Below are 57671 nucleotides of genomic sequence, written 5' to 3'. Positions count from 1 at the left end.
ATGAATCAGCACCGTCAGCAAACAAACGATCAGCAGACTCGTCATCATAGCCGCATCCCGCCCCCGTCAAGACGATCCACCGCCGCCATACCGGCTGCCTTCTGCTCCTGCGATCGTTCCCTTTTGATCCTTTTCCCAGACATGGACATCTTTCAATCGCTCCCCAGCGTTCAGACTTCTCCGCCTCGCCCAGATGTCACCCTGCATAGTAAAACCCCGCCTGCGAGAACGCCGCAACCGGCCGATGTCCGCCCTACATCATGGCATTACCCAGCATTAGCCAGCCTTCTCCTGCATGCCCCTCTTCCCCTTACCGCTTCACATCCGTTACGCACCGGAAGCCGATATTTCCCGACGAGCTGTCGGGCGTATTGGCATTACGCGCCGCTACACGGTACCGGTTGCAATACGATTTGTGGCACAAATACGACCCGCCCCGCATACTGCGCCGGTCGCCTTTAGCCGGCCCTTGCGGATTGTCCGCGGGACCTTCCTTGTAGTAGCTTGGGCTGAACCAGTCGGACACCCACTCCCAGACGTTGCCCGACACGTTGTACAAGCCGTAGCCGTTCGGCTCGAAAGACTTGGCCGGAGCCGTTCCGACGTAGCCGTCCCTGGCTGTATTTTTTTCCGGGAACGTTCCTTGCCAAATGTTGCACATATGGTTTCCGTCCGGCGTAAGCTCGTTGCCCCACGGGTAGGTGTTCCGGTCCAGTCCGCCGCGGGCCGCGTACTCCCATTCCGCTTCGGTCGGCAGCCGCTTGCCGGCCCATTTGCAATAGGCGGCGGCGTCGTTCCAGGTGACGTGTACAACCGGGTGATCCATCCGGTCCGAGATCGCCGAGCCCGGCCCTTCCGGCTGATTCCAGAAAGCGCCTTTCACCGCGAACCACCACGGCGTCCCCTGTACCTGTCCCATTAAAAATGGGGTAAGCCGCGGCGTCACAAACATATCGAATACATACGACCAGCCGAACTTCTCCGCTTCCGTCCGGTATCCCGTAGCCTCAGCAAACTCCGCAAACTGCCGGTTCGTCACCGTGCAGGCATCTATATAAAACGGGTTCAGATTTACTTCCCGAACCGGCCCTTCTCCGTCTGCCGGGAAACCGTCCTTGCCTGTATTGCCCATCCAGAACGTGCCTCCGGGAAGCAGAATCATCCCTTCCCGAGCCTTGTCCGTGCCAGCGGCATTCAGGTTTTCGGACGCTTGCGCTCCGCTGCCGGCCTCGGCTTCAACAGTTGACGAAACGTTTGCCGTCTCTTCGGCATTTGCCGGAGATGTCATCGCCGCCCGGCTTGTCGAACCGCAGCAGCTTCGTGGTTGTTCGGTCAATGGGATCCCCTCATTTCGCAAAGATGTCTATTCGCTCATTGTATATTACCGGCTGCAAAGCTTCAACGTTTCCGGACCGCTGGTAAAACCATCCGAATTCCGATTGCCCTCCGTCCCGGGGTTATCCAAATCTTAACATGACGTTAACACCCGCTTAACACAGTTATGGGACGATCGGTTTATGAACTTCTGATCACTACATACAAGGAGCTGCTGTTACAGACATGAAGAAAAAACTCGCAAGCTGTATGACCGGATTCGTACTTGCCGCCACTCTGGGAGCAACCTTATACGCTGCGCCTGCGCCTGCAGTCGGGTTCGAAGATATTCAGGCTTCCCCGTACCGGCAAGCGATCCTTGCTCTGCAGGAGAAGGGTGTCGTGGAACGCAGCGACAGCTTCCATCCGCAGCGTCTTCTGACCAAGGCGGAGGCGGCCGCGATGCTCGTACGCGCCTTGAAGCTGCCGCAAATTCATTCCCTGCCGGCCGAAGACCCGACCCTCAAAAAATCGTTCCGTTACGAAGATCCGCTCGGCGTGATTGACGATTCGTTCACGATGCCTTCGGCGCCCGATATTCATAGTCATTGGGGCTCGGCCTATATCGAGGGCGCCCTGAAAGTGCGCGCCGACGAATCCGACGGCGGGATGTACATGCCCGATCAAGCCATCTCCAAGTCCAAATGGATCGGGATGATCGTCCGCACCGTATATGGAGCCGAACAGCAAGTGAATATCGCGGATAAAGCCGAAGAGCTGGGCATCGCAACGAAGGAAGACGCGGCAAGCTCGGACTTGATCTCGCGGGAAGAAGCCGCAGTCATACTGGCCAAGCTGGTCGCCAACCCGAATTTCAAGGTTATTACCGTATTCGCCACCTCGGACATCCATTCCCATCTCGAGCCTTACAAGCCGAAGGACGCGAAGCGCGAAATCGGCGGACTGGCGCATATGAGCAAAATCATTAACGATACGCGCGCGATCCAGCCGAACACGCTTCTCGTAGACGGCGGCGACGCCCCGTACAATACGAACATCGGTAATCTGTTCGAGGGCAAATCTACGATCGACGTCATGAATGCGATGAAATACGATGCGATGGTGCTCGGCAATCACGACTTCGACTTTCCGTTTCACGTTCTGGAGAGCAATGCGAAGCGCGCCGACTTTCCGTTCTTATCGGCCAATACGTTGTACAAAGGAGCCAATCCCGAATTTTTGCAGTCTTATGTGATCAAAGAGCTCGACGGCATCAAGATCGGAATCGTCGGTATTACCGATGACGAGAGCCACTACTACACACATCCGAAAAATGTCGAAGGCGTCAGCTTTCAAAATGAATTCGAAGCGGCCCGTCAAACGGTGGACGCTGTGAAAGACCGGACCGACGTCGTCATTGCGCTGGCGCATATGCACGGCGACAACCCGGTGCTGCCGACCAAGGTCAGCGGCATCGACGTAGAGATCGGCGGGGGACAAGACGTGGTCGAATTTCCGCAGATTATCGGCGATACGTGGCTGATCTCTCCAGGCAAACATGCCGAGGTGCTGAATCAGATCAACCTGAACATGATGAACGGCAGCATGCTCGGCTTGAACTTCGCTCATATTTTCTTGACGGAAAATTTGGAGGAGGATGCGGCAGTTGCCTCGATTATCGATGAGTATCGCGGGCAATTGGATGGCAAGATGCAGGAAGTCGTCGGCAAGACCCGTGTGGCGCTGGACGGCGAACGGCAGACGGTACGCCTGAAGGAATCGAATCTGGGCAATGCAGTCGCCGACAGCCTGCGTGAGATGACGGGGGCGGACATCGCCTTGCAGAACGGCGGCGGCATCCGCGCGAGTATCAATGAAGGCGACATTACGCTGGAGAACGTGTACGCGGCTCTGCCGTTCGACAATACCGTCGTCATGGTCGAAGCCAGCGGCCAGACGGTGTGGGACGCGCTGGAGCACGGCGTGTCGTGGTACCCTAGCGCAGCCGGCGGATTTTTGCAAGTATCCGGCTTGAGCTATACGTTCGACGCCTCGAAGGAAGCCGGCTCGCGCCTCGTCGAAGTTACGGTTGACGGCCAGCCGATCGACCCGACGAAAATGTACAAAGTCGTAGCCAACGACTTCCTGACCGGAGGCGGCGACAAGTTCACGATGCTGAAGGACGAGACGAAGCTGCTGTCGAAGACGAAAAGCTACTTGCGGGACGCTTTCTACGAATATTTGCAAAAACACCCGACTGTTTCTCCGCAGCTGGAAGGACGTATCACCGTCTTGAATGCCGCTGCAGCGGAGTAGCAGGATCACCGGCTGAACCGGCGGCCTAACCGCCATTTCCGTCAGCCTTCCACAAGGAAGCACCGGTATCGCCCCCACGTGGGCCATATGCCGGTGTTTCCTTTATCCGCGCATGTCCATCCGCCATCCAGCGCAGTGCCCCGCTGCGACGCACAGATCAGATAGCCTCCCTGCGAACACCGGACGAAATGCGGCAACTGAACAGCTGAATCCCTTACTCTTCCGATAGGTCGAATAATAGACTCTCCTGCCGGAATATGGTATAACGAGTATGGTCGATGGGACTATATACCACTTATGTTAAGGGGAGGATGAGATTCATGGAGAATTCTATGTCAATCATAGCATTCGGACCGATTATTATGTTTCTGCTAATCAATGTTATTTTTTTCGCAATCGTAGCCGTAATCGTCAAAAGAGCCGCCAAACCGGACAAAATCATAGCCGAATTAAAGCTGGTCAAGATGCAACTGAGGGAATTGCAGGAGACGATTGTCAGAGATCAGGCTCCCCGGCAAGCGGAGGAACAGGAGACTGCCAGTCAGTAAGAAGTAAAACGGAAACATTTTTGTCCGGCCTGCCGGGCATGCGCAGCTTTTTGAAAATAGCGGTGTTTCAACTGTCGATTTTTTGGGTAATAGCGGATTATGCCGAATTCGAGCAGGCCAAAGATGCGGGATGCCGGCAAAAAAGGGCGCCCGCTTGCTTTGCCGCGCCCAGAAAATGTCGTCTTGTCCCGAATGTTGTAGGAAGCTGCGAATCGAGGTCTGGCAGACGCCTGTCGGATTTTATATACTGGACTGGAGAGTCTCTTTCATAATCCGTTACAGATCCGTACCCGTTTCTCCAGTTTGTTCGTTCGTGGGATTGATTTTGATTAGGAAATTGACTCTGTATCGACATACATAACGTCGTCATTATTCGACTATTCCAAGTAAGCGGAAGGTGAAACTTCATGAGCAGCTCGAAAGATTTTATGCACAATCAGCTAAAAAAATGGAAGGATGCCGCCAATCAGTTCATCGGACACGATCAGGACGGCACCCGGGAAATGCCCGATGATGCGAGCACAGCCGTAGAGCTCCAGCCCGAATACTACGAAAAGTGCCGGCAGCTCGCCGAAGCCCAGAATACGTCCGTTAGCGCCGTCGTTCATTACTTGCTGAAGCAGCAACTGCTGCTTCGAGGACAAGAGCGGATCGCCAAGGTGAATTCGCTGCAGATCGAAAACAATCCGCTGCTCGCCTTGGACGGACTGACCGGCCGCAGACAAAGCCGGGACGCGGAAACGGAGGTGGAGATTGATGAATTCGCATGATCAATCGTCCCCGGCCTATTCCGTCTTTCTCGATCAGTCCGCCTGGATGGCATTTATGAACCCGGAGGACCCTTATTATCTGAAAGCCCGTTCGCTGTTCTACGAACTTCACGACTTGGACCGGCCGCTGTCCACGACCAACTACGTCGTCTTCGAGACACATCAGTGGCTGCGCAACCATTTCGACTTCTCGGATGCGCAAATGTTTCTGAACACGGTGGACAAAGCCGAACAGATGGGCATTCTTACGATCATCCCCGGAGGCCCCGAGCTGGAGCGGGAAGCAAGGCGGCTGCTGACGGAGTATCAAGATTGCCGGTTCTCGCTGAACGAGGCGCTCACTGCGGTCGTGCTGCTGCACTACCGAATTCGGCGGATCTTCACCTTTAACCCGAACTATTCGTTCCTGTCCCGGCTGGACCGCGATATTAAAGTTTTGCCAAGCGTCTGGTGAATAAGAGCTGGAACAAACAGAGGCGTCCCATACGTGTGCGCATACACGGGAGACGCCCCTCCCAAGCGTTAGGACCCAATCTCCACTGCGTCGTGGAAGCTGAGGTCCTTTTCGCCGATCAGGCCGACGGCCTCTGTCGGGCCATCTGAGCCGCGCACTTACCTGGCCGTGAACACCGGCGGCATTTCGCCGATGAAGAAACGCCCGGCCACCTCATACGTATCCCCCGGCTTCACCGGATGATTGTGGTACACATGCGGATACAGCTTCTGCATCGTTTGGTCCCGGTGCTGCAGCCAGACGATCGGGCCGGCCGCTCTTCTGCCCGCCTCCCCGTAGCGGAACGTTTTGACGATATCGTCCACATTCATCGCCACCATAACGCCGGATTCTCCGTTCCCGCCTCCGGAAGTAGGAACGAAGGCATAACTGGACGCACGGTCGTCTTCGATCAGATTCGTTACGCTGCCGTCGGTTGCCGTGGCGTCGTACACATTCCCGTAACTGGTAACGAGCTTGCCGGCAAAAGAGCTCAATACGGGAAACATCATCCCGTACCCGGCCGTGATCGTCGCGTTTTGCAGCCAAGTGATTTTGGCTTGGATCGACACCCCGCCCTTGTCAGCGGTGAACAAGCTTTCGATATCAGCGACCGGATGTACCGGATCGTCCGGGAAAATCGCCTTCAGCCGCTGCTCGATCTTAACCGCCCCGACTGCCTGCAGCGGCTTGCCCGGCGTCCAATCGGTTATTTCCGTACCGTCGAAAGAAATGCGCTGCGATTCGGCGAACGCCGTACCGACGCCGCTGTGCTCCGGTATCCATTCGGCCTTGCGCGCCGCACCCTCCGGCAAGACGTTGAAGGCAAATTCCTTGTTGCTCCAAGGCTGCAGCGTGTCGAACAGCTTCACGATGCTTCCCTGTTCAAGCACGGATACGGCGCCGTTTTGCAGCTTGATAAAATCGTCTTGGTCGTCCTTCAGAAACGAGTAATGGGCGTAACGTCCCCCGTTAAACGGGATCAGCACCTCGATCCTGCGGTCCCCGGTCACTCTCGCGTACAGCGGACCGGCTGTCTCGTTATGCTCCTGCAGCGATTGGACGAAATCGTACCGCTCCGTGTCGGACGGCGTTATGGAACCTAAGGCGGACTTGCCGGTTATCGGTGAAACGGTATCCGTTCCGTCCGGCTTGCTTTCTCCTTCTCCGGTGTCGAAGCCTTCGTTCACGGCGAAACCGGGCGGCGGCGCATCGGCTTTCTGAATCGCGGCCAATCCCCGTATCGTCAGCACATAAGCCAGACATAGGGCGATTCCGGCTGCAGCGAGTCGAAACAAGTTCGACATCTCTTTCCCTCCCATCGATGTCTTCATCATACCCTGAATAAGGCGTCCGTTCTTTAGACAATGCCTCTTCTTTTTTACACCTGAGGGTATACAATCGTTCACGGAATTTGTAATTTTTCAAAACTACTCCAAACTACTGGCGGCGGGGATCACCACAACTTCTGCAAACCCGCTTCCATCCGGCCTTGTTCGGATCGGACCGAAGCTTGTTCGCATGTATGGGTCCATGCCCGAATATATATGGATAAAAACGGATTTTTCGAAAGAGGCGGCTTATGCAGAAACAATCGTTTATCCGGGGGACGTTCATTCTTTCGGGGGCGGCCCTGATTACGAGACTGCTCGGGTTTATAAGCGGCATTTATTTGGCTCGCATGCTGGGAGCGGAAGGAATCGGACTGCTGATGATGGCGCATCCGCTCGTCCCGCTGGTCATCACCTTGACTGAGCTCGGTTTGCCGGTAGCGATCTCGAAGCTGGTGGCGGAAGCGGACGTGCGGGGGGATGCGGCGAAGCAAAGACGGATATTGGCGGTGTCGCTCGCCGTTACAGGGACACTCAGCATTATTTTGACCGCGCTCGCCCTGTTCGGCTCGAAGCTGATCGCCGGCATTTTCCTGACAGACCCGCGTGCGTATTACGCGATGCTCGCCATTACGCCGATCGCCCCGATCGTCGCGATCTCCGCCGTGCTGAAAGGGTATTTCCGCGGCAAGCAAAATATGAAAACGATCGCCTTCTCCGACGTAAGCGAGCATCTGGCCCATATCGCCTGCATCGTCGCACTCGTTCATCTGCTGCTGCCTTACGGCATCGAATACGCGGCCGCCGGCGCTATGGTCGGCTCCGTCGCGAGCGAAGCGGTCGGACTGATCATCCTGCTGACCAACTACCGGCTTCAGCGCGACCGGAGCAATCCCGGCGAGCCTTTCGCCGAGCATCTGCGCAAAGGCAGACGAACGCTCGCCGAGCTGCTGCACATCGGACTGCCTACGACAGGGCTCGGCTTCATTCAATCGATTTACAGCGCCTTTCAGCCGATGCTCGTCACGAAAAGCCTTATGCTCTTCGGGCTCGGCACCGCCCTGGCGACCAAGCAGTACGGCCTGCTGATGGGTTATGTATTTCCGCTGCTTATCTTCCCGAGCTTTATCACCCATTCGCTGTCCACCGCGCTCATACCGGCCGTCAGCGAAGCGATGGCGGAGCGCAAAGGGCTGGACGTTCACCGGCGGATGGACCAGGCGATGCGCATCGCGCTGTTCGTCGGCGCTCCCGCCACCGTCATCCTGATCTTATGGGCTACGCCGCTGACAACCTTGATCTATAACGCACCGGAGGCCGGGCCGCTGCTCAGGCTCATTGCGCCGATCTTCTTTCTGCATTATTTCGAAGCGCCGCTCCACGCCGTCCTGCTCGGCCTCGGCAAAGCCTCAACAGCGATGTGGAACTTCATCGCCACGACGATTATGAAGGCGACCGCGATTTATTTTCTCGGCATGAATTACGGCATTACCGGGGTAGTGCTGGGGCTAAATTTCGGGATCTGCTTCATTACGATGCTTAACTTTTTCTCCATCTCCAGCATTATCGGCTTTTATTTCGACCTGCGCCGCATGGTGAAGGTGGCGATCAGCATGGCCGTCATGGCAATCGCCGGACAGTCGGCCTATTCGTTCCTGCAGCACGAAGGCCTCCTGCCGGTGTGGAGTCTGATTGGCTCCATTATCCTGTCGCTGGCCGTGTTCGGCCTGGCGCTGCTGCTGACGGGAGCAGCCGGAAGGAAAGAACCGTTCCGCTTTGGCGGCATGCGGGGCGCGATCTCGTGGAGGAAGTAAACGCGGCCGGAGGCCGCCGTCCGATGCAGGCTGCCGCGTCACGCGCCGTACAACCACTTGCGCTCACTCGATCGCGTCCATAGCTTTGGACAGCAGCCCGATCATCTCGTCGATCTCAGCCTCCGTAACGATGAGCGGGGGCATCAGCCGGATCGTGGAAGGATTCGGCGAGTTGATCAGCAGTCCGCTCTCCCGGCACGTCTCCACCAGCGAAGCGCCGTCGCCCCGCTCAAGCTCGAACGCTTGCAGCAATCCTTGGCCCCGGACTTGCCGGATCGGATACTGCCGCGCCAGCTCGTACAGCCGCCCGGTCATATAAACGCCCATGCACTCGGCATGCTCGGGCAGACGCCGGCGAACGACCTCTTCGACAACCGCTTGCCCGGCCGCCATCGCTAGCGGTTGGCCGGAGTAGGTTCCTCCCTGATCCCCGGGCTCGAACAGATCGAACGAACTCGCCGCCAGCAGCGCCGATAACGGGAAGCCTCCGCCGATCCCTTTGCCGAGCGTCATCACATCCGGCTTGATGCCGTAATGCTCGCAGGCGAACAGCTTGCCGGTCCGGCCGATTCCGGTTTGGATCTCGTCAAAAATAAGCATAATCCCGCGTTCGTCGCATAACTTCCGCAGTTTGGCCACATAATCCGCTTCCGCCAGATGCACCCCGCCCTCGCCTTGTACAAGCTCCAGCATGATCGCGCATGTGTTCCGGTCGACGGCTGCGAGCAGCGCATCGAAATCGTTGAGCGGCACATGCTTGAAGCCGGGCACCTTCGGAGCGAACAGCGGCCGCCAATGCGCCTTGCCCGTCGCCGACATCGTAGCCAGCGTGCGCCCGTGGAAGCTGTTCGTCGTCGCAATGATCTCGTAAGCGCCGTCCAGACGGACCGCGCCATGCTTTCGGGCCAGCTTGATCGCCCCCTCGTTCGCCTCCGCCCCGCTGCTCGCGAAAAACGCTTTATCCAGCCCCGACAGTCCGGTCAACTGCTTGGCAAATTCGATCATCGGCTTGTTGAAGTAAGCCGGACTCGCATTCACGAGCGTGGAGGCTTGCCGCGCCAAAGCTTCCCGGATCACGGCCGGCGAGTGTCCGAGACACGTAACCGCCCATCCCCCGACAAAGTCCAAATACCGGTTGCCGTCCGTATCCCACAAATACATCCCTTCCCCGCGCTCCATAACGAGCTCCGGCCGCTTCGCCGTAAACAATACCGAATGCCCGGCATCAGTAAGCAGATGCTGCGTGATCGGGGACTTCTCTTTTTCTTGCATCCTTTTCCACCTCCCAAGATAATGCGTAATTATACATAATAAAGTATATTTATTCAATCCAATTTTCTCTCGATCACCCCTCGTCACGGTTCGTTCCAGCCTCCAGCGGTTCTCTCTGCTCCAGGTTCAATCAAGATCCGGCGATCAAGCCCCAGCAGTGCATCCCGGCTTCAGTAGTCCATCGGCTCACTCGAACTCTAGCGGAAGACTTATTTCCGTTATATGGCGATCTCAGCCTTCCCAGGGCGCGAACCGGAACTTTTACTTCCTTTATTTCGCTGATTCCGCATCGATTCCGCACTGTTTACTGCAATAAAGGAAACCAAACTTCCTCTATCCGCCAAATGAACGACGGATTATCGGATTAAAGGAAGTTAAACTTCCGCTAGCAATTGGACAAGCAAATAATTTCTGGACACAAAAAAAGCCCCGCCACCAACAGGCAGCGAAGCTCGTAACGATAACCCTCAATCCCTAGACTAGCCAACTCCCCATCTATCCTACCGTCTACCATCCAAGCTGCCTTGCCGCACCGTGCGTTTCCACCTCGCAAGACCGCAACTGCGTACCACCGGCGGCTTTTAAGCAGTTTCTATAACGGCCGGCCATCCGCGATCACTTCTTGTCGATTCGCATCGCTTCGCAAGCTTCCAGCCACCCCAGCACCATACCCGGATTGGAGGCGAAATGCACGTGCGTATATCCTGCGACCAGATGGCCTGCCGCAAAACCTTCCGGCTTCGTGCCCAGCCGCCCTTTCACCTCGTACGCGTAGGCAATCTGCTCTGTCGCCTCGCCGCCGCGCTCGCCCGGCTCAAAGACGGAGTAGTGGAACTCGTGTCCCCTCGCGGTTTGGCCGCTGCCGAGCATAAAGTTCGCCTCCGTCCCGGTGATGTCCCGGTAGCCAAGCGCCGCCAGCTTCGCCTGCATCCTTACCTTACCCGGAATAAGGCCGACCATCGGGTATTCGTTCCCCTGGCGGTCGACAATCGCCTCCGTCAAATACATAAAGCCGCCGCACTCGGCCAAAGTCGGAAGCCCGGCCTGCACCCTCTCCCGGACCGAAGCTTTTACGTCCTCCAGCCCGGCCAGCCGCTCCGCGAACTCCTCGGGGAAACCTCCCCCGATATATAACCCGTCAGCGTCGTCCGGCACTTTCTCTCCCGCAAGCGGTGAAAAAGGAACGATCTCGCCGCCGTAATGCTCGATCAGCCCGAGATTTTCCGGGTAGTAGAAATGAAACGCCGGATCTTTGGCGACCGCAATTCGGACGCGCCGGGTGCGTATTATGGCGGTGCTTGGCTTGAACAGAACCGGTTCGCACGCGACCGGAGCGCTTTCGGCCAACTGCAGCAGCCGGTCGAGATCGAGATGTCCGGCTATGAGCTCTCCGAGTTTCGCAAAAAACGGGTCCAGCTCCCCGCGTTCCACCGAAGGCACGAGTCCGAGATGGCGCTCCGGAATTTCGATCTGCTCTTCCCGCTTCAAATAGCCGATCACCGGAACGCCGCATTCCTGCTCGATCGCTTCCTTCACGATCCGGTAATGCCCTTCGCTGCCCGCTTTATTGGCGATGACGCCGACGATGCGCGAGCCGGGGGATAGGCATTGAAAGCCTTTCACGATGGCCGCCGCGCTGCGGGCCATGCTCTGCACGTTAACCACCAGCAGCACCGGAGCCTCGAGCAGCCCGCTGATATGGGCGGTGCTTCCTTCATCGGACAGCGGGCTTTTGCCGTCGTACATCCCCATGACGCCTTCGATGACGGATATGTCCGCCCCCTCGCTTGCCCGGACGAATATTTCCTTGACCGCTTCCGTCCCGACCATCCAGCTGTCGAGATTGCGCGACGGCCTGCCCGTCACCGCCGTATGGTACGTCGGATCGATATAATCCGGGCCGCACTTGAAGCCCTGCACGACCAGCCCTCTCGCCTGCAGCGCCGCCATGATGCCGATCGTCAGCGTCGTCTTGCCCGCGCCGCTCCCCGTGCCGGCGATTACGATCCGCCGCGGAGCAGCCGGCTGCTCCCTCTTTGCCATCGCTTTATTCATGCTATATCACTCCTACAGAAATCGTTACATGGCCCGACTTTTGCTTGCACTTTTTCCAGCGCTTCCGCGATTATGTAGTACATGAAGCTAGACTATCATCAAAAAAGACCTATTGACAAGCTTCGCTGCAATCAGACAATTCCCGCCGGGCCCGCAGGCGGGAAGCTGCATAACTTCGGCCGATCGAACTAGCCGAGGTAAGCCGGAATAGGCAGCAGCTCACTAAGGCTCACGATCTCAAGCCGTCTCCGCTGCAAATCGCGGATCATCTCCGGCAGCGCCTTCGCCGTCTCGAAACATCCGGGACCGGAGTGCATCAGCACGATCTCGCCGCTGCGCACGAAAGTGTCCACGTTCCGCCGGATGTGGTCCGCTTCCTTCTGCGACCAATCGAGCGTATCGAGCGACCAGAGGATGGTGGCGCATCCCGCCCGGTCCGCCCAGCGTACGACCCGTTCGTCAGCATCGCCGAACGGTGGGCGGAACATCGCCGGCTCCGCGCCAATGACGCAACGGATCGCAGCCTGCGTCCGGTTGAAATTGTCCGCAAGCTCCGTATCCGTTAATGTCGTCAGACGGTCATGGGCGTAGCTGTGGCCGAGTATCAGATGACCGGCCTTATAGATTCGCCGCACGATGTCCGGGTACTGCTCCACCTTGCTGCCGACGAAAAAAAAGTTCCCTTTTACACCGTGTTCGGTTAACGTATCTGCAATCATCGGCGTAATCCGCTCATCAGGGCCGTCGTCAAACGTCAGCGCAACTTGACGGACATCGGGGCCGTTCAAATATACGCGTTCCCGGCTCACCGCCGCCAGCTCCGCGGCGCGGAGGCGCCAATTGAGCAGTCTCTCCCGCGCCTCATCCGTCATATGATCCGATACGCCCTCAATAGGGAGCATGTAGTTTGTTTCCATAAATAATCCTCCATGGAGAAATATTATTTATTCCTCCCTACTATACCCCAATCGGCCATAAGCGCCAACCGGATCAGAGCCGGCCCAACCAAAAACTCCTTACCGGAATCAGCCGATTCCAATAAGGAGTTGAGGTGGAGAAATATGCGGACGTTATCGGTCGTCTGTCTCACGTACCGGCCGGCGGTTACGATTCGACCATGAGGATATCCCGGATCACTGTGCCGGACGGCAGCTGTTGTTTGGGGATGCGGAGCAGCGAAGTGACGAACGCCTCACCCTTCATCCCCTCGGGAACCGGGTCGTCATCCGTTGGCCGGACCGAAATCGTCAGAAACGGACGAGCGGGAGGAGCCTGGCCGTCTCCGCCGCCGGAGACGGTTACCTTTTCCACCCGAAATCCTTCGTTAGCGGACGCTTTCTTGCCGATGCTTACACAGATATAATAATCGTCCTCATTTTCGCTGACGAGAAAACCTCCGGGAACCGCCTGCCGGTACAGCTCGTACCGGTCCGGCACATCCCGGCCGGATTCCGCCGCCGAACCGGCCGCTTTCCAGCCATACGTTTCGGAGTATTTCCTGTATTGAAGCTGCTCGTATTGTACCGGCACACTTGCAACTGCCGGGCCGCTCTCTTCCGCAGACACTACTTGCGAGACCGCAGAACGGCCAGCGTTATCCGTACCGACGGAGCAGGCCCCTGCAGGCAGCGCGATACAAACCGCCAGCAGCAAGCGGACAGCATATCGTCCGTTGCGGAATCGTTTCTCGTTCATAGCCGGTTCAAAGCCCCTTCCTAGCGCGGATGCCGAATATTCAGCACAGCGTCTTCCCGCTTCAGCGGCACCTCGACGGAGTACCCCGGATTCGTCTCATACGATCCGGTATGCGGATTGTACACGTCCAGGCTGAAAGAGGGGAAGTCGGACGGCTTCATTTTCAAAATCCGGATGCGCCCTTCTCCCCCGTTGTCCGTGCACTGCCAGTTCTGAAAAGACTGGAATACCGGGTTGCCGCAGTCGCCGAAATCGGTCCGGTAGCTGACCAGTTCCCGGTCGTGATGGCCGGAAAACACCGCGATCAGATTGCCGTGCTTGCGGAACGACTTCTGCCACATATCCTCTCCGTCATTCGCTCCGGCTGCGCCCTTGTACAGCTTCGGGTTATGGTTATCGCCGGGCTTCGTTCTCTCCCCGTGCTGGTACATGTAAGTATGCGTAATGATGATAACTTTATGGGAGCTGTGCGCCTCCATCAAACTGTCGGCCCAGGCCAGCACTTCGTCCCTGGCCCCGAATTCCAGCGACAGAAACAAATACGGCTCGCCTTCGATCTCCAGCACGGCATAGCTGTTTTCGATTTTCCCCTCTTCATAAGTGCCCTTGAACCACGGACGGTTCGCGTAGCGGTGCGTTCCAAAATAGCGGTTGAACATCGTCAGACTCCGGTCCGTCTTCAATTGGTTATCGTAGTCATGGTTGCCGGGAGTCGCCAGGAACGGAATTCCGGCCTGATCGAACTTCTCGAACGCCTGCGCAGCGATCCGGAACTGTTCTTCGTCGTCCGCACCGTCATCTACGACATCCCCTAGATGGAGTATGATTTGCACGTTCAAATCGGCTGCGTTGTCTACAATCCACTGCGCCTTCACGGGGTAGATAGAAGGATATTTCGCCGCCAGTATTTGCGTATCCGGAATAATGACGATCGAAAATTCCCGTCTGTTGTCCGCCAATGTGCGTCACCTCTACATTTTTATTGTCGCTTGACTGCTTCCGTGAAACAAAAAAGAGAGAAGCCAAATAATAAACAGCTCGGCAAGCTGTCTACTATTTAGAGTTTTCTCTCCTGACTCCACCCTAAACGGTACTGCCTATTCGGTTAGTAAGGCCCGACATCGTACTAGTTATAGCATAGCCGTGAAAATGTTGTCAATCCCGCCAAAAGCGTTTACATGATCTTATATTCCATCGTTTGTCCCAATCTGAAAGACTCGATCGATCGCCTTGTTTTCGATATGTTAAGACTATGCCCTTTAAAACAAACAAAAAACCTTCCCGCATTTTTCAGGGGAGGCTCTTTGTCGTTTGATCCGGGGTCGTCCAACCGTTACAAATTAGACGGTTCCCGATAACGGCTCCGATATTCAGAAGGCGTTGTACCGGTGTATTTACGGAACATGGTGCCGAAGTGGGTGGAGTTGGAATATCCGATTTGGGTGCAAATATCGGTAATTTTGTCATTAGATTCCCGCAACTGACGCTGTGCCTGTGTGATGCGGACACGGTTCACGTATTGTACGACAGAATAGCCCGTTAACTTATGAAACATGCGGCTGATGTAATACGGACTGAGAAAAAACTGTTGTGTCAGCAGATCCAAGGTGATGTTCTCCCGATAATGCTCGTTAATGTAGGTCAGAATGGAGGAAACGCGTTCAAAATTCGGATCAAACGGTTGTGAAACCTCGTCATTGGACTGTGATTTCCGGTATAGAACGATCAACCGGCTCACGTAGACCATCATTTGGATGAGCATCGATTGAATGACGAGTTCATGACCAGGCGGTTTTTCTTTTTGTTCCCGAAGCATGGCGTAGAGCAATTGCTCCACGACCGCCTGCTGCTCAACATTTAGTGAGAGCACGCAATGCTGTGATTGGAACAGAATAGACAGTACTTCATAGGACTGCGCTGCAAGTGCGGGCCTCACAAAACATTCCTGAAAATAAATCAGAATGCGATCCGTATCGGATTGAATATTGTTCGTCTGGTGAAGTTCGAAGCGGTTGACGAATATGATGTCACCTTGGTTTAACTTGTAGGAGCGACCATTTATAAAATATTGCTTGCAACCGCTCAGCAAGTAATAAATTTCGTAGTGAGGATGGAGATGCAGGCCGGGCATCTCATGATGTTTTTTGGTTTTCCATTTGTGTATCAAGTACGGGGAAGGCTGCATACGTTCACACCCTTTTATAATGGTACCGCTCTCAAATTTCGAGACAAATTCGGTCGGTCCGTTGGAAGTGTTGCAAGATGTCCGCAGCAATATTGCAAAAATGATAGAAGTAGGGACTGTCTGTCGCAAAAATATTATAGCAGCCGTCAACCCGTACACATCATAATACTAATATAGCATTATAAGTAATTCATTGAAAGGTAGGAGATATCATGATTAAACAATGCTCGAAACTGATTGCTCTCACTCTCCTTGCTCAGAGTTTGGCTGCATGTTCTTCAGGCGAGGATGTATCAACTGAACTTGAGCAGCAGCCAGTTGAACTTACGTTGTATGCTCAAATGCCGCTGTCCGATGAGCAATGGCAGACCCTCATGCTGGACCCATTGCGTAAGAAATACCCGCACATTACACTTCATATCGTAAATCGGCAGGGCTCAGCTGGTCCGCATATGCCCGATTTAATCGCGTCGGGCGATACGCCTGACTTGTACACCGTTGCCAGTGTACTGCTGGGTGAGTATGCGCAACTGGGCGTAACTGAGGACTTTACACCATACGCTAAACGTCTGGGCGTCGATGTGAACCGATTCAAGCCACAAGTAATGGAAGCACTGCGTGCACTCGCACCTGCAGATGAAGTATATGCGCTCCCGTACAATTTGAATTTTAATGCTATTTACTACAATCGGGATATTTTCGATTTGTTCGGGGTCGATTATCCAGTGGATGGCATGACGTGGAAAGAAGTTATGGATAAAGGACGTGAGGTTAGCCGTCACGAAGGGGGAAGGACGTATCGCGGACTTGACCCCAACCATGTTTTCCAACTGGCCTACCAGCGATCCGTGCTTCCAGTTGATGCCGCGACAAAACGTGCGTCGGTGAATACGCCGGTGTGGCAGGATGTTTTTCGCTTAGCACAGGAAATTTACTCGATACCAAATAACGAGCCAGCGAATTTTAACGACGTGAATAGTGGCGGACATAACCGGTTCATGAAGGATCGCAATGTGGCCATGTATGCAGGAGTCAATCTGGCACCGTTATTGAAGGAGCCGACTGAGACAGGGCTGAACTGGGACGTCGTTCAGTTTCCGAGCACGGCGGACAAGCCGAACGTATACAGCACGGTGGATGCGCACGTTATTGGCATGACATCGACCACTAAGCACAAAGAAGATGCGGCTCGTGTGATAGAGCTGTTTACGTCCAATGAGGTACAGAAAATAGCAGTACGTCAGATCGCCAATTTCTCACCGTTAAGTGATTCGGTCTTTCAGGAGCAATTCGGAGCTGACGTCCACTACTTGAAGGGCAAAAACTTCAGCGGGGTATTCCGAAGTGTGAACGCCGAGACGCCGGCTTTCAGTGTATATAATGTGGATGCGGAGCGCATCATCCGGACGCATTACCGCAACTTCTTGCGCGGTGACTACGATGTGAACACAGCGCTCCGTACGGCAGAGGAAGAGGTTAATCAACGAATCGAAGCGTTGTCTCAACAGTGAGCAAGTACAACATGGATGCCCTGGAAACGGGGCATCTCTGTATCTTATTAAGAGTATCAACGCCAAATCTTATAAGTGCGTGTTCAATAAAGTCCGCTTATCTGCACCGAGAAGAATTGGATGAATCTAGGAAATGAAGAGCGAAGTGTAGTGAAAGCTACGTGAGCTTCGGAAGTTCCGGCTGATTTCAATATTCGATGTCGAGTGGGCTTCCTGATTCTTGGGCAAATGATATTCTGGAACGGTCAGAAGTTAGAAAGGGTGAAAGCTTTGAAGAAGAATGTATTAATACTCGTAGTTATGAGCTTGTTCCTCTTGTCAGTCGCTTGTACAAATACTGGAAATAGAGACGCAGAACAGACTGGAGAGGTGCAGCAAATGATGAAGCAGCCAGCGGAAGGAAGCGCTTCCATACTGAGTAATTATCGCGAACCAGGTGTGATTGCCAAACCGTCTGATTTCCCGTGGATGCCGGAGATTGTATTGACCAAACAGCCTTTTGGCGGCTATACTGCAGATTTTAATATCGAAAGCTTCGCACCTCCTGCAACTCCAGATAAGATGACATATTATGTGGATATTCATACAGGAAATGATCTAAACGACGGATTGACCGCGGCAACGGCATTTCAGTCCATTCATAAGGGATTGCAGCAGCCTGATGTGGATATTCTGTATATTGCACCCGGCTTGTATCCAAAGAACAAAGGTTTTAACAGGGTAAGCCCCACACGCGATATTGTGATTAAGCCTACCTATAAAGGGAAAGTTATTTCATCGGCTCACGTTGAGTTGGATTTGACGTTGGATGCAGCCTACACTCATGTGTATCGAGCCACTAGCCATGCAGGTATTGAAGCAGTCTATGATCTAGGATTGCGAGACGAGTATGGAGATGGTCGGAAACTCAGCGGCACAGAAAGTCCTGCCGAAGTCGCTCAGACTCCTGGCAGCTGGTATTCGGACGGATCTACGATATGGCTTCGCTTGGAAGACGACCGAACGCCTGACGAAGACGTACGGGCATATGGCGGGGGCATTAACGGTCTGATTAATAACAACATTACAGCCTATATTGAAGGGATCGAATTCCACGGAGGCTCTCCATTTGTCGTGACGAACCAAACCGCCTCCGACGATATTCGCGTTTATTTTAAGGATTGTGCTTTCCGTTATTCAAGCTCAGCTGGCAGCAATGGCTTGTCCATTCGCGGTGCAAGCGAGGTTTTTCTGCAAAATTGTATCGCTTCGAGAAATCATAAAGACGGATTTAACTACCACGTTAAAAATGACATTGTGCCACGAGTGCTGGAAGTGAATTGCATCGGTCGGCATAACGGTATTGATGGAGACAAGGACAGTATTAATAACGGAAGCACACAGCATGACGGCGGCATCATAATTCGAGTAAACGGATTGTATTACGGCAACGAAGGCTACAATATTGCTGACATCAACGGAAGCAAATCGTGGATTATCGGAAGTGCGGCCTATGGATCGACATCCATACTTGAAACGAGAAACGCAGATTTCATGACGGATGGGGAAATGTGGTTGGACGGATGCGTATCCTATGGGTCAGGAGACGATTTTATCGTCAGGTCTGGAGGAAGCATGCATTTCAAACATGTGATGTCGAGCAACGTATTTCAAAACGATACATACTAAAATCAAAGGTTTCAGTCATTATCATTAGGAAAAAGTCTTCCATAGTCAGCTTCTCCCATGCTTAATCTGAATTTGAACTAAAGCGAACCTTCCAATCCCACTTTATTGTGGTTTGGAAGGTTATTTATTCAATTTGTAAGTACCTGCACCCATCAAAACAAAAAGGCATTCCGCTTCACTGCCACGCGTGGCTATCGGAGCGAAATGCCATATATTATTACGGTTCATTTATGTGATAAAGCGTAAAACCGATCAATCGGATACAAGAAACACAACGTTGTCGACGAATGCATTCGTGTTGATGCGGGCGTCGATCAAGCTTGTGCGAGGGATGCCTTCTATCGTCAAATCCTTAAATGTAATGTCGGAAACGCGATGGGTATTGTCAAACCCCATAAAATAAGCATTGCCTGTGCCATAATTAGCCGATTGAAAGTTTTCGATATAAATGTCACGGATGATACCTGCCGGAGAATTTTCGCTCCTTTTTCTGATTTGGAAATAGAACATTTGACGCTTGCTGTGGGAATAGAACTGCACGGGGTTAATCTCTTCTACACGGGTATCGATGACCGTTACATCCGAAAGGGTGGTTCCATCATGAACAAATAATCCCAGGGGAATATCCGCATAAATGATGTCATTATTTTCAAATCGGATGCCCTGCATTGATGTTGCTTCTGTTTCCGTCCCCACCTTCATACCACCGGCTGCTTTTGACCAAAGCACGGAGTTTTGCACTGTCACGTTATACACATCCCGGTTAGGAATACGGGGGAGGATGTACCATCGACCTGATTTGATCACAACCGAATCATCTCCAGTGTAGACAAATACGCGATCCACCATCACATCGCGGGAGTTGTCAATATCAATGCCGTCTGTGGTCAGATTGTCAGGACTATTCACTACCTTTACATTTTCAATTGAAATATGATCGGAGTGGTAAACATGTGTGTTCCATGAAATGGAATCTCGTATCATAATATCCTCAATATGAATGTGCTCACTTTGAACAGCAAAAATGAGCCGTCCGCCGCCCACGCTGGCTGCACGATGGTTCTTGCCATCTGCATCAATGATCCCTCGACCGCTGATTGTCACATGCGCTTCCTCAATGATTGACAACAGTCCGGACACTGTCGTCTGTTGACCACCGCTAAGCGGCAGTTTGTCTGTGTAAGTACCGCTCTCCCAGTAAGATCCTTGAATCAATGCACCGCTTTCCAGATAAATATGGGTGTTGCTGCCGACGATGAGGGTGCCTGTTTTATAGGTCCCGCTTGGAAAATACAGCACTCCTCCATTACTTAGCGCGGCTACATCGTTAAGCGCTTGTTGAATCTTGGCCTGTTCATTCACAGTTCCGGTGGCATCGACATCATAGTCCATAATATTGATAACATCGGGGCTGCACAAGGTGGGCGGACTAGATTCAGGTGGATCGGCAAAGAGAAACAATTTGTCACCGTCGTTGATCGTCACAATCAGTTTGCTTGGTTCCGTAAGTGTGAAGGTTAACTGGTTGGCAGTTGCTGTTCCTGTCAGCGACAAGCTGTGAGGACTAATATTGAAGTCTATGATTGGGTCATCAACGGTTATTGCGATATCGACGCTGCCTGAAAAGGCAAATCGGGCAATGTGTACATCCTGAAAGGCCTCCACCGTGATGGGAATGCTGTCAACCGTTAGTGTGTAATCGGTGCTGTGTGTCATGCCAACAATATCATCGTAAACAATCACAGATCCAGTAGCGGCAGTCTTGTCTGCCCATGCAGGAACGCTCACAAACAGTAGTAATACGACTGTTACGGCCAGCGCACGTATTAAAGCGTTTTCGATTCTCATGAAATCAATCCTTTCCATGTATGAAGAGTAAATTTCACTGTCATTATGGCATGAGACCGTAACAGGGTGATACAGGATTTTTGCTGAAAAACGGGGGTTTTTCCAGCATTTTTGTACAGCACAGAGGAGATTGGATGAATCTGGTCACCGGCAGCGACATGACTAAGGAAATGATCACCTTTGAATCGCAAGCCAAAAAGCTGCCGGCTAATTATCAAGCGGCATGGGAAAAACAAACTCAGGCGTTTTTGCCGAAGACGACCCCGCCGTCCACATAAAGCGGCGCCCCCATCACAAAGGAAGACTCGTCGGAGGCCAGGAACAAGGCGGCTTTGGCGACATCTTCGGGCAGCCCGAGCTCTTCGCTCAGCTGACGTTTCTTGATGGAGGCGATCGCCTCCTCGGGGTCGTCGTACGACCTGTGCAAATACTGCTCCACGAAGGGGGTGAAAATCGTCCCGGGCAGCAGAGCGTTCACCCGGATACCGAACGGGGCGTAGTCGACCTGCATCGATTTGGTCAGCGCAAGCACCGCCCCCTTCGTCGCGGCATAGGAAGCCCGGCGCGCAAGTCCGATCTCGGCCACGCAGGACGACATGTTGATGATCGCTCCCCGCTTTCGTTCCATCATATGGGGGACTATATATTTGCTGGGCAAATAGACGCCTTTAATATTGATGCTCATGATCCGGTCCCAGACGTCCGGTTCGATCTCGTGCAATCGGCCGACGCCGCTGATCCCCGCGTTGTTGAACAACACGTCGATCCGGCCGAACCGCTCCAGCGCCCGCTCCGCCATCAGCCGGACTTCCTCCGGATTCGTGACGTCCGCCTGCAGAAACACGGCCGTTCCGCCCGCTTCCCCGATCCGTCTCACCGTCTCGGCGCCTTTGTCGGCATCCAGATCGTTTACGACAATCTCCGCTCCCTCGGCGGCGAACAGCAGCGCCGTACTTTGTCCGATGCCGGACCCCGCACCGGTGATCAGACATACTTTCTCTCGCAGTCTCACGGGTTCTCCTCCTCTGCTCTTGCTTCCTGCCGCTTGCCGGCCGCGGCTAAGCTTGCGGATATTCCTCCTGGCCGCTTGCGCACGAACGGATTATCGCCTCGGCTACCGCGATCCCGTGCACCGCATCGTCGAACGACGTATACTCGGGCTTCGTGCCGGCCGCCACGCAATTGCATATATAAGTAAGCTGCTCCCTCAGCACACCGAATGCGCTCCCGTTCAGCGTATGGTGAATAAAATAGTCCGGCGACGTCCGTCCCGCCCCGTCCCACAGCTGCAAATTGGAGCCGCTGTTGGCAAATTGGGCCGTCCCGTTCAATCCGATCACTTCCGCCGCGTCGTTCATCACGATGCCCGCTTCGTCCGGCGTCATCCAGTTGCTGTGCAAAAACGCCATCGTCCCGTTCTCGAACTCGAGACAAGACCATAAAATATCCGGGACGACCTCGTCGTTAACCGCCTTGCCGTAGGCTTTAACTGTTTTGACCCGGCTGCCCGCATACCAGATGGCGATATCGAGATCGTGCACCGTCAGCTCGAACACGGTATGCGTCCGTTTGTACGTGCGGAACATCCCCTTCGTCCGGCCCCGCTTCAAGTACATACTCTGCGGCTCGCCGATCCTGCCCGAAACGATCGCGTTTTTTATATCCGCGTAACGCGGCTCGAACCGGAGCAGATGCCCGGCGAATATAAATTTGCCGTTACGCTCCGCGGCCGCAGCCATCTCCGCCGCCTCCTCCAGCTTGGTGGACACCGGCTTCTCGACCAGCACGTGCTTGCCCGACTGCAGCGCCGCGACCGCAGGACCGCAATGCTCGTGCTCGAACGTCGCGATGCTGACCAGATCGATGTCCGTACGCTCCAGCAGCTCTTCGCTTTTCGTGTACACGTTCGGCACGGAATATTTGTCGCCCAGTTCCTTTACCCGCTCCCCGTTACGGTCGCATAACGCGACGACCTCCACCTGCGGCATCGCATGAAACGCTTCCAAATGACAGCTGCCCCAGCTGCCCAGCCCGATAATCCCCACTCTCACTTTGCTCATCCGTTTATTCGCTCCTTTCGTATCGCACTAACTTTTATATATTATATATAATGCATGCAATAGAATTATATCGCCTCTAACCATTCGTTTCAACCACTTTTTACAGAACAGGCTGGAGGGGAGCTTGGGGTGCGGGGTTACAAACTGTCGGCTACCACTTCAAGCTGTTCCCCGGACAGGTTTTTCCCGGGACGGTTTTTCTTGTAGTCCTTGCCATTTCGGAAAAAACGGATAAACTAAAACACCCCATAGACGGAACGTACGTTCTGTCATATAATGGATGAACATCTGGTCATTTCAGGAATCAATTCTATATTTGGGAAGCGAGGAATCGGTATGATCCGAGAAACGGAAGTGCCGCTGTACCATGACGGACGGACAGACGCGACTCCTGAACAAGCCGCCTACGATCCGGCGCGGTTAGCCAGGCTCGACGAGCATTTGTCGGACTTGATCAGTCAAAATAAGCTGCAATGCGGCAGCTATTTGCTGGCGCGAGACGGGCGTATTTTCGCGCACCGGGCGATGGGCAAGCTGACTTACCGGGAAGGCGGCCCGGACTTGATGCCGGACAGCATCCGCAAGACGTATTCGGTCACCAAGTTTTTCACCGCGGTCGCCGTCATGCAACTGATCGAGGAAGGCAAGCTGTATTTGGAACAAGCGGTGTCCACCGTGCTGAAGCCGTTCGATACGCCGCTGCACCGGTCGATTACCGTGTTTCACCTGCTTACGCATACATCGGGCGTATATCCGGACCCCGGCTGCATGATGGAGCCGTATCCGACCGCCTGGTTCGGCGGTTTGAAGGGGTATGACGATTGGGTTACGAATGCGATCTCGGGCCCGCTCTCCTTCAAGCCAGGCGAACAATACGCCTACTCCAGCTGCGGCTACGCCATTTTGGGCGAGATCATCGCCAAAGTGTCGGGCATCCCGTACGAGCAATACATACTCCAGCACATCATAGAGCCGCTCGGCATGACGCGGACGTTTTTCAAGGTGCCGGTCCATTTGCGCGATGAAGTATGCGTGACGAGCGACTGGCAGGTCGAGGAGCTGGAGTGGAGCGAAGAACGCGCGGACGGTCCTCCCCCAGCCGGAGGCGGCTTGTATTCGACGCTCGAGGATATGTGGAAGCTCGGACAAATGATGCTGGACGGCGGAACGTTCGGCGGTGTCCGCATCCTGAGCCGGAAATCGGTCGAAGCGATGACCAAGAATAAGCTGTCCGGAGTCAAAACCCACGTATGGGGAAGTAATGTTACCGACTACCAGTTCGGGCTCGGCTTATTCCTGACCACGCCTACGATCGAGACGCCGGGAACGTACGGACACGAGGGCTTTGGCCGGTGCGGTATCAAGGTCGACCCGGAGGAGCGGTTCGTAGCCGTATTTATCGTACCGACCGGGATTCAATGGGCCCCCGAATCGGTCATCGGAACGAAAGCCGTTATCTGGTCGGGCTTGCTGTAATCACGAATCGACGACGAAAAGAGGGATCGCTAATGGCAATCGAACAGCAGCATGCAAGCTCCATCCATCTGGGGCATACGGACGCAAGCCCGTCCGAGGTAGGCTTCGACGGCGGACGGCTTGAGGTGCTGGACCGGCATTTCCAACAGTTGATCGGGGACGGAAAGCTTCAAGCCGCCTCGTATTTGCTCGCCCGCCACGGCAAAATATTCGCCCATAAATCGATGGGCCCAAGAGTCGGGTTCGAGGATGGCGGCGATCTGCAGCCGGATTCGCTGCGCCGAATCGCCTCTACGACGAAAGCGTTTACAGCCGTCGCCGTCATGAAACTCGTCGAAGACGGAAAGCTGTATCTCGAGCAGCCCGTATCCACGATTTTGCCGGAATTCGACACCCCCTTGCATAAAACGATCACCGTGTTTCACCTCCTCACGCACACGGCGGGCATTTGCCCGGACCCGGGCTATTACTTGGAGCCGTATCCGCGGGGCTGGTGGAACGCGAGCGAGCAGGATAATTGGATCAAGGGTGTCTTGTCCGGTCCTCCGCGAAGCAAGCCCGGGGAGTTTTACAACTATTCCAGCTCGGGCTACGGCATTCTCGGCGAATTGATCGGCCGCGTAACCGGCATGCATTACAACGACTACGTCGAGCAGGCGATTATCGGGCCGCTCGGGATGGACCGGACCTTTTTCGATGTGCCGGAACCGTTCCGCGACGAAATATGCCTTGTCGCGCCGTTCGACGCGGAACGGTTGACGACGAGCACGAAGCAGCCGGGCAAAATGCCGCGTGCCGGCGGCGGACTGCATTCCACGCTGACGGACTTGTGGAAGTTCGGTCAAATGATGCTGGACAAAGGAGCGTTTCGCGGCAGCCGCGTCGTCAGCCGGAAAACGGTGGAGGCGATGACCCGCAACCAGCTGTTCAAGGTACCGGCATACGCGTGGGGCGTGCAAATTCCGTCCAAAAACTACGGGCTGGGGCTCAATTTGTTTCTGGAGAGAGGCGAGCTGAAGACGCCGGCGACGTTCTCCCATGAAGGGGCGGGCCGCTGCGCGCTGCATATCGACCCCGTCGAGCAGCTGGTAGCCGTCTATTTCGTGCCGACCGCGCACGACGGATTTTTGCCCGAATCGATTATCCATCCGAGCAATATCATTTGGTCGGGCTTGCGTTGACATGCTGCGGGTATTAAAATCCGTCGCTTTCGTCACCTACAAGGAGTGGGCGGCATATCGTTCGCATATGGCCGTCTCCCTCTTCGTAGGGCCCGTTCTGTTTCTCGTACAGCTGCTTATCTGGCAGGCGGTGTTCTCTTCAAGGGATACGGTCGGCGGCTTGAATCTGACGCAAATGCTGACCTATTACGGCATCATAACGGTCATCCATTATGCTATCTTCGACTTCGCCGACTGGAATTTGCAGATGCTGATCCGCACCGGCAAATTTCTCACCTTCCTGCTCAGGCCGGTGTCGCACCGCTGGTTCGCCTTGTCGCAGAAAGCGGGCCACCGTCTGCTCGGCTTTTGGCTCGAGCTCGTCCCTGTCGCCCTTATTCTGTACTTCGGCTTCCATATCGATCTGATACCCGAGTATCCGGTGTGGGCCGTCATATCGATTGGCTTAAGCTTTCTGATGATGTTTCTCGTCAATTACTGCATCGGCCTCACCGCCTTCTGGCTGACGAACGCGCACGGGATTCGCGGGATGTTCCATCTGCTTCGCGACTTATCGGCGGGCGTCTTGATCCCGCTCACCTTGTTGCCGGATGCGCTGCAAAAAATCTTGTTCGTGCTGCCATTCCAATTTATCGTGTACGTGCCGACCCGGGTGATCATCGGCTCTTACGAGTTAGGGGGCATAACGATGTCGATCCCGCAAATCGTAGCCGTTCAGGCGGCCGCCGTTCTCGTCATGTGGCTCGTCTCCGAATGCTTGTGGCGGCTCGGAATCCGGCATTTTACGGGGGTGGGAGCATGACGAAGACGAATGGGCTTGTCGCCTATGCGGAAATCGTCAAAACATCAATCGCGAGCCGAATGGCCTACCGCGACGATTTCTGGATCAGCTCCCTGATGACGGTCGCCGGGGAACTGGTCGTGCCGCTCCTTACGTTTCTCATCTATCGCTCGGGTGCTTCCTTCCCCGGATGGAGCCTGAACGAGGTGCTGCTCATTCAAGCGGTGTTCCTGCTGTCCAAAGGCATCGCCTTTCCGTTTTTCTTCGGGATCGTCTGGAATACGCTCGACAGGGTCCGGGAAGGAACGTTCGATCTGTTGCTCATCAAGCCGCGCTCCGCACTGTACATGGCGCTGGTCACCGGCTTTCAGCCAGACGGCTTAGGGCGTCTGCTGGGCGGCGTGCTGCTGCTCGGGGTGGCCGCTTGGATCGTTCCGGCCGCAGGAATCGCCGGCTGGCTGTTGTTTGCGGCGCTGATGCTGCTGTCGGTCATGGTGCTGTTCTCGTTCGCACTGTTCATGTCCGGCCTGCTGTTCCGCTGGGTCGGCAGCAGCCGCGTTTACGACATATTCGATTCGGTCACATCGTTCGGACTGTATCCCCGGACCGTCTTCTCGAAATCGTTCGTCGGCCTCGTGCTCCACGCCGTTCCCGTCATGATGATCGGCTTTATTCCGGCGTCCGCGCTGCTCGGCAAGCTGCCGCAAGACGTATGGATCGCCGCTGCCGTCAGCTTCGCCTTTTTTCTGCTCAGTCTGGCGTTCTGGTACCGGATGCTGGGCAACTATACGAGTGCGGGTGGTTAAGTTTAACATGAACATGCTGATCGAAGTACGCGAGCTGTGCAAAACGTATACGACGCACCAACGCGGCCATACGTTCAAGGAAGCTCTGAAAAGCCTGGTTTTCCGCAAAACGATCGAGGTGCCCGCCGTGAAAGGCATCTCGTTCCAGGTCCGGCAAGGCGAAATCGTCGGATTTCTCGGCCCGAACGGAGCCGGCAAATCGACGACGCTCAAAATATTAACCGGCGTGCTTCATCCGACCGCAGGCAAAGTCCGAGTGATGGGATACGTCCCCTGGAAGCAGCGCAAAAGCTACGTCGCCCGCATAGGCGCCGTATTCGGCCAAAAATCCCAGCTGTTGTGGGATATTCCGCCGCTCGACGCCTTTTATATGAACAAAGCGATCTACTCGATTCCGCAGTCCGAGTTCGAAGAAACGCTCGAAGAACTGACGGAATTGCTCGACGTCCGGGACGTGATGCGCAAGCCGACGCGGCAGCTGTCGCTCGGGGAACGGATGAAATGCGAATTTATGATGGCGATGCTGCACCGCCCGCAAATCGTCTTTCTGGACGAGCCGACGATCGGCCTCGATGTGATCGCCAAGGACAAAATTCGCGAGTTCATTCTGAAGATGAACCGTAAAGGCGTCACCTTTATCCTGACGACCCACGATCTCGACGATGTCGAGCATCTGGCCGAGCGCGTCATCGTAATCAATCACGGCGAAGTTGTCTTCGACGATACGATTCAAGCGATGCGAAGCCATGTCGGCGGCGGGAAAATGATCCGTCTGCTGACCGCGGAGTCTTTCCCCGAGCTACAAATACCCGGCGTTACCGTGGTACGGATGCTGTCCGAGCATGAGGCTGAAATCGAGCTTAACATGGGCGTTCTGAATATCAGCGAATTTATCGCGACGATGAACGGCATGTGCACGCTGCTCGATATGTCCGTTCAGGAGCTGACGATCGATCGGGTCATCAAACAATTGTATTTGACGCATTCGCCACGAACGGACGGATGACGCACTCTGCCATTGTCGATGCTGAGATTCCAAGCAAAACGTAAGGGCCGGAGAAATTGTTCAATCGGTATTTCCCTGCAAAAAGGACCTCATCCTCCACTTGCCCGTGGAATTGAGGTCCTTTCGGTTTCGGAGCTCGGTTTGGAGCTCGCTCCAGTACTGCCGGGCATTTGGGGACAGCCCCTTATGTGGAACTCTGCATAGTATGCCTGTCCACGCTGGGGGCCACCCGTTGCTACGAGCTGGAATAGCTTTTGTGCTTGCGTCTGTAGTACTTGTAACCCTGATTATGGTGATACTGGTTCGGATATTGGTTCGGATATTGGTTCGGGTGCTGGTTCGGGTGCTGGTTCGGATATTGGTTCGAATACTGGTTCGGGTGCTGATTCGGATGGTTCGGGTAATGCGGCGGGTAACCGCCTTGTCTCTTATAGTAGTCGCTGCTGGAATATCTTGAATAGTGTCTTTTGGAGCTCAGCTTCTTATGCAATAAATCTTGTAGCATTCGTTTTAACATTGGCGTATCCTCCTTCGCCTTTTGGTTGTTATTACGCAGAAAATGGGACTTGGTTTCAAAGCTGCAAAATAATCAGCTTACGGGGCTTACGAACCTAGGACCCCTTATTTGGCTAAAATTCAGCGATTTGAAGTTATTCCGAACTCCAGAAATGTTATTTCCTGCATCAGTTCGCACTCCCACCCATGTTCGACTCCATAAGGTAGCTGGGATTCGTTAGATCTGTTATGAAGTCTTGTTACGGCTATAAGAACGATATGGTTCGTTAGCACAAGGCCATACGCCCATTAGCTCGACCTGCGGATTTGCTTCTTTACGCCGGAGGACAGAAGGCGCATTAGCTAGCTCGTCCAAAGCCGTGTATAAAAAAAGAGCGGCAAACCGCTCAAAAACGATTCTGTACTTTGTGTACCCCAAATCACGTGCTCCGAATCTTCAGACCACGGCGTGCTGAAGCTTGCCGATCGGTCCTTCGGGATCGGCTATATCCGCGATTTCCGTATACGGAATCAGGAACGTCGGGAACCCGTAAGCGTAGGGCGTATATTCGTACAATTGGAAATACACGACAAGCTCGCTCGGAGTTAAATAAAAGTCCTGATCCGGTCCGACTCCCTTGAACGTTTTGCCTTCCAGGATCGGCATGTCATTCTCCTCGATTTGCCGTTTTAGAATTGCGTCAATATGCGCCTTATACCCGCTTCCATCGCGGAACAAATCATCGAAATCGTAATCGTCTCCGTCCCACAAGTCCATCGTTAGCGACTTTTGCAGCGTGATGCCGTGAGCCGCTCCTTTTGCATAGGCGTAGTTTTGGAACACAATGCTGATCAGCCCGTTTTCGTTCAGCATGACCTCATAAATGCCGGTCATTTCCTTGTCTTTGTCCTCGACATAACCCTGATCGCGAATCATCTGGTAGACGAGCTTCAGAATCCGGTCGTTGATCTCATGCTGCGCTTTTCGGTTCGGCAGCCCGGTCAGCTGCGGATAGCGGATTTGCAGCCGCGGCTTGATCATCACTTTTTTCGATATTTGGGCCGATAAATTGCGGAATTCCATCATAGCGCCGGTACACCTCCTCCTCGCGGATCTTCGCCTAGTACTACCGATATTCAGCAGCAAGGAAAAGGTGCGCGCAAGATTGTATTTTTTCCGGGAGAAGTCACATTAAGCCTCGCATGATTTGAGAAAAACCTTTCGATAAAAACGCCTTGGCGATCCTTTGATGTACGAGTCTATACGTTAGACGCGCGGAAGACAGCGGGCACCTTCGGTCGGGAGCCGCTCGTTGACGGGGGGCGGGAACAAACTCGTCTTCAATGAGGCTCGCAACCGTAAACCTCGTTCTTGCGGGCAGGTGTGTTCCCCTTCGCTGAAACGTATGCCACGCGGGGAAATGTATGCACGCGGGCTCTGAACAAAATAGGAGTCTCTGACACCTTCTATTTTCGGCCTTTTCGACAAACTAACACGAATAGAAGCGGTCTGCACCTCTTATTTCCACCAACTGGTGTTGGCAGCACCCTTTTTGCGGTTATTAGCTGTCCCAAACCGCTCTTATTCCGTGTCGAACCGAGTTTTCGGACCAAATAACGAATACAAACCGCTCTTATACGGCCCCTTGCCCCACCCGAAACAGGACAAAAAGCTGAACGGCCAACGATAAACGACTGGAGACACTTGCTGGCTCGGCAAGGAAGGAGGCTCTGAGCTCTCAAAAAAACCTCCCGGCGTCCGGAAGGCTCCCTTTGTTCATATTCGGCTCGATTCGGACTTAGCTGCCTTTGTATTCCTGGCATGACAAGCAGGTCGTCACATTGACGCAGGTCGGATGGATGGGACCGGTAAACTTGGTGCAATAAATGGGGGTTTTGTACTCCACATTCGAGGAAATTAAGGAGCAATATTTGCAATTGCCGATCAGTTCGACCGTTAACCGGTGCAAATCGGTTTTCAACTGCATCACTTCTTCGTTCATACGCGCATCACCCCCAGATTAAGGTCACGAATGACGTCAGGATCCGCTTCTCTCCAAGCGTTCCTAAGCCTCCGACACAAAAAAAGACGACGCCCTAAAGCGACGTCCGTCCGGTTTGATGACGACATGCATCAGCTTATGGGCAACCCGGCTGTCATGGCGAAGTTCGCTGTAGACCCGTGGCTTTGCGCCCCTGGCTTTCGCCCAGGTTTGCCTTTATCCGATAATTCCTATCAACTATGTCCATAGTACCACAAATCCTCAGCGCCATTAATAGGCATTTTGAACTATTTTGAGACTTAAGGCGCAAATGCCAATATTCGCAGCCTCCAGTAATCGGCCACCCAGCGTCCGTCCCGGAACAAGGCCGGGCGTGCCAGACGTTTCACTTCCTCGTACGCTTCTTCTTTCCGGGCATCGGTCAGTTCGGTGAAAAAGGCACCGCCGAACATATCCAGCCAATGATCCAGTCCCCGCTCGCCGTCCTCCAGCGGAGTCGGCCGCGAATAGTGCAGCGCGTATCCGACACGGAAGCCGGAAGCTTCAAGCAGAGCCGCATATTGTCCGACTGACGGGAAATACCACGGATTACACGGCTCCGGATCGACGCCGAAGCTCCCCAGTGTCCGGTAAATCGCCGCAACGATGACGCCCACGTTGTCCTTCCCGCCGAACTCGGCCACAAAACGTCCGCCTGGGACAAGGACGTTCCGGACGGCCCGGACGACGCCCTCCGGGCGCTTCATCCAGTGCAAGGCGGCGTTGGACATTACGGCGTCGAACCTCCGGTCCGTCTCGTACGCTTGGCCGTCCGCCACCTCGAAGACCAGCTCCGGATATTTCGCCCGAGCCGCTTCGATCATCTCCGCCGAAAAATCGATCCCTTGTACCGCCGCTCCTCGGTCCGCCAGCACCCGGCACAAATCGCCGGTTCCGCAGCCGACGTCAAGCACCGCTTCGCCCGGTTGTGCATCCAGCAGATCGACCAGCGATTTGCCGAACTCGGACACAAAACCGAGTCTCGAATCGTACAAGGCGGCATTCCAGCCGCTTGACGACTCCGGACGTCTACCGGCACCCGTACCACCTGTTGCGGCGCTCACGCCGTCTCCGTCATTCTGACCATAGGGTTCCATTCTCACCTTCACGCACATCCTTCCTTCTATTTAGTAGTAATTGTGAAGGATGTTTCATTATTGGTCCAATATATGAAATGGATAATATTTATAGTTTTCACCTATCACAAAAAAGCAACTCTGCCAGCTTCCGCTCCAGTCCTTCGCTGACAGGCGTCATCGGAAGCCTTACCCGATCCGAGAGCAGCAGTCCGGTTTGCTTCATCATCCATTTTACCGGCGAAGGGTTCGGTTCGGCGAACAGCAGGCCGATTAGCGGCACAAGCTCTTCGAACCTCGCTCTCGCTTCCGGCCAGCGGCCCAGAGAGAACTGCTCATATACCTCGACGAAACGGCCGGTATACATATTCGCGGAAGCCATCATCGCTCCGCTCGCCCCGCAGCATAAAGCCGCGAAGAAGTATAGGTCGTCCCCGCACAGCAGCGCCTTGTCCGTATGGCCGGACAGCTCGATGAAGTTGCGGACACCACCGGTGCTCTCTTTGATTCCCGCCACACCTTCAATCCCGAGAATCGCGGCGATGTCGCCGGAGGTCAGCTCCAGGCCGGTCCGGTGCGGGATATGGTAGGCGACGACCGGGAGTCCGACATCGGCGACCCGCCGGTAATGCTCCATCACTCCCTGCTTCGACGGACGGTTATAATACGGCGTCACGACGAGCGCACCGTCCGCTCCCAGTGTCTGAGCCTGCTTTGTCAGGCTTACCGCTTCCGCCGTATCGTTCGAGCCCGTGCCGATCAGAATCGGAAACGTCCGCTCCCCCCTTGCCTCCAGCGCAGCCTCCATCAAAAGGCGCACCTCTTCGGGGCGGACGGTCGGGCATTCCCCAGTCGTTCCGTTAATGACGATTCCGTGCGCGCGCTGGTCCATGAGAGTCTGCACGACGTGGCGGAAGCTGCCCGTATCCAGTTCGCCTTCCTCCGTAAAAGGGGTTACGACCGGAACGATAACGCCTTTTAATTGCTCAGTCAACATATCGGATCACTCCTCGTCGATTGTCGCCGGCCGTATATTCCGGCTTTGACATCACTGTAACACATCCTTAATGATCGGAGTTAGCTATAATAATCGATCGACACAATCGGCTTTAACGATGAATGGTCAAATCGAAGAAGGGATCGCGGTCGATAGTAAAAAACTGCCCTCCGATGAAAGCAGCCTCGAAATCGAAGGTTGATTAGCCATAGAACCCGGAGGAATACAGCCTGCCCACGAGTTCCGAAGGCTGATTTCTTCTATTTCTTCGTGATTAATATTCAATATAAATCGATTTTAGCTATAATAAAGGATAGAAACAATCGGATTTGTCGATGAGATAAGGAGGGTGAGAGGTGTGGATGAAACTTTAATGCGGACGTTTCGGGAGACGGCCCGCCTATTAAATATAACCCGAGCGGCAGAAGCGCTCGGGTATGCTCAATCCAGTGTAACCGCGCAAATCCGCAAGCTCGAGGCGGAGTACGGCGTACCGCTGTTCGAGCGCAGCGGACGCGGCATCCGGCTTACCCCCGGAGGACGGCAGCTGCTCGCCTTTGCAGACCGGTTTCTCGATCTCGCCGAGGAATCCAAGCAGGCCGTGTCTGCAGAGTCCGCCGGATCGCTGCGGATCGGCACGATCGAATCGATGGCGGCGTTCGTGCTGCCGCCTTACGTGCGGCGGATGAAAGAGTCGTTTCCGCAAACCGAGCTGCTGCTGCAAACATCGGGCGAAGACGAGCTGCTTCAAGGCATATTGCAGGGTGAATACGACGCCGCCCTGTTCCTGGAGCGCAAATGCTCCGACCCGGATCTCGTCACCATCCCGCTATGGGAAGAGCCGCTGGTGCTGGTCGCAAGACCGGACCATCCGCTGGCGGACGCCCCGGAAGTGGTGCCTGGCGATTTCGCCGGACACGCCTGGGTCGCCCCGGAGCGCAGCTGCGCGTACCGCGGCGCCCTCGCCGGGCTGCTCGCCGACTGCGGCATACGGCCGCAAATCTCCTGCGAGCTCGGCAGCGTCGAGGCGATCAAGCGCTGCGTCCTGCACGGCCTCGGCATGGCGCTGCTGCCCCGCTGCGCGGTCGAAGCCGAGCTCGCGGGCGGCCAATTGCGGGCGCTGCCGTTCTCGCAGCCCGAGCTGAGGCTGTACGTCCTGCTCGTCTATCCCGCCGGGCGCTGGGTATCCCGCGCGCTCGAAGGGTTTATCGCGATGATGCGGGAGTCGGCCGCTACATCCTAAGCTGGCTTGGTCTAGCTAAGCCTTGATCTGACTTGACTTCGGCCTCCGCTTCGTCTCAGCTCTCCAGCAGCCGTTTCAGTCTGCCCGGATAATCGGTAATGATACCGGAGACGCCCAGATCGATCATTTGCTTCATCTTCTCTTCCTCATTGATCGTCCACGGGTATACTTGCAGCCCTTTTTCCACGGCATCCTGGACCGCTTGCTTGTCAAGCCGCGCCCAGTAAGGATGCAGCGAATAAACCGGACCGTCGAGCAGACCGGCCATCCGGTAATGCTTCGAGATGTTGAAGCTGTACAAGAGACCGATGCGGATCTCCGGCTCGAGCGCCTTCAGCCGCTCCAGGCAGACGAAGTCGAACGAGGAGACGAAGACGCTGTCCAGCCGCTGCTTCCGCTTCAGCAGAGCGAGGAGCGCAGGCTCCAATTGGCCGTCTGCGGCTCCTTTGACCTCGACATTGATCTGAACGTCGGAAGGCACCAGGTCGAGCACTTCCTCCAGAAGCGGGATGCGCTCTCCGGCAAATTTCTCGTTATACCAGCTGCCGGCATCGGCCCGCTTCAGCTCCTCCACCGTCATCTTGCGGATTTCGCCCTTCAGGTCGGTCGTCCGGTCCAAGGTGGCGTCATGGCATACGATAATTTCCCCGTCCTTCGACAAGTGGACGTCCAGCTCAATACCGGTGCAGCCTTGCTCGAGACCGAGCGCGAATGCGCCGAGCGTGTTTTCCGGGGCTTCGCCTGCCGCCCCCCGGTGTGCGATGACCATTACATTGCTTTTGGAACTCATTGTCGTTTCCTCCCGTGTTCGAATAGTGGACCTGCGGGGCGAAGCTTTCGGAATGAAAAAAGACCGGGCCGATCGCGCGAACGAGCCGGAAAAGCTAATCTTTTCGCATGACGAAAAAACGCCGCTCCGGCCTATTCGGGCAATCTCTCGGTCTCCTCACCCAGACAGGTCGTACTTCATATCAGTTCAGGTATGTATAAGTCCGACTGGCGGACGACTTACCACAGTTCGTGGGCGCCTACGGATACGGCGAGCGCGCCGGCCCTCAGCCCTTCGTCGATTTCTTGCTGATTCCCGACAAGCCCCCCGGCAATAATCGGCAGCGGGGTCATCGTCGTCATCTCCCGGATAATACGGGGCATGATGCCCGGCATCACTTCGATCGCGTCGGGAGAGCTTTGCTCCACCGCTTTAATGCCGCGCACGACGGCGTTGCGGTCGATCAGGAAGATGCGCTGGATCGCGAGCAGACCGTGATCCTTGGCGGCTTTGATCAGCATGCTTTTGGTGGAGATGATGCCGGTCGGCCTGACATGTTTGGCGATATAAGCCAGCCCGCCCTTGTCTGCGGCGATCCCTTCAATGAATTCCATATGCAGAAACACATGCTTGCCCGCTTGCGTGACCCGCTCGGTGAGCTCATGGATGTTCAGCAGCGACCCGGTCAATAAAAAAATGACGTTAACTTTCCCTTGAAGCGCAGCATCGAGATCGGATTCTTTCTGAACGGCGGCGATCGTCTGATGATCGACGAGATCGACTATCGGGTACATGTAAGGTCCTCCTGTAACAGACTATCCCCATTATAACACGGAACGGACGATCCCGGCCTATAAGTCCACAATTTTAACTATGCTGGGCAAAATGGTGCGCGGCCGGTCCGGCCCCGCTTCGGCCTGCTCTCTCGTCCCGACTCCCGTGAGCACAAGCACCGAATGCATCCCGGCGTCGTTCGCCATGCGGACGTCGGTTTCCAGCCGGTCCCCCACCACGAAGCAGCTCGTTGATTCCAGCCCCATATGCTGCAGTGCTTCCTCAGCTGCGATCCGGGAAGGTTTGCCCGCTACGACGACGGCGGACTTGCCGAGCGCGCTCTCAAGCGCGGCGATAAAGGTGCCGGTATCCGGCAGTTGACCGTCCTCCAGCGGACAAGTAACGTCGGGATTGGAGGCGATCACGGCCGCCCCCCTCAGCGATGCTTGATACAGCGCGTTCAGCTTGTCGTACGTAAAGCTGCGGTCCCACGACAGGACGACGATATCCGCTTTCCCGGCGTCCTCCGTGTACTCGACCCCGTGCGCCTCCAGCTCTTGACGGATCGGCTCTTCGCCGATGACGTAGACGCGCTGGCCCGGCTTCAACGTTCTCTGCAAATATCTCGCTACGATGAGAGATGAGTTCAGCACATCGCCAATCTCCGTAGGTATCCCCATCCGGGTCAGCTTCTGTGCGTAGGAAGCGCGGGTCGCTATCGGCTTATTGGTCAAAAAAACGACCTTGTCGCCCCGCTCCCTCAAGGTGCGGATCGCATCCGCCGCCCCTTCTATCATCCGGCTTCCCAAATATACCGTGCCGTCCAGATCAAAGATATATCCCTTCATGAGAAAAACCCTCGCTTTCCCCTTATGCCCGACGGAACGTCCGGCCGGAAAAACAAAAAAACCTACACCACAGTAAACACGCGTTCGCTTTAACGAAGGCTGTGTTTACGGGTATAGGTTACTCCTGTTCTCGAACCAGACCGTTCTATTCGGTTGTTATGAATTATAGAGGGACGGGCTTGTACTTGTCAATCGTTGTTCCTTCAGTAAGGACCGCCCGCCGTCGCTGCAGCTCTACACTTGCTTCCATCGGAACAACGATAGGCCCTGGATCAGGAAGAGGACAGCCAGTCACTTTTCCTGCTTGGTGTATGCCGTTTCGTTCAAGCAGGCGGCTTCTTCTCCGTCCGCCCGTGTTCCCGCATCATCTTGTGCATGCCGAACGCTCTTCGGGCGCTGGACTCTTCTTTTTTGAGCGCCAATCGGAGCAGAACGCCCATAATCCCGCCTGTCATAAACAGAAGCAGCAGCGGCATCGAGCCGCTCTCATACATGTCGTGTCCGGAAACGGCCACGATTCCGTAACCAATCAGGCTCAGGACAAGCAGGGTGACGTTCAGCCGGTTCCAGTGCACCGGAGCGAATACCGAATCCGGAACGAACGTGTAGCCCAGCCGGTATTTGCCGAATAGATAAGCGGCCAGGAAGGCGATCGCCGCCGTGGCGCATTGAACGGCCGCCCCTTTCCAGGTGACATACAGCACCTCGACCGGCGACAGCCCGAACCAGTACAGCGCGAAGAGGACGGACTTCTGTACAAGAAGATACGCCAAGTAGCCGTAGGTCGTCATTAAACCTGCGTAAAAGGGCTGAATCCGATAAATTTGCCATAAGAAGAGAAATACGACGGGCGGCTGCAGCAGCGTAAAGGCCAGTTTGATCTGCAGCGTGTGAAACACGACGTAGGAAAACAAAGACAACAAAAACGCCGTAAACAGCAGCTGTCCCGCGTAATCCCGCAGCTGGAATCGAAACATAGTGAACATTAATACGACAAGCGCGAGCCACTCCAGCGAGGAGAACGATAGAAACAAGATGACATGCATTGGTGGTGTACGCCCCTAATCCTTAACTCCGGCACGAGTCCGATCCTATTTTCTTCCCCTATTATACTACGGGTTCCGTTCATATAAAAAGCGGCAAGCCGAAGTAAAAATCGGAAAAACCGGGGCAGGTATATTCGGACACGCATCCTGACGGGCATAAACGGCCTAAACGCCAGACGCCGCGCAGGAGAGCTTGCTTCTCCGTGCACGGCGCCGAACTTGCCGATGCCTGCAAACCGACAGGCTTGTTCCGAATCTAGAGCCGTCCCAAATATCGGTCCGTCTCCCACGCATGAACGACTGCGGCATATTCATCCGCTTCCTGCTGTTTCAGGCTGATATACATCTCGAATGCGGCGGGTCCTAGCGTTTCCCGGATAAGCTCGTCGCCGCGCATCTCGTCCAGCGCCTCGTGCAGGTCGCGCGGGTAACGGCCGATCCGGGCTTTGTCCCGCTCCTCGGCGCTCATCCGGTGAATATTGCCTGCCGCCTCCTCCGGCGGCTCGAGCCGGGAAGCGACACCTTCCAGTCCGGCTCTCAGCATAACCGCGAAGACGAGATACGGATTGGCAGCCGGATCCGGCGTCCGCAGCTCGACCCGCGTTCCGCCCCCGCGTGCGGACGGAATCCGGACGAGCGCCGTACGGTTGCTCGACGACCAGGCGATATGGGTCGGCGCTTCGTAGCCGGGGAGCAGCCGCTTGTAGGAGTTCACGATCGGGTTGGAGATCGCGGCCATCCCTCTGGCATGCTTCAGCAGCCCTCCGATATAATAACGTGCCGTATCGCTCAATCCGTCCGGACTGCCGTTGTCGAAGAAGACGTTAACTCCGTCCGTAGACTGCAGCGACTGGTTGCAATGCATCGCATTGCCGTTTTGCCCGGCGAACGGCTTCGGCATAAAGGACGCGTGCAGACCGTTGCGGTGGGCTACATGCTTGACGATCTGACGGAACGTCATCCACCGGTCGGCAGCCGTTAGCGCTTCCCCGTATTTGAAGTCAATCTCGTGTTGGCCGTGGGCAACTTCGTGATGGACCGCCTCCAGCATAAAGCCTTGCCGCTTCATCTCCGAGGCGATCTCCATCCGGGTCCGCTCTCCGCGGTCGGCCGGGCCCCCGTCGAAGTAGCCCACCTCGTCATGCGCCTTCCGGATCGGCTCTCCGAGCTCGTTCGTCTCGAATAGGAAAAACTCCCCTTCCAGGCCGACATTCAGCCTGCAGCCGAGCCGTGCGGCTTCCTTCAGCGCCCGCTTCAGGATCGAGCGCGAACAGCATTCGGCCGTCTCTCCGCCGGGCCGGAGCACATCGCAGTACATGTACGCGACACGGCCCCGTTCGGCCTCGAACGCGTCGACTCTCAACGTGGACAAGTCCGGCATCAGCCTCAGCTCGGACTGCTCGACACGGGCAAAGCCCTTCACCGACGAGCCGTCAAACATCGTCTTGCCTGCCATAATCGTCTCGAACTCGTCCATATGGGCGTAAACGGTTTTGACAGAGCCGAGCAGATCGGTAAACTGCAGCCCGATAAACTCGATTTTCCGGCTGATCAGCTTTTCCCGTATCTGTTCGTTCCCGCTAAGCGCGGCCGGCGCGCCCGCCGCGCTCATGAGCGTACCTTCTGTCTGCCGCCGCTGGGCATATCGGAAAGCCTGGTCGCCGATACGACGGCACTCGTTTGTTTTGCCGGTTGAACCGTGCGCTTCTTACTTCCGGATAAATTGTCAAACCAGGACGCATCCGCCGGACCGCCGAGCATCGGGTGCTCGCCGTATCTCTCGTCCTGCGACTGGTGATCGTTCAAATTCGTCTTGCCGCCCTCGATCGCGTTTATCCGGAATACGAATTGTTCCGTGACCGCTTTCAGGCGCCCTCTCTCTTTTTCAGGGATTTGCGTAAGCTTGTCGATGTCGGTTACGTACCTCGGCTGTGCCATGCGCATTCCTCCTTACCGAATTGATGTCGGCGTCTATGACGACATGGTATCCAGTTTACCGTAATCGGCCCGAGAGGGGAAACGGGCACAGCTTCGAGAATCGGGCATTATCCGGGCTGACCGGGGCTCAGGGGAGGTTACCCCAGAGAAATAGAAAAATACGCCAATATCCTTCCGTATCCTATGGAAAATGGTTGGAAGGGGAATGGCTTTATATTTAATATGTATACGCTTACAAACGGGAGTGAAATTCCAAATCCCGAACGGCTTGTCTATCGTCCAAGCCGCTTCCGTACAACTCGTCTCCGGAGATAGGAAGCAGCCCGGTTGCGGTTATGGCGTTACTAGCTATTTCGCAAAATAAAAGTCTCTGACCCCCTCTATTTTCAGCCTTTTCGGGAAACTGAAGAAAATAAAGGCGGTTTGCACCCCTTATTTCAACCAACTGAGCAGTGTACAGACCTTTTCGCGGAATTTAGCAGCTCAAAACCGCTCGTATTTCCCCATTCAAGCGGGTTTTGGAGAAAATAGGAGGTACAAACCGCTTTTATTTGGTTTCCCCCTTGCTCATAAGCGGGCACACAAGGTCAAGCTGCATCGAAGACGGCCTGCGGCACCTGTACATCTTAGCATAACGAACAGGCACAACGCCGACGGTGGCTCCGCCGGACCCTTGTGCCTGTTGACCGTACCGCAGACGCTCGAATTACCGGTTTAACAAACTGCCGACGTAACGCAGCATTTCATTGGCGCATACCGGGCAGTAACCGTGCTCGTCGATGAGCCGCTTCGTTACCTCGTTTATTTTTTTCAGCTGATTCTCGTCCGGCGTTTTGGTCGATGTCGTAATTTTGACGATATCTTTCAAATCGGCGAACAGCTTTTTCTCGATCGCTTCGCGCAGCCGCTCGTGGCTGTTATAATCGAACCGCTTGCCCTTACGTGAGTACGTCGACATCCGGATCAGGATTTCTTCGCGGAACGCTTTTTTGGCGTTCTCGGATATGCCGATCTGCTCCTCGATCGAGCGCATCAGCCGCTCATCGGGGTCCATCTCCTCGCCGGTCAGCGGATCGCGGATTTTTTGCCAGTTGCAGTACGCTTCGACGTTGTCGAGGTAGTTGTCGAACAGCGTCTTGGCCGACTCCTCGTACGAGTAGACAAACGCCTTCTGGATTTCCTTCTTCGCCAGCTCGTCGTACTCCTTGCGCGCGACCCCTATGTAATTCAGAAACCGCTCGCGTTCCTCCTTCGTAATCGACGGATGCTGATCGAGCCCGTCCTTGATCGCCCGCAGCACGTCGAGCGCATTCATGCATTTCAGATCGTGACGGATGAGCGCGCTTGAGATCCGGTTGATGATGTAGCGCGGATCGATACCCGACATGCCTTCCTCGGCGAACTCGCTTTGCATTTCCTTCAGATCGGCTTCCTTCAGCCCTTCGATCGATTCCCCGTCGTACATCTTCATCTTTTTAATCAGATCGACGCCTTGCTTTTTAGTTTCCTTGAGCCGGGTCAGTATCGTGAAGATAGCGGACGTCCGGAGCGTATGCGGGGCGATATGAATATGCTTCATGTCGCTCTGGCCGATCAGCTTGCGGTAAATTTTCTCCTCCTCGGATACTTTCAGGTTGTAAGGGACGGGCATGACGATAATACGCGACTGGAGCGCTTCGTTTTTCTTATTCGAAATAAACGATTTGTACTCTGATTCGTTCGTATGGGCGACAATCAACTCATCCGCCGAGATAAGCGCGAACCGGCCCGCCTTGAAATTGCCCTCCTGAGTTAGCGATAGCAGGTTCCACAAAAACTTCTCGTCGCACTTGAGCATTTCCTGGAATTCCATCAGACCGCGGTTCGCCTTGTTCAGCTCTCCGTCGAACCGGTAGGCGCGCGGGTCCGACTCGGAGCCGAACTCCGTAATTGTGGAAAAGTCGATGCTGCCGGTCAGGTCGGCGATATCCTGCGACTTCGGGTCAGACGGGCTGAAGGTGCCGATCCCGGTCCTCTCCTCCTCGGACAGCAGCACCCGTTCGACGAGCACGTCTTCGATCCGCCCGTCGTGTTCCGTCTTCAGACGCATCTGGCAAGCCGGACACAGATTGCCCTCAATCCTTACGCCGAGCGCTTTCTCGACCTCGGGACGAAGCTCCATCGGAACGAGATGCAGCGGCTCCTCGTGCATCGGGCAACCTTTAATACCGTACAGCGCTCCTTCCTCCGAACGCGAATAACGTTCCAATCCCCGCTTCAGTATCGTAACGATCGTCGATTTTCCGCCGCTGACCGGGCCCATCAGCAGCAAGATCCGTTTGCGCACATCGAGACGCCTTGCCGCGGAATGGAAATACTCCTCGACCAGCTTCTCCAGGGTCCGGTCCAAACCGAACATTTCGTTCTCGAAGAAACGGTACCTCCTGAAACCGTTGTCCTCCGTGATGCCGTGCCATGCGATCATATCATACACACGCGCATGCGCGGTCTTGGCTACGCTCGGATTGTCCTTGACGATTTCAACATATTCGGCAAACGTACCGGTCCAGGACGCTTTCTCCTGCTCTTGTCGGTGTTCTGTTATCCGTTTGAAAATATCCATGGTAACCTCCTTTCATCTGCACGCGTCAAGACGGTTCACCCTTCCGAATGTTAACTCGCACGCTCCAGCTTCCATGCTTGGGCTATTTGATTTTGCAGCGTATTAAATACGTATGCGCCTGCCCGGCATTAATTGCCCGAAAATTTTACTTCCGGACCGGTTCCGCCCCTTGAAAATCAATGAAAACGGCTGGATACAAGTTCCTGCGGCGTACGTATATGCTATAATGAAACTACTGAAAACAAGGAGACCTGTACACGTGCCGATCCGAAGCGAAACCGAACTGTACGAACCGGTCAAACGCTACATGGAGGCGCTTGGCTACGAAGTGCGCGGCGAAGTGCACCACTGCGATCTGGTCGCGCTGCGCGGCGACGAACCTCCGGTCATCGTTGAGCTGAAGAAGACGTTCAACATTCCGCTGCTCATTCAGGGGATCGACAGGCTGCAGCAGTCCGACCACGTATATGTCGCCGTCGAAATGCCCGAGTCCGGGAAAGCCCCCCACGGCGCGTCCTGGTCCGATCTGTCCCGTCTGTGCCGCCGTCTCGGCCTGGGCCTGATTACGGTGCGGTTTTATAAAACCCGCAAGCCTGCCGTTAACGTCGTATGCGATCCGGAGCCATACATGCCGCGGAAAAGCAAGGTGAAGGCGTCCCGGCTCGTACACGAATTCCGCGAACGCAGCGGAGATTACAACGTCGGCGGCAGCACGAAGCGTAAGCTGATGACCGCCTACCGGGAGAAGGCGCTCGCCTGCGCACAAGCGCTGCAGTTGCACGGCGACCTGACGCCCAAGCGGCTGCGGGAATTAACCGGGAACCCGAAAGTGGCGCTTCTTTTACAAAAAAATTATTACCGCTGGTTCGAGCGGACCGGGCGCGGCATCTACCGCCTCACGCCTCTCGGCGAGCAGGCACTGCAGCAGTACAGTCATGTCCTGCACAAAGCCGTTCCTTCCGAGTAACGGGAGACCGCCTGCAGGACCGGACTGCCGGACATGCGTCAGTGCGCGGTCGCGGGATCAAGCATGGAATCCTGCATCCGTAGATAAGATGTAACAGAACAGATGAACCGGATTGATTATCGCTGCGGGGGTTGGGATGAATGGTTGGTCATGTGGTTTCGAGAACAAGGCTTTTGCGGCAAAAAACCGCGCCGCTGTGGGTAGCCGCGGCTCTGCTGTGCGCGGGCTGCGCGGGAGCGGAGCGGGACATCCTGACGATATCGCAGGACCGCACGCATGAGGGACTGAGCTCCTCCGAATCGCTGCCGCCGCTTGCCCCGTCCGCGCCGGCTCCGGCAGATCATACGCCGGCCGTCTCCGAAAGCGCCGGCCCGGCTGGCACGCTGCCCGGACATGGAAGCGATTCCATAAAATCACAGAGAGAGAGTTCCGTTGACCCGAATGGTTCAGCAGCAGCAGCGACCTCATCCCCGGCTGCGGCAGGCAGCATCTCCCTAGCCGGAGACGCCACTGCGGCGACCGCCGGCCCGGGCGCGCAGAACGGCGGAACGCCGCCTGCTTCGGCCGCGCCGCCGCAGGCGCAGCCATCGTCATCCGATAAGGCTGCGGCTGATAAGCCGGCCGTGAAGAAGAAGTTTTCCATTCCGGTGCTGAACTATCACAGCATCGATGTGAATCCGGACAACAATGCCGTTCTCGATCCGAAGAAGCTCGATGAACAGATGGCCCACCTCGCAAGCGAAGGGTACAAGACGCTGACGCTCCGGGAATTTATCGACATCTGGGACGGCAAACGGGAAGCCCCGGACAAGGCCGTCTTGCTTACGTTCGACGACGGCTACACCGACAACTATACCAACGCGATGCCTATATTAAAGAAATACGACTTCCGCGCCACGATGTTCGTCTCCGTCGGCATGACCGGCCAGGACGGCTACTTCGCGGACTGGGACCAGATCCGCGAGATGCGAGACGCCGGGTGGGATATCCAGCCCCATGGCGCGACCCATCCGTACTTGAACAAGCTGAGCGCGGAGGAACAGGAGCTGGAGATTGCCGAATCGATCAAGCAGCTCAAGGAGCATACGGGAGTCGATACGCTCGCCTTTTGTTATCCGTACGGGAATCGCAATGCGACTACGCTGAAGCTGCTGGAGAAGCGCGGCGTCCGCTTCGCCTTCACGATCGATCAGGGGCGCACCGAATCGTCGCAGTCTCCGCTTGAACTTAAACGGATTTTCATCGGAGGCAAGGAAAGTATGGCGACGTTTTTGAAAAAGCTGAAGTGACGGCATTCTGCCGTTTACTGCAACCAATAGAACGCACCGACGCCACAGCCTCAACGCTGCGGCGTTTTTTGCACCGCTTTCCTCCTGATTGGGTCCCGCATCCGTGGTTACAGCAACCTAACCTGCTATTTTAGCGTCTAATACCTGTGTCAAAGATTTACATTCGAATCAGAGGTGACATCATGGACCAATCGCTCTTGAAGCAGCTCACCCACTGGCACAAGCACAGCGAGCACCAGAAAATCGTCAGCGCGTTACTGGAGATTCCTGAAACGGAACGGGACTACGACGCCGTCTGCCTTCTCGCCCGGGCGTTCAACAATCTGGATCGTTACGAAGAAGCCGTCCAGCAGCTGCTGATCGTCGAGGGGCAGGGCAGGCAAGACCCGCTGTGGCATTTCCGCCTCGGCTACGCTTACTATTATCTGAAACGCTACGACGAAGCCGTTCACGCGTTTGGGGATGCGGACAAGCTCGATCCCGGAGATCCCGATACGTTGGACTTTTTGACTTCGAGCCGTCAGGAGGCCGGGAAGCAGCACAGTCAAGTGACCCGAAGCAAGCGAGTGAAACCGGACAACGCAAGCGGCACCGGAACACCGGCAGACGGGGACTTCTTCGGCCAGATCGATTTCACCCGGTTCTGGGACGATTCGGACTATGCACGAAAGGAATACGTGTCGGAACCGCCGATAGACGAGCTGATCGCTTCCATCGAAGAGGAGCTGGGCTATAAGCTACCCGCCTCTTATATCGCCATGATGAAAATACATAACGGCGGAATTCCCGTCCAAACGTGTTTCCCTACCGACGATGCCACCTCTTGGGCCGAGGATCATATCTCCATATCCGGAATTTTGGGAATCGGACGGGAGAAAGCCTATTCGTTGTGCGGTGAGTTCGGCAGTCCCTTTATGATTGAGGAATGGGGCTATCCCGACATCGGCGTCGTTATCTGCGACTGTCCGTCCGCCGGTCATGATGTGGTCATGCTGGATTACCGCGAATGCGGCAGAGATGGGGAGCCGGCCGTCATTCATGTCGACCAGGAGGCGGACTACAAGATTACGTTTTTGGCCTCTAATTTCGCTGCGTTTATTCAAGGACTGGTTCATGAGGACGTGTACGATACGTCCGAAGAGGACAAGCAGGAAGCTTTGCGGAAAGTCGCTGCCGGCAAATTCTCGCCCCTGCTCGCAGAGCTGTGCGCCAAGGTGGACGAAGTGGAGCGGATCGAACACGTCATCCGTACGATCTGCACCCAAATCGTAGAGGAGAAAGGGTTTTTCGCGCTGCATGCGGACGAACGCTCGATACTGATGTACGATCTGCAGTTTTGGCTGTATACGAAATCGTATCCGCAAACAACCCGCGACCGGTATCTGGGTGTCTATGAACAGATGATCGCTTTCGGCGGCGAGTTCAGCACAGGAGGGTATGCCCCCGGTTTTATTACCGATTGGCTGGATAACCGCTTGCAGCAAGGGCTGATTGTGGAGAACGACGGCACATTGCAGCTAACGGCTGCAGCGGCGGAAACCTTGATCGATCAGTTGAAAGCCGTTGAGGTTTCAGGCTCACCCAATCCGGACGAGGAGACGTTTGAAACGATTGCCGATCAGATCCGGCCATTTGTGCTGGTCCAACATGATAGCGGTAATGTTTCGATGATTTTGAACGTCGGTGAGTACAAAGCCGAGCTATTCGTGTTGAGGGCGGACGAGGGATTTGAAGGTAACGGCTACGACTGGGGTTCGCTTGCCGCCGTTTTCCTGGAGGAGAAGATGCCTGAGCTGGCCGGCGTTATCCGGTTTGACCCGGAAGCGAGTATGTTCTGCGCCTACTCCAGCGAGAGAGAAGCGATGTACCGTTTCGCTACCGGGTTTAAGCAAGCGTGCGAGGACGAAGCGCTGATCCGGGACTTGTTTGCCCGGGCCGAACTGGACTAGTCCCTGTCGGACTCCCGGCAGGAGAAAGGACCTCTACCCGCTCGGTTTAGAGGTCCTTCGCTTCCCACCGGCTCCAGCTCCGCTCATCCAGCTCCAGCGGCAAAAAAGCGTACACCCCGTCCCTTACGATCTCTCCCTGGCGAACGGGAATCCGATAGCGGAAAATAGGTCCGTCCAAGACGGTCGTATGAAACTCCCCGCCTTCTCCGCACGGGTCGATGCCGCGGGCTTCCAGCTCCCGGATGTACCCGATCGTCAAAATTCGCCCCAGATCGTCTTCCGTCATGCCGAGCGATGTATTTACCGTTACGACGATCGTGATGAACCCGAGACGAATGAACTCCTCGACGGCTTCCCGGTGGTTCATCTCCCACAGCGGCATCCCCAGCCGTAAGCCGGCGTTGCGGGTAACCCGGTCATGCCAGCAATCTTGAACAGGCACATCCAAATCTCCCGTGACCAACACTTCGGCTCCCTGATGCTTCGCTTCGGCCAGCAATTCCATAAAAACGCGCTCGTAATCCGTCCAGCTTGCCGCCCCGGTCCATACCGGCAAGCCGATCGACTCGGCCTGGGCCCGGATTAGACCGGGAGGCATACCGTGGGATCTGGAACGTTTGCCCTCCTCCTCCAGCATGACGATGAGACCTACTGCATCTCCTGCGTTCATAGCTTTATACAAAGCTAGCGTGCTATCCTTCCCTCCGCTGAAAGAAGCGATAAATTTGCGCCCGTTCGCGCCGTTTTTCCAATCTTCGGCTTCCGTCATCCCCTCGTCTCCTTTCTCCTGCCAGGCATCCGTTCCGAATAAGCCGGTTATGTAGGGAAACCGTCACTCGTAGTCGTCCACTTCATTCATGAACCAGGAGATGTGTGTGCATCGATCGCATACGAGGATCGTCGCATTGCGATTCGCCCAGTCCAATCCGAAAAAAGTCGCTCCCCGGGAGTTCAACTGGCGGTAATCCTTCTGAAACGTATCGTTTTGGCAGCACGGGCAAACAATTTTGGCGTTTCCTGCAGCGTATCTCATATACTTCACTCCTTCTTCGTTATTTCTTTATGTTACGGCTTCATCCCGGGCCGGTTCCATATTTGGCGCCCATCCTTCTCCACGAACGCAAAAAAACCTCCTTCCGCTTCAACCTGCGGTATAGGAGGTTTAGGAAGTTTCCGGGCGCAGGGTGCCGCTGTTCCCCGCAGCGGACGTTCTGCACTGGGTAGGACCTTTTCACACATCCTGATTAATCCTTCACCCTTACAAGCTTCGTAATCCGGCCGTCGATGATCCATTCCGCCACATAAAGGTTCCCTCTCGAATCGATGCATACGCCGTGCGGGGAACTGAACTTGTCCGGACGGTAATACGACTTCTCCAGGTTCGGCCAGTCCTTCCGCTTATAGGCCTGCTGGTCCTCGCCCAGATGCGTGATCAGCCGGTCGTTTTTGTCAAAGAGGGTGACGCGGCTGTGCAAATCCGGAAACGCCATCATTTCCCGAGAAGTAGAAGCTGCAAGGGTAGTCCATGTCGTTATCGAACATTCTAATGAATTCGCCGTCAGGCGTAAACACCTGGACCCGGTTATTGCCGCGGACGGGGTTCATACCGAAACGTTCCCGATCCCATCCCCATCTTTAGTTCCTCCTGTCCCAGTCCCTATGATAAACAAGCGGATTAATCGGGCTTGCCGCAATGTCGCCCGGCTTCAGTCCCGGGAACACCTGCGGCAATTCGTTTTGGCGGGCCGCGCTGTCAGGATCGGCTATACGGACGCCGTCGGCCATATAGATGATCGTCATGACTTCTCTCATGCGATCTGTCGGATTCCCGGGGGCGCAGTGCGCCGTCCATCCCGAATGAAAGGTGGCGTCGCCTGCGGCAAGCGCCCCATAGTTCACCTGCTCGTACCCTTTGGCCGTGACGAATTGCTGCAGCGTCTTGTGGGACTCGTCCGAGATGACCTGCCGGGTGATAAAACCTTCCTTGTGCGTTCCGGAAGCGAACGTCATCGAGCCTACTTCCTCCGGAATGTCGACCAGCGGCATCCACATCGTAACGGTATGCTCGGTGTCCAAAGGCCAGTAGATCTGGTCCTGGTGCCACGGCGTATGCCCGCCGCGGGGCTCCTTGTACAGCGCCTGATCGTGATAGATCCGCACCCCTTCCACCCCCATCAAATCGGCGGCGATTTTGGCGAACCGGCGCGCCAGGACGAACTTCTCCACCGCCCGGCTATGGCGCCACAAGTTGCCGACCTGAATAAACGCTTTTCCATACGTATCGCGGTCGTTCAAGTCTTTCTTGTGCGGGTTCAACTTGCGGACAAGCCCGCCGATCTCGCTGCGGTACACCGCAACTTCCTCCGGCTTCGCTACCGCCCGGAGCACGATATGGCCTTTCTCGAGATACGACTGGCGCAACGCTTCATCGACGGGATACTCTCCGCCAAGATCGGGAAAAGGAGCGGGATTAGACTTGGAATCCATAAACAATCCGCCTTTCGGATGAATGGTGTCGAACCTCTTCATCATAAAACACGCGGCTTGCGGCCTGAATGTCTATTCGCTTTATCCTATTTGTCAAAAAGGACTGTCATGACGGAAAAAGATTTGGTAAGCTTCGGTTAGAAAGCGCGGACAGAGCCTGTCCGATTTGAGGAGGATGCAGCTCATGCAGCTGAGTGAATGGATAGCTAAAGCTCCGATCGTTCCTTATATCCGGCAGGCTGATTTCGCTATCCGCAAACCTTGGTTCGTCCCGGAACGCAAGCTTTTGGATTACTTGCTGATTTATGTGCAGGAAGGAACGTTTATCGCGACCGTCAACGGGCTGGAATACCGGTTCGAGGCCGGGGACGTTTGTCTGATTCAACCGGACTGGGCGCTGACGCTGGAAGGCGTTACCGATACGATCACTCCTTTTGTCCATATGGATATCTTCTACAACCCGCTGCGCGAGCAAAGCTTCACAACCCGTCCCGGCCAATCCGATCTGGACGAATACCGGCATCTGATCCAGCCCCGTCTGAACGATCTGCAAGGGATCGAGATTCCGGTCCGGTTCACCCCGAGTAAGCCTGTACAGTTCCGCGAGAAGATGCTCCGGCTCGTACAGCTCTGTCAGCATATGGACCCTCTGACCCGGCTGGAAGCGCAAAATGTGGCGTCCGAACTCGTGCTGATGATGCTGAAGGATCATCTGAAGGAGCAGGTTCAGCCTGCAGACTCGAAACAGATGATGAACTGGATCACCTCGTACATGTCGTTCCGGTTATCCGAGCCGCTTACGGTAAGCGAGATGGCGCGCCGGGCGAACTTGTCTCCCTCGCGGTTTACCGTTGTGTTTCGCGAACACTTCGGCATGTCCCCTTATCAATATTTGCTGCATCTGCGGGTCCGGCACGCCGAGGAGCTGCTCGTCACCACGACGCTAAGCCATCAGGAAATTGCCGATTACTGCGGCTTCTCCGACCTGTATCACTTCTCCAAATCGTTCAAGCGCTGCACCGGACAGCCTCCCTCCCATTACCGGAAAACGTCGCATATACACCAATGATCGCCCCTCCGGCCGGAAGGGCGATCTTGTTGCACCTGCTGAATTTTAGGCCTATTGCCCGCTTGCTTCCTCCTGAACGGGAACCTCGGCGGCGCTCAGCTTCTCGCACAGGTCGTGGCAGTTTACTACTTTTTCCTGCAGCATCCGGGCGGTGTAATAATAATGGTTGCTCGCTTCATAACCGATCCGCGAGTCGCGTCTCATCAAGTCGTACAACTGCCGGGTAATTCCGATCTCCCGTTCGGCCAGCTCTTTCATCCGCTGCCGGAAGCTTGCAGCAGCAGTCGGGTCATCCGCCCCGGCAAGCCGCTCCCGCTCCAGAACAAAAGCGATCTGGTGGTACGTGCTGCGGAAATGGTAATAAGCTCCCAGCGCATTATGCAGCAAATTCGTGTAAGCGTCCTGCTTGTGAGAATCCGTGAGCTGACGACCCGCCTCGATCAACTGGCTGAGTCCTTGCTTCCAGCCTTCGGTCAATAAACGGAACTGCTCCTCGAACGTCTCCGGCGGATAGATCGCCCGCCAGCGATGCACATCGTCATAAGGAAAACCTACCATCGTCGCGTTGTAGCCGGTCGGCGTCAGATGCAGCAAATTCCCGGGACCGTAGTTCATCGGAGCGGTATACACGACCGAGACATGGAACGGAAAATGGCGGAACGCTTCGCTGAAAGCGGTCGTCGCCCTCGCTATATCGCTGCCGGTTTCATAGCCAAATTTGCCTCTCAGCATGCGGAGCGGAGCGGGCTCAGCCTCCGAAGCGTCTTGCCCCTCCTCGTCTGTCCCGGTCATCCAATAGTGTCTGGACGCCATCTCCAGAGTTGGGGACGGATACCCGCCAAGCGTCCAGCTCAGCATCAGTCCGCTGACTCCCTCCTCGTTCAAGTTGCCGATATGCTCGTTAACCAGGTCGAATACCGGCAGGAACGGGACGGCCGAGCATTCCCAGGTGTTATTGAACTGCACCTTGGCGTACGCCTGCAACCCGTGCCGGCGCGCAGCCTTCCAGACGTTCCGCGACTTGTCGCCCGGACCGACTTGCGAGATCGAGTAGTCTACGACTTGGCCTGGAACCCCGCCCACGTTCGTCGGCTTCTCGTCTTCGCTTACGCTCATGACGCTGACCCCTTTCGGCAGCAGCGAGATGCAGCGCTCCAGATCGAATCCGTTCGACTCGCGCCAGCCCCACGTCCAGCACACGATCCGGGCATCCGGCTTGGCGCTGTGTGCGCCCTCGGCGATCAGACGGTTTACCTCGGCCACCACTTCAGCAGGCGAGCGCTCCGAGCAGCGCGGGCAAGTCAGCTTGGACCGGCCGGACACGGAGTAACAGTTGGTCATATTTTCCGACATCGTGATCGTAAACAGCCCCGCCAGCTCCGGAACCGATCGGAACAACGCCGCTGTCCCTTCCTTCAGATACCGCTGAACTTCCGGATGCGACGTGCACATCGAAGCGTGAGTGCCGATCGTATGCCCCTTCCAGTCCGGTCTCGCCTCGAAAAATTCCAGAGGCATGGAGCGCGGCTCGTTAAAGTACAAATAAATTCCGATCCCATACTCGGCTGCCCGTGCCGCCAGCCTGCGCAGCCCTTCCACCCGGCGTTCCCAGCCTATCGACATCTCGGGCGCTTCGGCGAAAGGTACTAGCTGGTACAGGACGCATTGCAGCCAAACCGCATTTACCCCGGTCTCCGACAAACTTTCGAGCAAGTGTTCGGGATACGGATCAAGCTCGGGATCGAGCAGCGGATCTCCATACACGGCAAAATAAGAATACAGCAGCCGGAAATCGTAGCGGGTCGACCGGTTCGTCACGCCTCTGGCCACGAAAGGTCCTCCCTGTTCGTTCATCCCCGACGCGATCCACTGCAAACCGCGCAACAGCCCGTTCTCATCTACTGCCTCTACGGTAACGCGGTTGCCCTCTGCGGCGATACGATGGCTTTCGCGCAGCTTGCCGGCGTCCGGTGCGAGCTTCAGCTGTACAACGCTCGAGTTCGGACCGACCGGCTTGCCGCCGTCCGCCACCCGGAGCCGTAACCCCCAATCACGTTCGAGCTTACTCGCAAACCGCTCAGCGAATGTCCGGACGCGGCCGGAGGCGTTTTCAGGCAAAACGATGGACGTGCTGCCGTTCAGCACCACTTTGTCTTCACCGTCTGCCGGAACGGTTCCTCCGCCGGCGCTGGACGCTTCACGCTGCCGCTGAGACGCTCCGGCATAACGGAAACCGTCAAGGAAAGCAAACGGCTTCTCCGGCGCCGAGGCAAGCCCAATCCCCCATTCATTCGGCGCGGCCGTACCGTCCTCTGGGAAATAACGGGTAATCGTTGCGCGAAGCCGCTCCGTCTTCTCCCGCTCCTCGTCGGTTAGCGGACGATAATACACCGGCTCGATTGCCGGCTTCAGGCTGCCCATTTTGATCCATAGGAAATCGTCCTCTTTAAGCGCGAACGCCATCTGCTCTTCCGTCCAATCCAGCAAAACAAGCAGCTGCTCGTAAGGCAGCAGATGCCAGTTGGCGCGCAGTATCGTAATGTAGCCGCGCGATAGCCAAAGTGGATCGGCTGCTTCGGGAACGGGCAATCCGAGTCCTTGCGCAATCTCCTCCAATTCGGTGACGGTAGTCCTAAGCGTAAAGGCCAGCTTATCCGCGGCGACAAGTCCCCAGTTGCGCCATACGACGGCTTGCAGTCGTGTAGGAAAGTGGGGAAACGAGAGCGGCGTCCGATGATCGGTTTCCGCAAACAGGTCGAGTTTCATTCGATCTGCTCCTTTCATAGTAGGTCCAGTTACTAAATGTTATGTTATTTATATGCTATATTATATATAATAGTTTTACCGGTAATTGTTGTCAACGACACTTTTCTTCTGAAGCTCTCCTGTTATCGAACTACAATTATTCACAGTCGGGAAACAAGGGAGGGGGGGGGGGGAACGCTGAAGCCCAAAAACGCCAGTGCGCGAAGCACTGACGTTAACAGATAATCCGATCCCGGCTTGCATGGGCGACGGCAAAGACGGCAAATCCTGCGATGTTCGCGGGAACCCTTTCTCCCGCTCTCTGCGACTTGGAGCACAGTCGGGAAAAGAAAAGCTTCCTGCAGCCAGCCCCGCTACTTCCGCCCGGCAGTTGAAACCGGCAGCTCCACCCCTTTGCCCATACGGCTGAGCGCCTTGTGCATCCAGATCGCCGCCTGGCTTCCTTCGCCCATCGCTATGGCCACCTGTTCCGAATGTACGCCGATGTCTCCGGCCGCCCATACGTTCGGCACCGTCGTCATCTTCGTTCGGGCATCGGTCATAATATGGCCGTTCTCGTGCCGCTCTGCGCCTAGCTTCTCGGCCAGTCCGGAACGAACCTCATTTCCCCCGAATGCGATAAACCCGCGTTCCGCCCATATATCGCCCCCGTCGCGAAGTGTAATGCCGCCGAATACTCCGTCATCCTTCTCCAGCACTGCGACGATCCTCTCCGGGATCACCGCAATCCCCGCCTCCTTCAGCTGATTTGCCAGCTCCTGCTTGATCGGCTTGCGCTCATGGTTCACGTATAGCAAATCGCCGGTCCACCCGGACAAAGTGATCGTCATCGCCGCACCGGTATCTCCCGAGCCCATGACGATCGTCTTGCGGTTGCGCACCTCATGAGCGTCGCAATCGGGGCAGACATACACCGTTTTGCCCAGACACGGCACCAGTCCCGGCAGATCGGGAAACCGGTCGACGATACCGGTCGCAAGCAGTACGGTTCTCGCTTGATAGGTCCGCTCGGCCCCCGTCAGCTCCAGCCATTCCTCCTGACGCACCGCATCCGTGATTTCATCCTTGACGAAACGCACCCCGGTGCTTTCCGCCTGAACTCTCCCCAGCCGCCTCAGCTCGCTGCCCGACACGCCGTCCGGCCACCCGAGCAGATTGTGATAGCTGCGGCATAACGTCGAGCGCCCGTCGCCTTTATCGACCACAAGCGCCGCGCGTCCGTAACGGCCGATCTGAATAGCCGCCTGCAGACCGGCGATCCCTCCGCCGACAATCAGGCAGTCGTATACCGTCATTGCGTTCCCTCCGCTCCGATTCGTTCCTCATATAGTGTGTCCAGCGAAGGACGGATCATGCCCGACGGACCTACTGCGGTTCCTATTGTCGAATTTGTGTGATAAAATGACTTCGCCGTCTAATCCTAACAACACGAGCGACAAAACTTGCAAAGGACGGAACAGCACCATGAAAGCACTCATTGCTTCCCCCGACAAACTTCTGAGAAATATGATCCGGATAAGCGTCAACTGGCCCGAAGCCGGAATCGGTTCCGTACGGGAAGCGGAAGACGAGCTTTCCGCCCTGGACCTGATGGGCCGGGATCGCCCCGAGCTGCTGCTGCTCGACTGGAGCATTGCGGGCACAGATGGGCCTGAGCTGCTCGGCTGTCTGCAAGCCTCCGCGCCTTTCAGCAAAATCATCGTTTTGACCGATTTCCACGATACGCACCGGCTCCGTCAAGCTATTAAATGGGGCGTGAGCGATCTGCTGCTAAAGCCGCCCGAGCCGTATCAACTGCAGGATGCGGTGCTGGCCGCCGCCGACCAATGGAGACGCGACGAGCAGATTCGCGAAAAAGAACGAACCCGGTCGCTTGAGGTCGACCGGCTCAAGCCGCTATATTTGGATAAGCTGCTGTCGGATCTATTATCGGATTCCGTCGGATTCGGACTAATCCGCGAACAACTGGAGCGGGAGCTTCCGTCGCTGCAGAACGCCGAAGCGTGCCGGGTCGCGATTCTCAGTCTGGACACGATCAGCCGCAGCGTCCGCGCCAAATATGCGCTGCATCCGGATCTGCTCTTCTTCTCGCTGCTGGATATATGCAATGCATATTTGATTCCGGACGATATCGGCATTGCGTTCCGGCCGCGGAACAGCGACAAGGAAATCGTTCTGCTGCTGTGGGACAACCTGGAGCATGCGGTTATCCTTCTATCGCGCATCCTGCAGTCCATCTCCAGGACGATACAGACCCGGAGCGACTTCGGTCTCGGCGATGCGGTATCGCATCCTCACAGGCTGCATCAGTCGTACAACCAGGCATCCCAAGCGCTGCGCCGCCGCAATCTGCTCGACGAAGGCGGCTGGATTCATAAGTATGACGGCGACGAACGGCCCTATCCGAACAAAGTACATTTTGCCGACTTCGAGGAAGATATCCGCCTCGCCCTTCGCAGCGGTGAAACCGACAAAATCCGCGCTTCCATTGATGCCTTTCTTCAGGAGGTCGGACAGCTCGAGCGGATTACGGTGGATCAGGTCGAATTATGGCGGCATGAATACAACGTCATCAAGGAACGGTGGATTCGTTATTTTTTCCACGACGGACTGCCCCCGGAGCTGAAGCTGCCTTCGGAAAGCTCCACCTTCCTGGTCCCGCTGGACGAGCAGGGCAAGCTGTCGATCGAGCTGTGGCGCAGCGAACTGACGGAGAGCTTGCTCCGTCTGGCAGGGCGGCTGAAGAAGCGGAGAAATAAAGGCGGCGGAACGATGCCTCAGATCGAAGCTTATCTGATCCGGCATTACGACCGGCAGTTGACGCTTCAGGATGTGGCGGACCGGTTTTATTTAAGCCGCGAATATATTTCTAGAAAATTTAAGCAACATTTCGGGGAGAATCTCGTCGAATACTTATGTCGAATCCGAATGGACAAAGCCCGTGCGCTGCTGGCCAACCCGCAGCTGAAAATAACCGAAATCGCCCGGATGGTCGGGTATCCGGATGAGAAATATTTCAGCAAAGTGTTCAAAAAGCAGACCGGAATGTCCCCGAACGCATTCCGCAAAATGTCGAAACCGAGGTGATCCGTATGAGCACGCCGATCGAAGCGAAAGCAGGTTCTTCCGTTGCCGCCGCAAGAAGCGCCAAGTCGGCTAAAGCAGCCAAATCTTCTAAAAAAACGTACCTGATCTTTTTCTCCAGCTGGGTTCTGCTGATCGCAACCGGCGTACTGGGAACGATGCTGTACACCGAGCAGTTGAAAAAGCAGTTGAGCTCCGAGCTTGCCAGCCAAACCGAGCTGCAGCTTCAAGCGATGCAGGCCCAGTATCAGGAACAGCTCGAACAGCTCAAAGTGTCCGTCAATGCGGATATGACGACTTTGCAGACGAAGATCGATTCGTTTAACGAGCTGCTCGCCTTTACGAAGGACAACGCGAACAGCAAAACCGACAACAGCAACCAGCTGTATACCCAGCTCGCGGAAGTGAAGAAAAAGCTGGACGAGTTAAAGCAAAACCTGGACGTGTTGAAATGACGGCACGCGAGATCAACCGTTTTTTTCTGCTTGCATGCGCCCCGTTTATCGGCATGCTGGTGTGGCTGTTCTCTTTCGGCTTCGCCTTGGAAATGCCCGAGCTGGTCTTTCCGTCTGCGCTTCAGCCGTTTTCCGTATCCGAGCAGGCGGTCCGGATCGATCAAAACCTCGAAGTTGCCAAGGGCAATGCAATCGCTACGCGGGGGACGATCGAGAAGTTTTTTCAGCTGTATGAGGAAAGCAACAAAGAGATGAACGCTATGGTCAAGCAGGCTGTCGCCCAAGCGGGCAGGCCCGCGCAAATCTTCGACAACCGGCTCGCAGGCGAGCTCGGCAAGCCGATTCGTACCGTCACCTCGGGCAACATCGATCTGCGCTTGTACCAGTTCTCCGATCCGAACTATAAGGGATACGCCTTGAAGGTGGAGATGAAGTCGGACCATGCAGTTAAGATGACGCTCGGCAAAGACAAAGTCGGCGGTTCCGAGACGACGCTGGCCGCCGCGAACCGTTACGGCGCAATCGCCGGGATCAACGCCGGCGGATTTGCGGACAGTGAGGACGGCAAACGGTATCCGCTCAGCACGACGATGCTGGATGGCAAATACGTATACGGCTTCGAACCGACCTTTGATGACTTGGCTTTCATCGGGCTCAGCAAAGACCGGAAGCTGATCGGCGGCAAATTTGCGCGTCAGTCCGATCTGGACAAGCTGAATCCTTCCTTCGGGGCCACGTTCGTCCCGGTCTTGCTGAAGGGCGGTCAGAAGCAGGCTATCCCTTCCAAATGGCTCAATTCCCCGCGCCGCGCTCCGCGCACCGTAGTCGGGAATTTCGGCAACAACCAGCTGCTGTTCGTCGTCGCCGACGGCTACAACGAGCGGGGCAGCTCCGGCGCTACGCTGGCCGAGCTCCAGGACAAGCTGGCCAGAATGCGCGTCATCGACGCTTACAATCTGGACGGGGGCGGTTCGACATCGCTCGTATTCGAGGGCAAAGTCGTCAATAAGCCGTCGGACGGACAGCTGCGCTCGCTTCCTACGCACTTTTTATTTTTCAAGTGATTTCAGCCAATTGTGCCATAATGTTCACATTTGGGCCGTTTTCTTTTAATGATCCTTTGGGTATAATAGGGGTAGTTTGTCACGGTATTCCATCTGGGAGGTGCGACCCGGCATGTCTATTTTCGCTTCATCTACGTTCTGGATTGTCATGATCGTATTAACGATGTTTGTCGTTGCGATATTGACTTCTTCTTATAACGAAGACAAAACCAAGGGCTTGTAATCGGTTCGTTGTCCATCAGCCGCTTACGCCCGCGCTTTCGATAGCGCGGATGTAGAGCGGTTTTTTGCTGTTGGCTGCGCGCTTTGATTCGCCGTGGTTGACGGGGCGGGTGTGGCGGGAAGTGGGGAAGAGGCGGGCGAAATACGGGCGGGAAAGGGGTAGGATGCGGATGGAAGGTGGGCGAAATGTGGATGGGATCGGCGATAAGAGACGATCGGAGCTTCTATTTGCGCAAAATCGCCGTTCCCGCGCCAATTAAGAGTCTCTGGCAGTAACTACTTAGGTACCTCAAAAAAGATGGTTTGAATGATGGGAAATTTGTGTAATGAAAAGTAATGGAACTATTTTTTAATAGGAG

50 protein-coding genes, 1 pseudogene and 1 riboswitch (1 of these 52 running past the window's edge) are annotated in these 57671 nt (G+C 55.5%); of the genes and pseudogenes, 21 read left to right on the top strand and 30 right to left on the bottom strand.

The window, feature by feature from the left end:
- A protein-coding gene (locus tag IDH45_RS28800; protein WP_190931611.1) for a lipid II flippase Amj family protein crosses the window boundary here: on the bottom strand, positions 1–48 show its start. The gene continues 753 nt to the left of window position 1, outside the view; the window shows 48 of its 801 coding nt (coding positions 1–48); it begins with the start codon at positions 46–48; its stop codon lies beyond the left edge, outside the window.
- Positions 49–310: 262 nt separating this feature from the next.
- Complete coding sequence (locus IDH45_RS28795) at positions 311–1336, bottom strand: formylglycine-generating enzyme family protein (protein ID WP_223837059.1); 1026 nt, start codon at positions 1334–1336, stop codon at positions 311–313.
- A gap of 224 nt (positions 1337–1560) precedes the next feature.
- Between IDH45_RS28795 and IDH45_RS28790 the strand changes: the two genes are divergently transcribed.
- From IDH45_RS28790 to IDH45_RS28775, 4 genes are all read left to right on the top strand, one after another.
- Positions 1561–3630, top strand: a complete 2070-nt coding sequence (locus tag IDH45_RS28790) for a bifunctional metallophosphatase/5'-nucleotidase (RefSeq protein WP_190931610.1) — start codon at positions 1561–1563, stop codon at positions 3628–3630.
- Between the two features lie 320 nt (positions 3631–3950).
- Positions 3951–4178: a hypothetical protein gene (locus IDH45_RS28785; protein ID WP_190931609.1), complete on the top strand. Its 228-nt coding sequence runs from the start codon at positions 3951–3953 to the stop codon at positions 4176–4178.
- A 407-nt stretch (positions 4179–4585) separates the two neighbouring features.
- Positions 4586–4948 (top strand): hypothetical protein, encoded by a 363-nt coding sequence (locus IDH45_RS28780; protein ID WP_190931608.1) that lies wholly within the window; start codon positions 4586–4588, stop codon positions 4946–4948.
- Positions 4935–5402: a type II toxin-antitoxin system VapC family toxin gene (locus IDH45_RS28775; protein ID WP_190931607.1), complete on the top strand. Its 468-nt coding sequence runs from the start codon at positions 4935–4937 to the stop codon at positions 5400–5402. The genes IDH45_RS28780 and IDH45_RS28775 overlap by 14 nt, the downstream gene beginning before the upstream one ends.
- A gap of 158 nt (positions 5403–5560) precedes the next feature.
- On the opposite strand, the gene IDH45_RS28770 is transcribed toward IDH45_RS28775, so the two are convergent.
- Positions 5561–6748 carry a hypothetical protein gene (locus tag IDH45_RS28770; RefSeq protein WP_190931606.1) on the bottom strand — a complete coding sequence of 396 codons (1188 nt, stop codon included), beginning with the start codon at positions 6746–6748 and terminating at the stop codon, positions 5561–5563.
- 275 nt (positions 6749–7023) lie between these two features.
- Here IDH45_RS28770 and spoVB point away from each other — a divergent pair, with 275 nt between their 5' ends.
- Positions 7024–8586: a stage V sporulation protein B gene (gene spoVB / locus IDH45_RS28765; RefSeq protein WP_190931605.1), complete on the top strand. Its 1563-nt coding sequence runs from the start codon at positions 7024–7026 to the stop codon at positions 8584–8586.
- Between the two features lie 63 nt (positions 8587–8649).
- Here spoVB and IDH45_RS28760 read toward each other — a convergent pair whose 3' ends face one another.
- The 6 genes from IDH45_RS28760 to IDH45_RS28735 form a co-directional block, all read right to left on the bottom strand.
- The gene (locus tag IDH45_RS28760; protein ID WP_190931604.1) at positions 8650–9858 is read right to left on the bottom strand and encodes an aspartate aminotransferase family protein; all 1209 of its coding nucleotides are present in this window, start codon (positions 9856–9858) and stop codon (positions 8650–8652) included.
- Between the two features lie 615 nt (positions 9859–10473).
- Complete coding sequence (locus IDH45_RS28755; protein ID WP_223837057.1) at positions 10474–11913, bottom strand: cobyrinate a,c-diamide synthase; 1440 nt, start codon at positions 11911–11913, stop codon at positions 10474–10476.
- A gap of 188 nt (positions 11914–12101) precedes the next feature.
- Positions 12102–12830, bottom strand: coding sequence for a polysaccharide deacetylase family protein (locus IDH45_RS28750; protein ID WP_190931603.1), 729 nt, complete (start codon positions 12828–12830; stop codon positions 12102–12104).
- A 187-nt stretch (positions 12831–13017) separates the two neighbouring features.
- On the bottom strand, positions 13018–13608 hold the full coding sequence (locus tag IDH45_RS28745) for a hypothetical protein (protein WP_190931602.1): 591 nt from the start codon (positions 13606–13608) through the stop codon (positions 13018–13020).
- Positions 13609–13628: 20 nt separating this feature from the next.
- Positions 13629–14567 carry a metallophosphoesterase gene (locus IDH45_RS28740; protein ID WP_190931601.1) on the bottom strand — a complete coding sequence of 313 codons (939 nt, stop codon included), beginning with the start codon at positions 14565–14567 and terminating at the stop codon, positions 13629–13631.
- A 374-nt stretch (positions 14568–14941) separates the two neighbouring features.
- Positions 14942–15793, bottom strand: coding sequence for an AraC family transcriptional regulator (locus IDH45_RS28735; protein ID WP_190931600.1), 852 nt, complete (start codon positions 15791–15793; stop codon positions 14942–14944).
- A gap of 212 nt (positions 15794–16005) precedes the next feature.
- On the opposite strand from IDH45_RS28735, the gene IDH45_RS28730 reads away from it, so the two are divergent.
- Both IDH45_RS28730 and IDH45_RS28725 read left to right on the top strand, forming a co-directional pair.
- Positions 16006–17304: an ABC transporter substrate-binding protein gene (locus IDH45_RS28730; protein ID WP_190931599.1), complete on the top strand. Its 1299-nt coding sequence runs from the start codon at positions 16006–16008 to the stop codon at positions 17302–17304.
- Positions 17305–17565: 261 nt separating this feature from the next.
- The gene (locus tag IDH45_RS28725) at positions 17566–18972 is read left to right on the top strand and encodes a hypothetical protein (RefSeq protein WP_190931598.1); all 1407 of its coding nucleotides are present in this window, start codon (positions 17566–17568) and stop codon (positions 18970–18972) included.
- Between the two features lie 252 nt (positions 18973–19224).
- On the opposite strand, the gene IDH45_RS28720 is transcribed toward IDH45_RS28725, so the two are convergent.
- Positions 19225–20820: a glycosyl hydrolase family 28 protein gene (locus IDH45_RS28720; RefSeq protein WP_190931597.1), complete on the bottom strand. Its 1596-nt coding sequence runs from the start codon at positions 20818–20820 to the stop codon at positions 19225–19227.
- Positions 20821–20954: 134 nt separating this feature from the next.
- Here IDH45_RS28720 and IDH45_RS28715 point away from each other — a divergent pair.
- Positions 20955–21053, top strand: a pseudogene (locus tag IDH45_RS28715) (DUF1048 domain-containing protein); the annotation flags it as partial.
- 5 nt (positions 21054–21058) lie between these two features.
- Here the strand turns inward: IDH45_RS28715 and IDH45_RS28710 are convergent.
- Together IDH45_RS28710 and IDH45_RS28705 are read right to left on the bottom strand one after the other, a co-directional pair.
- Positions 21059–21832 carry an SDR family NAD(P)-dependent oxidoreductase gene (locus IDH45_RS28710; RefSeq protein ID WP_190931596.1) on the bottom strand — a complete coding sequence of 258 codons (774 nt, stop codon included), beginning with the start codon at positions 21830–21832 and terminating at the stop codon, positions 21059–21061.
- A gap of 46 nt (positions 21833–21878) precedes the next feature.
- The gene (locus tag IDH45_RS28705) at positions 21879–22880 is read right to left on the bottom strand and encodes a Gfo/Idh/MocA family protein (protein ID WP_190931595.1); all 1002 of its coding nucleotides are present in this window, start codon (positions 22878–22880) and stop codon (positions 21879–21881) included.
- Positions 22881–23216: 336 nt separating this feature from the next.
- Between IDH45_RS28705 and IDH45_RS28700 the strand changes: the two genes are divergently transcribed.
- Genes IDH45_RS28700 through IDH45_RS28680 form a run of 5 tightly spaced genes read left to right on the top strand, consistent with a single transcriptional unit; the run spans position 23217 to position 28130 of the window.
- A complete protein-coding gene (locus tag IDH45_RS28700) occupies positions 23217–24356 on the top strand; it encodes a serine hydrolase domain-containing protein (RefSeq protein WP_190931594.1) in 1140 nt (379 codons plus the stop codon).
- Between the two features lie 32 nt (positions 24357–24388).
- On the top strand, positions 24389–25537 hold the full coding sequence (locus IDH45_RS28695) for a serine hydrolase domain-containing protein (RefSeq protein ID WP_190931593.1): 1149 nt from the start codon (positions 24389–24391) through the stop codon (positions 25535–25537).
- A 1-nt stretch (position 25538) separates the two neighbouring features.
- Positions 25539–26339, top strand: a complete 801-nt coding sequence (locus tag IDH45_RS28690) for an ABC transporter permease (RefSeq protein ID WP_190931592.1) — start codon at positions 25539–25541, stop codon at positions 26337–26339.
- A complete protein-coding gene (locus tag IDH45_RS28685) occupies positions 26336–27124 on the top strand; it encodes an ABC transporter permease (protein ID WP_190931591.1) in 789 nt (262 codons plus the stop codon). Before IDH45_RS28690 ends, IDH45_RS28685 begins: the two co-directional genes overlap by 4 nt.
- Before the next feature lie 7 nt (positions 27125–27131).
- The gene (locus tag IDH45_RS28680; protein ID WP_223837056.1) at positions 27132–28130 is read left to right on the top strand and encodes an ABC transporter ATP-binding protein; all 999 of its coding nucleotides are present in this window, start codon (positions 27132–27134) and stop codon (positions 28128–28130) included.
- 235 nt (positions 28131–28365) lie between these two features.
- On the opposite strand, the gene IDH45_RS28675 is transcribed toward IDH45_RS28680, so the two are convergent.
- From IDH45_RS28675 to dapA, 5 genes are all read right to left on the bottom strand, one after another.
- A complete protein-coding gene (locus tag IDH45_RS28675) occupies positions 28366–28647 on the bottom strand; it encodes a hypothetical protein (protein WP_190931590.1) in 282 nt (93 codons plus the stop codon).
- A gap of 435 nt (positions 28648–29082) precedes the next feature.
- Complete coding sequence (locus IDH45_RS28670; RefSeq protein ID WP_190931589.1) at positions 29083–29712, bottom strand: DUF3298 and DUF4163 domain-containing protein; 630 nt, start codon at positions 29710–29712, stop codon at positions 29083–29085.
- Positions 29713–30424: 712 nt separating this feature from the next.
- Positions 30425–30628 (bottom strand): hypothetical protein, encoded by a 204-nt coding sequence (locus IDH45_RS28665; RefSeq protein ID WP_190931588.1) that lies wholly within the window; start codon positions 30626–30628, stop codon positions 30425–30427.
- A gap of 138 nt (positions 30629–30766) precedes the next feature.
- Positions 30767–30853: riboswitch (cyclic di-GMP riboswitch) on the bottom strand.
- Positions 30854–30927: 74 nt separating this feature from the next.
- On the bottom strand, positions 30928–31764 hold the full coding sequence (locus tag IDH45_RS28660; protein WP_190931626.1) for a class I SAM-dependent methyltransferase: 837 nt from the start codon (positions 31762–31764) through the stop codon (positions 30928–30930).
- 97 nt (positions 31765–31861) lie between these two features.
- Positions 31862–32740: a 4-hydroxy-tetrahydrodipicolinate synthase gene (gene dapA, locus IDH45_RS28655; protein WP_190931587.1), complete on the bottom strand. Its 879-nt coding sequence runs from the start codon at positions 32738–32740 to the stop codon at positions 31862–31864.
- A 358-nt stretch (positions 32741–33098) separates the two neighbouring features.
- On the opposite strand from dapA, the gene IDH45_RS28650 reads away from it, so the two are divergent.
- The gene (locus tag IDH45_RS28650; protein WP_190931586.1) at positions 33099–33983 is read left to right on the top strand and encodes a LysR family transcriptional regulator; all 885 of its coding nucleotides are present in this window, start codon (positions 33099–33101) and stop codon (positions 33981–33983) included.
- Between the two features lie 55 nt (positions 33984–34038).
- Here IDH45_RS28650 and IDH45_RS28645 read toward each other — a convergent pair whose 3' ends face one another.
- The 7 genes from IDH45_RS28645 to IDH45_RS28615 form a co-directional block, all read right to left on the bottom strand.
- Positions 34039–34773, bottom strand: a complete 735-nt coding sequence (locus tag IDH45_RS28645) for a glycerophosphodiester phosphodiesterase (RefSeq protein ID WP_190931585.1) — start codon at positions 34771–34773, stop codon at positions 34039–34041.
- A gap of 218 nt (positions 34774–34991) precedes the next feature.
- Positions 34992–35546, bottom strand: coding sequence for a glycerol-3-phosphate responsive antiterminator (locus IDH45_RS28640; protein ID WP_190931584.1), 555 nt, complete (start codon positions 35544–35546; stop codon positions 34992–34994).
- A gap of 57 nt (positions 35547–35603) precedes the next feature.
- Complete coding sequence (locus tag IDH45_RS28635) at positions 35604–36374, bottom strand: HAD-IIA family hydrolase (RefSeq protein WP_190931583.1); 771 nt, start codon at positions 36372–36374, stop codon at positions 35604–35606.
- 323 nt (positions 36375–36697) lie between these two features.
- Positions 36698–37420, bottom strand: a complete 723-nt coding sequence (locus IDH45_RS28630; RefSeq protein WP_190931582.1) for a hypothetical protein — start codon at positions 37418–37420, stop codon at positions 36698–36700.
- A 256-nt stretch (positions 37421–37676) separates the two neighbouring features.
- Positions 37677–39032, bottom strand: coding sequence for a type I glutamate--ammonia ligase (gene glnA / locus IDH45_RS28625; protein ID WP_190931581.1), 1356 nt, complete (start codon positions 39030–39032; stop codon positions 37677–37679).
- Positions 39029–39358 carry a hypothetical protein gene (locus IDH45_RS28620; protein ID WP_190931580.1) on the bottom strand — a complete coding sequence of 110 codons (330 nt, stop codon included), beginning with the start codon at positions 39356–39358 and terminating at the stop codon, positions 39029–39031. Before IDH45_RS28620 ends, glnA begins: the two co-directional genes overlap by 4 nt.
- A gap of 706 nt (positions 39359–40064) precedes the next feature.
- A complete protein-coding gene (locus tag IDH45_RS28615) occupies positions 40065–41960 on the bottom strand; it encodes a PrkA family serine protein kinase (protein ID WP_190931579.1) in 1896 nt (631 codons plus the stop codon).
- Between the two features lie 259 nt (positions 41961–42219).
- On the opposite strand from IDH45_RS28615, the gene IDH45_RS28610 reads away from it, so the two are divergent.
- The 3 genes from IDH45_RS28610 to IDH45_RS28600 all read left to right on the top strand — a co-directional run bounded on the left by IDH45_RS28610 (position 42220) and on the right by IDH45_RS28600 (position 46165).
- The gene (locus tag IDH45_RS28610; protein ID WP_190931578.1) at positions 42220–42927 is read left to right on the top strand and encodes a DUF2161 domain-containing phosphodiesterase; all 708 of its coding nucleotides are present in this window, start codon (positions 42220–42222) and stop codon (positions 42925–42927) included.
- 140 nt (positions 42928–43067) lie between these two features.
- Entirely contained in the window at positions 43068–44216 is a 1149-nt protein-coding gene (locus tag IDH45_RS34410; protein ID WP_223837052.1) for a polysaccharide deacetylase family protein, read from the top strand.
- A 182-nt stretch (positions 44217–44398) separates the two neighbouring features.
- Positions 44399–46165, top strand: coding sequence for an Imm51 family immunity protein (locus IDH45_RS28600; RefSeq protein WP_190931577.1), 1767 nt, complete (start codon positions 44399–44401; stop codon positions 46163–46165).
- Between the two features lie 46 nt (positions 46166–46211).
- Here IDH45_RS28600 and IDH45_RS28595 read toward each other — a convergent pair whose 3' ends face one another.
- From IDH45_RS28595 to IDH45_RS28580, 4 genes are all read right to left on the bottom strand, one after another.
- The gene (locus IDH45_RS28595) at positions 46212–46934 is read right to left on the bottom strand and encodes a Dph6-related ATP pyrophosphatase (RefSeq protein WP_190931576.1); all 723 of its coding nucleotides are present in this window, start codon (positions 46932–46934) and stop codon (positions 46212–46214) included.
- 63 nt (positions 46935–46997) lie between these two features.
- Positions 46998–47198, bottom strand: coding sequence for a hypothetical protein (locus IDH45_RS28590; protein ID WP_190931575.1), 201 nt, complete (start codon positions 47196–47198; stop codon positions 46998–47000).
- A gap of 211 nt (positions 47199–47409) precedes the next feature.
- Entirely contained in the window at positions 47410–47655 is a 246-nt protein-coding gene (locus IDH45_RS28585) for a hypothetical protein (RefSeq protein ID WP_190931574.1), read from the bottom strand.
- A 145-nt stretch (positions 47656–47800) separates the two neighbouring features.
- Positions 47801–48652 (bottom strand): phytanoyl-CoA dioxygenase family protein, encoded by an 852-nt coding sequence (locus tag IDH45_RS28580; protein WP_190931573.1) that lies wholly within the window; start codon positions 48650–48652, stop codon positions 47801–47803.
- Between the two features lie 184 nt (positions 48653–48836).
- Between IDH45_RS28580 and IDH45_RS28575 the strand changes: the two genes are divergently transcribed.
- A complete protein-coding gene (locus tag IDH45_RS28575) occupies positions 48837–49721 on the top strand; it encodes a helix-turn-helix domain-containing protein (protein WP_190931572.1) in 885 nt (294 codons plus the stop codon).
- A 51-nt stretch (positions 49722–49772) separates the two neighbouring features.
- Here IDH45_RS28575 and IDH45_RS28570 read toward each other — a convergent pair whose 3' ends face one another.
- Positions 49773–52487: a glycoside hydrolase family 20 zincin-like fold domain-containing protein gene (locus tag IDH45_RS28570; RefSeq protein ID WP_190931571.1), complete on the bottom strand. Its 2715-nt coding sequence runs from the start codon at positions 52485–52487 to the stop codon at positions 49773–49775.
- A gap of 353 nt (positions 52488–52840) precedes the next feature.
- Positions 52841–53782, bottom strand: a complete 942-nt coding sequence (locus IDH45_RS28565; RefSeq protein ID WP_190931570.1) for an NAD(P)/FAD-dependent oxidoreductase — start codon at positions 53780–53782, stop codon at positions 52841–52843.
- A gap of 169 nt (positions 53783–53951) precedes the next feature.
- Here IDH45_RS28565 and IDH45_RS28560 point away from each other — a divergent pair, with 169 nt between their 5' ends.
- Genes IDH45_RS28560 through IDH45_RS28550 form a run of 3 tightly spaced genes read left to right on the top strand, consistent with a single transcriptional unit; the run spans position 53952 to position 57090 of the window.
- Complete coding sequence (locus tag IDH45_RS28560; RefSeq protein WP_190931569.1) at positions 53952–55574, top strand: response regulator transcription factor; 1623 nt, start codon at positions 53952–53954, stop codon at positions 55572–55574.
- Positions 55575–55579: 5 nt separating this feature from the next.
- On the top strand, positions 55580–56026 hold the full coding sequence (locus tag IDH45_RS28555; RefSeq protein ID WP_190931568.1) for a hypothetical protein: 447 nt from the start codon (positions 55580–55582) through the stop codon (positions 56024–56026).
- Positions 56023–57090 (top strand): phosphodiester glycosidase family protein, encoded by a 1068-nt coding sequence (locus IDH45_RS28550; RefSeq protein ID WP_190931567.1) that lies wholly within the window; start codon positions 56023–56025, stop codon positions 57088–57090. Before IDH45_RS28555 ends, IDH45_RS28550 begins: the two co-directional genes overlap by 4 nt.
- Positions 57091–57671: the final 581 nt, after the last annotated feature.

It is taken from the genome of Paenibacillus oceani (genome assembly GCF_014705615.1).
In the GTDB taxonomy this organism is placed as follows: Bacteria; Bacillota; Bacilli; order Paenibacillales; family NBRC-103111; genus Paenibacillus_AB; species Paenibacillus_AB oceani.
This window is presented reverse-complemented; position numbering and strand designations above follow the sequence as displayed.

Bases quoted from the DNA above. Each gene is read 5' to 3' on its own strand.
- IDH45_RS28790 (WP_190931610.1), top strand. From the start codon at position 1,561: ATGAAGAAAAAACTCGCAAGCTGTATGACCGGATTCGTACTTGCCGCC.
- IDH45_RS28785 (WP_190931609.1), top strand. From the start codon at position 3,951: ATGGAGAATTCTATGTCAATCATAGCATTCGGACCGATTATTATGTTT.
- IDH45_RS28780 (WP_190931608.1), top strand. From the start codon at position 4,586: ATGAGCAGCTCGAAAGATTTTATGCACAATCAGCTAAAAAAATGGAAG.
- IDH45_RS28775 (WP_190931607.1), top strand. From the start codon at position 4,935: ATGAATTCGCATGATCAATCGTCCCCGGCCTATTCCGTCTTTCTCGAT.
- IDH45_RS28770 (WP_190931606.1), bottom strand. From the start codon at position 6,748: ATGTCGAACTTGTTTCGACTCGCTGCAGCCGGAATCGCCCTATGTCTG.
- spoVB (WP_190931605.1), top strand. From the start codon at position 7,024: ATGCAGAAACAATCGTTTATCCGGGGGACGTTCATTCTTTCGGGGGCG.
- IDH45_RS28760 (WP_190931604.1), bottom strand. From the start codon at position 9,858: ATGCAAGAAAAAGAGAAGTCCCCGATCACGCAGCATCTGCTTACTGAT.
- IDH45_RS28755 (WP_223837057.1), bottom strand. From the start codon at position 11,913: ATGAATAAAGCGATGGCAAAGAGGGAGCAGCCGGCTGCTCCGCGGCGG.
- IDH45_RS28750 (WP_190931603.1), bottom strand. From the start codon at position 12,830: ATGGAAACAAACTACATGCTCCCTATTGAGGGCGTATCGGATCATATG.
- IDH45_RS28745 (WP_190931602.1), bottom strand. From the start codon at position 13,608: ATGAACGAGAAACGATTCCGCAACGGACGATATGCTGTCCGCTTGCTG.
- IDH45_RS28735 (WP_190931600.1), bottom strand. From the start codon at position 15,793: ATGCAGCCTTCCCCGTACTTGATACACAAATGGAAAACCAAAAAACAT.
- IDH45_RS28730 (WP_190931599.1), top strand. From the start codon at position 16,006: ATGATTAAACAATGCTCGAAACTGATTGCTCTCACTCTCCTTGCTCAG.
- IDH45_RS28720 (WP_190931597.1), bottom strand. From the start codon at position 20,820: ATGAGAATCGAAAACGCTTTAATACGTGCGCTGGCCGTAACAGTCGTA.
- IDH45_RS28705 (WP_190931595.1), bottom strand. From the start codon at position 22,880: ATGAGCAAAGTGAGAGTGGGGATTATCGGGCTGGGCAGCTGGGGCAGC.
- IDH45_RS28700 (WP_190931594.1), top strand. From the start codon at position 23,217: ATGATCCGAGAAACGGAAGTGCCGCTGTACCATGACGGACGGACAGAC.
- IDH45_RS28695 (WP_190931593.1), top strand. From the start codon at position 24,389: ATGGCAATCGAACAGCAGCATGCAAGCTCCATCCATCTGGGGCATACG.
- IDH45_RS28690 (WP_190931592.1), top strand. From the start codon at position 25,539: ATGCTGCGGGTATTAAAATCCGTCGCTTTCGTCACCTACAAGGAGTGG.
- IDH45_RS28685 (WP_190931591.1), top strand. From the start codon at position 26,336: ATGACGAAGACGAATGGGCTTGTCGCCTATGCGGAAATCGTCAAAACA.
- IDH45_RS28680 (WP_223837056.1), top strand. From the start codon at position 27,132: ATGAACATGCTGATCGAAGTACGCGAGCTGTGCAAAACGTATACGACG.
- IDH45_RS28675 (WP_190931590.1), bottom strand. From the start codon at position 28,647: ATGTTAAAACGAATGCTACAAGATTTATTGCATAAGAAGCTGAGCTCC.
- IDH45_RS28670 (WP_190931589.1), bottom strand. From the start codon at position 29,712: ATGATGGAATTCCGCAATTTATCGGCCCAAATATCGAAAAAAGTGATG.
- IDH45_RS28665 (WP_190931588.1), bottom strand. From the start codon at position 30,628: ATGAACGAAGAAGTGATGCAGTTGAAAACCGATTTGCACCGGTTAACG.
- IDH45_RS28660 (WP_190931626.1), bottom strand. From the start codon at position 31,764: ATGGAACCCTATGGTCAGAATGACGGAGACGGCGTGAGCGCCGCAACA.
- dapA (WP_190931587.1), bottom strand. From the start codon at position 32,740: ATGTTGACTGAGCAATTAAAAGGCGTTATCGTTCCGGTCGTAACCCCT.
- IDH45_RS28645 (WP_190931585.1), bottom strand. From the start codon at position 34,773: ATGAGTTCCAAAAGCAATGTAATGGTCATCGCACACCGGGGGGCGGCA.
- IDH45_RS28640 (WP_190931584.1), bottom strand. From the start codon at position 35,546: ATGTACCCGATAGTCGATCTCGTCGATCATCAGACGATCGCCGCCGTT.
- IDH45_RS28635 (WP_190931583.1), bottom strand. From the start codon at position 36,374: ATGAAGGGATATATCTTTGATCTGGACGGCACGGTATATTTGGGAAGC.
- IDH45_RS28630 (WP_190931582.1), bottom strand. From the start codon at position 37,420: ATGCATGTCATCTTGTTTCTATCGTTCTCCTCGCTGGAGTGGCTCGCG.
- glnA (WP_190931581.1), bottom strand. From the start codon at position 39,032: ATGAGCGCGGCGGGCGCGCCGGCCGCGCTTAGCGGGAACGAACAGATA.
- IDH45_RS28620 (WP_190931580.1), bottom strand. From the start codon at position 39,358: ATGGCACAGCCGAGGTACGTAACCGACATCGACAAGCTTACGCAAATC.
- IDH45_RS28615 (WP_190931579.1), bottom strand. From the start codon at position 41,960: ATGGATATTTTCAAACGGATAACAGAACACCGACAAGAGCAGGAGAAA.
- IDH45_RS34410 (WP_223837052.1), top strand. From the start codon at position 43,068: ATGGTTGGTCATGTGGTTTCGAGAACAAGGCTTTTGCGGCAAAAAACC.
- IDH45_RS28600 (WP_190931577.1), top strand. From the start codon at position 44,399: ATGGACCAATCGCTCTTGAAGCAGCTCACCCACTGGCACAAGCACAGC.
- IDH45_RS28595 (WP_190931576.1), bottom strand. From the start codon at position 46,934: ATGACGGAAGCCGAAGATTGGAAAAACGGCGCGAACGGGCGCAAATTT.
- IDH45_RS28590 (WP_190931575.1), bottom strand. From the start codon at position 47,198: ATGAGATACGCTGCAGGAAACGCCAAAATTGTTTGCCCGTGCTGCCAA.
- IDH45_RS28585 (WP_190931574.1), bottom strand. From the start codon at position 47,655: ATGGCGTTTCCGGATTTGCACAGCCGCGTCACCCTCTTTGACAAAAAC.
- IDH45_RS28580 (WP_190931573.1), bottom strand. From the start codon at position 48,652: ATGGATTCCAAGTCTAATCCCGCTCCTTTTCCCGATCTTGGCGGAGAG.
- IDH45_RS28575 (WP_190931572.1), top strand. From the start codon at position 48,837: ATGCAGCTGAGTGAATGGATAGCTAAAGCTCCGATCGTTCCTTATATC.
- IDH45_RS28570 (WP_190931571.1), bottom strand. From the start codon at position 52,487: ATGAAACTCGACCTGTTTGCGGAAACCGATCATCGGACGCCGCTCTCG.
- IDH45_RS28565 (WP_190931570.1), bottom strand. From the start codon at position 53,782: ATGACGGTATACGACTGCCTGATTGTCGGCGGAGGGATCGCCGGTCTG.
- IDH45_RS28560 (WP_190931569.1), top strand. From the start codon at position 53,952: ATGAAAGCACTCATTGCTTCCCCCGACAAACTTCTGAGAAATATGATC.
- IDH45_RS28555 (WP_190931568.1), top strand. From the start codon at position 55,580: ATGAGCACGCCGATCGAAGCGAAAGCAGGTTCTTCCGTTGCCGCCGCA.
- IDH45_RS28550 (WP_190931567.1), top strand. From the start codon at position 56,023: ATGACGGCACGCGAGATCAACCGTTTTTTTCTGCTTGCATGCGCCCCG.